The sequence below is a fragment of the uncultured Cedecea sp. genome (assembly GCF_947498825.1).
Classification (GTDB): domain Bacteria; phylum Pseudomonadota; class Gammaproteobacteria; order Enterobacterales; family Enterobacteriaceae; genus JGM124.
The window spans coordinates 173,015-230,685 of record NZ_CANMLV010000006.1; the positions used below are offsets into that span (position 1 = coordinate 173,015).

At 44.1% G+C, this 57,671-nt stretch carries 52 protein-coding genes, 1 tRNA gene and 2 pseudogenes (1 of these 55 cut by a window edge); 29 read left to right on the forward strand and 26 right to left on the reverse strand.

Going from position 1 to position 57,671, the window contains the following annotated elements; translation table 11 throughout:
* Window positions 1–1,141, reverse strand: partial view of an arginine--tRNA ligase gene (gene argS / locus Q1A40_RS09365; protein ID WP_299999506.1) — the 5' portion only. 593 nt of this gene lie to the left of the window's left edge; the window shows 1,141 of its 1,734 coding nt (coding positions 1–1,141); it begins with the start codon at window positions 1,139–1,141; the stop codon falls past the left edge of the window.
* 241 nt (window positions 1,142–1,382) lie between these two features.
* On the opposite strand from argS, the gene Q1A40_RS09370 reads away from it, so the two are divergent.
* The 3 genes from Q1A40_RS09370 to Q1A40_RS09380 all read left to right on the forward strand — a co-directional run bounded on the left by Q1A40_RS09370 (window position 1,383) and on the right by Q1A40_RS09380 (window position 4,094).
* On the forward strand, window positions 1,383–1,946 hold the full coding sequence (locus Q1A40_RS09370) for a VOC family protein (protein WP_299999508.1): 564 nt from the start codon (window positions 1,383–1,385) through the stop codon (window positions 1,944–1,946).
* 75 nt (window positions 1,947–2,021) lie between these two features.
* Complete coding sequence (gene cutC, locus Q1A40_RS09375; RefSeq protein WP_299999509.1) at window positions 2,022–2,771, forward strand: copper homeostasis protein CutC; 750 nt, start codon at window positions 2,022–2,024, stop codon at window positions 2,769–2,771.
* 759 nt (window positions 2,772–3,530) lie between these two features.
* Window positions 3,531–4,094, forward strand: a complete 564-nt coding sequence (locus tag Q1A40_RS09380) for an inclusion body family protein (RefSeq protein WP_299999510.1) — start codon at window positions 3,531–3,533, stop codon at window positions 4,092–4,094.
* Window positions 4,095–4,339: 245 nt separating this feature from the next.
* Here the strand turns inward: Q1A40_RS09380 and hypF are convergent, their stop codons facing one another.
* From hypF to hydN, 3 genes are all read right to left on the reverse strand, one after another.
* Window positions 4,340–6,640 carry a carbamoyltransferase HypF gene (hypF, locus tag Q1A40_RS09385; protein ID WP_299999511.1) on the reverse strand — a complete coding sequence of 767 codons (2,301 nt, stop codon included), beginning with the start codon at window positions 6,638–6,640 and terminating at the stop codon, window positions 4,340–4,342.
* Window positions 6,641–6,711: 71 nt separating this feature from the next.
* Window positions 6,712–8,883, reverse strand: coding sequence for a formate dehydrogenase subunit alpha (gene fdhF, locus Q1A40_RS09390; protein WP_299999512.1), 2,172 nt, complete (start codon window positions 8,881–8,883; stop codon window positions 6,712–6,714).
* 23 nt (window positions 8,884–8,906) lie between these two features.
* Window positions 8,907–9,452 (reverse strand): electron transport protein HydN, encoded by a 546-nt coding sequence (hydN, locus tag Q1A40_RS09395; RefSeq protein ID WP_299999514.1) that lies wholly within the window; start codon window positions 9,450–9,452, stop codon window positions 8,907–8,909.
* A 692-nt stretch (window positions 9,453–10,144) separates the two neighbouring features.
* On the opposite strand from hydN, the gene yafN reads away from it, so the two are divergent.
* Entirely contained in the window at window positions 10,145–10,438 is a 294-nt protein-coding gene (gene yafN, locus Q1A40_RS09400) for a type I toxin-antitoxin system antitoxin YafN (protein ID WP_299999516.1), read from the forward strand.
* Between the two features lie 38 nt (window positions 10,439–10,476).
* Window positions 10,477–10,650 (forward strand): annotated as a pseudogene (locus tag Q1A40_RS09405) (type II toxin-antitoxin system YafO family toxin); the annotation flags it as partial.
* A gap of 209 nt (window positions 10,651–10,859) precedes the next feature.
* On the opposite strand, the gene hycI reads toward Q1A40_RS09405, so the two are convergent.
* The 7 genes from hycI to hycA form a co-directional block, all read right to left on the reverse strand.
* The gene (gene hycI, locus Q1A40_RS09410) at window positions 10,860–11,345 is read right to left on the reverse strand and encodes a hydrogenase maturation peptidase HycI (RefSeq protein WP_299999518.1); all 486 of its coding nucleotides are present in this window, start codon (window positions 11,343–11,345) and stop codon (window positions 10,860–10,862) included.
* Window positions 11,338–11,817: a formate hydrogenlyase maturation HycH family protein gene (locus Q1A40_RS09415; RefSeq protein ID WP_299999520.1), complete on the reverse strand. Its 480-nt coding sequence runs from the start codon at window positions 11,815–11,817 to the stop codon at window positions 11,338–11,340. The genes hycI and Q1A40_RS09415 overlap by 8 nt, the downstream gene beginning before the upstream one ends.
* Window positions 11,817–12,614, reverse strand: a complete 798-nt coding sequence (locus Q1A40_RS09420; protein WP_299999522.1) for an NADH-quinone oxidoreductase subunit B family protein — start codon at window positions 12,612–12,614, stop codon at window positions 11,817–11,819. Before Q1A40_RS09420 ends, Q1A40_RS09415 begins: the two co-directional genes overlap by 1 nt.
* Window positions 12,611–13,168: a formate hydrogenlyase complex iron-sulfur subunit gene (locus Q1A40_RS09425; protein WP_299999524.1), complete on the reverse strand. Its 558-nt coding sequence runs from the start codon at window positions 13,166–13,168 to the stop codon at window positions 12,611–12,613. The genes Q1A40_RS09420 and Q1A40_RS09425 overlap by 4 nt, the downstream gene beginning before the upstream one ends.
* A 13-nt stretch (window positions 13,169–13,181) precedes the next feature.
* Window positions 13,182–14,906, reverse strand: a complete 1,725-nt coding sequence (locus Q1A40_RS09430; protein WP_299999526.1) for an NADH-quinone oxidoreductase subunit C — start codon at window positions 14,904–14,906, stop codon at window positions 13,182–13,184.
* A gap of 109 nt (window positions 14,907–15,015) precedes the next feature.
* Window positions 15,016–15,624 (reverse strand): 4Fe-4S dicluster domain-containing protein, encoded by a 609-nt coding sequence (locus Q1A40_RS09435; RefSeq protein WP_299999601.1) that lies wholly within the window; start codon window positions 15,622–15,624, stop codon window positions 15,016–15,018.
* Between the two features lie 161 nt (window positions 15,625–15,785).
* Complete coding sequence (gene hycA / locus Q1A40_RS09440; protein ID WP_299999528.1) at window positions 15,786–16,253, reverse strand: formate hydrogenlyase regulator HycA; 468 nt, start codon at window positions 16,251–16,253, stop codon at window positions 15,786–15,788.
* A gap of 337 nt (window positions 16,254–16,590) precedes the next feature.
* On the opposite strand from hycA, the gene hypA reads away from it, so the two are divergent.
* From hypA to Q1A40_RS09475, 7 genes are all read left to right on the forward strand, one after another.
* Window positions 16,591–16,935 carry a hydrogenase maturation nickel metallochaperone HypA gene (gene hypA, locus Q1A40_RS09445; protein ID WP_299999529.1) on the forward strand — a complete coding sequence of 115 codons (345 nt, stop codon included), beginning with the start codon at window positions 16,591–16,593 and terminating at the stop codon, window positions 16,933–16,935.
* Window positions 16,936–16,965: 30 nt separating this feature from the next.
* Window positions 16,966–17,736, forward strand: a complete 771-nt coding sequence (gene hypB, locus Q1A40_RS09450) for a hydrogenase nickel incorporation protein HypB (protein WP_299999530.1) — start codon at window positions 16,966–16,968, stop codon at window positions 17,734–17,736.
* Entirely contained in the window at window positions 17,727–18,005 is a 279-nt protein-coding gene (gene hypC, locus Q1A40_RS09455; RefSeq protein WP_299999531.1) for a HypC/HybG/HupF family hydrogenase formation chaperone, read from the forward strand. The genes hypB and hypC overlap by 10 nt, the downstream gene beginning before the upstream one ends.
* Window positions 18,005–19,177: a hydrogenase formation protein HypD gene (gene hypD / locus Q1A40_RS09460; protein ID WP_299999533.1), complete on the forward strand. Its 1,173-nt coding sequence runs from the start codon at window positions 18,005–18,007 to the stop codon at window positions 19,175–19,177. Before hypC ends, hypD begins: the two co-directional genes overlap by 1 nt.
* Complete coding sequence (hypE, locus tag Q1A40_RS09465) at window positions 19,170–20,192, forward strand: hydrogenase expression/formation protein HypE (protein ID WP_299999535.1); 1,023 nt, start codon at window positions 19,170–19,172, stop codon at window positions 20,190–20,192. The genes hypD and hypE overlap by 8 nt, the downstream gene beginning before the upstream one ends.
* 118 nt (window positions 20,193–20,310) lie before the next feature.
* A complete protein-coding gene (gene flhA / locus Q1A40_RS09470; RefSeq protein ID WP_299999537.1) occupies window positions 20,311–22,377 on the forward strand; it encodes a formate hydrogenlyase transcriptional activator FlhA in 2,067 nt (688 codons plus the stop codon).
* Window positions 22,378–22,586: 209 nt separating this feature from the next.
* On the forward strand, window positions 22,587–23,294 hold the full coding sequence (locus Q1A40_RS09475; RefSeq protein ID WP_299999539.1) for an outer membrane protein: 708 nt from the start codon (window positions 22,587–22,589) through the stop codon (window positions 23,292–23,294).
* Between the two features lie 88 nt (window positions 23,295–23,382).
* Here the strand turns inward: Q1A40_RS09475 and focA are convergent, their stop codons facing one another.
* The 10 genes from focA to Q1A40_RS09530 form a co-directional block, all read right to left on the reverse strand.
* Window positions 23,383–24,234 (reverse strand): formate transporter FocA, encoded by an 852-nt coding sequence (focA, locus tag Q1A40_RS09480; protein ID WP_299999541.1) that lies wholly within the window; start codon window positions 24,232–24,234, stop codon window positions 23,383–23,385.
* A 407-nt stretch (window positions 24,235–24,641) separates the two neighbouring features.
* Window positions 24,642–26,237 carry a hydrogenase 4 subunit F gene (locus Q1A40_RS09485; protein WP_299999543.1) on the reverse strand — a complete coding sequence of 532 codons (1,596 nt, stop codon included), beginning with the start codon at window positions 26,235–26,237 and terminating at the stop codon, window positions 24,642–24,644.
* A 4-nt stretch (window positions 26,238–26,241) separates the two neighbouring features.
* Entirely contained in the window at window positions 26,242–26,892 is a 651-nt protein-coding gene (gene hyfE / locus Q1A40_RS09490; protein WP_299999544.1) for a hydrogenase 4 membrane subunit, read from the reverse strand.
* 12 nt (window positions 26,893–26,904) lie between these two features.
* Complete coding sequence (locus tag Q1A40_RS09495; RefSeq protein ID WP_299999545.1) at window positions 26,905–28,362, reverse strand: hydrogenase 4 subunit D; 1,458 nt, start codon at window positions 28,360–28,362, stop codon at window positions 26,905–26,907.
* Window positions 28,363–28,379: 17 nt separating this feature from the next.
* On the reverse strand, window positions 28,380–29,330 hold the full coding sequence (locus tag Q1A40_RS09500) for a respiratory chain complex I subunit 1 family protein (protein ID WP_299999546.1): 951 nt from the start codon (window positions 29,328–29,330) through the stop codon (window positions 28,380–28,382).
* Between the two features lie 11 nt (window positions 29,331–29,341).
* Window positions 29,342–31,357, reverse strand: a complete 2,016-nt coding sequence (hyfB, locus tag Q1A40_RS09505) for a hydrogenase 4 subunit B (RefSeq protein ID WP_299999548.1) — start codon at window positions 31,355–31,357, stop codon at window positions 29,342–29,344.
* A gap of 2 nt (window positions 31,358–31,359) precedes the next feature.
* On the reverse strand, window positions 31,360–31,677 hold the full coding sequence (locus Q1A40_RS09510; RefSeq protein ID WP_299999550.1) for a hypothetical protein: 318 nt from the start codon (window positions 31,675–31,677) through the stop codon (window positions 31,360–31,362).
* Window positions 31,678–32,813: 1,136 nt separating this feature from the next.
* Window positions 32,814–33,425, reverse strand: a complete 612-nt coding sequence (locus tag Q1A40_RS09515) for a DsbA family protein (RefSeq protein ID WP_299999552.1) — start codon at window positions 33,423–33,425, stop codon at window positions 32,814–32,816.
* Between the two features lie 399 nt (window positions 33,426–33,824).
* On the reverse strand, window positions 33,825–34,820 hold the full coding sequence (locus tag Q1A40_RS09525; RefSeq protein WP_299999554.1) for a sugar phosphate isomerase/epimerase: 996 nt from the start codon (window positions 34,818–34,820) through the stop codon (window positions 33,825–33,827).
* A gap of 436 nt (window positions 34,821–35,256) precedes the next feature.
* Window positions 35,257–36,456: an alpha/beta fold hydrolase gene (locus Q1A40_RS09530; RefSeq protein WP_299999556.1), complete on the reverse strand. Its 1,200-nt coding sequence runs from the start codon at window positions 36,454–36,456 to the stop codon at window positions 35,257–35,259.
* A 670-nt stretch (window positions 36,457–37,126) separates the two neighbouring features.
* Here Q1A40_RS09530 and Q1A40_RS09535 point away from each other — a divergent pair.
* The gene (locus tag Q1A40_RS09535) at window positions 37,127–38,794 is read left to right on the forward strand and encodes a methyl-accepting chemotaxis protein (RefSeq protein WP_299999557.1); all 1,668 of its coding nucleotides are present in this window, start codon (window positions 37,127–37,129) and stop codon (window positions 38,792–38,794) included.
* Window positions 38,795–39,081: 287 nt separating this feature from the next.
* On the opposite strand, the gene Q1A40_RS09540 is transcribed toward Q1A40_RS09535, so the two are convergent.
* Window positions 39,082–39,157: transfer RNA gene (locus tag Q1A40_RS09540), tRNA-Asn, on the reverse strand.
* 260 nt (window positions 39,158–39,417) lie between these two features.
* On the opposite strand from Q1A40_RS09540, the gene Q1A40_RS09545 reads away from it, so the two are divergent.
* Window positions 39,418–40,443, forward strand: a complete 1,026-nt coding sequence (locus Q1A40_RS09545; protein WP_299999558.1) for an LLM class flavin-dependent oxidoreductase — start codon at window positions 39,418–39,420, stop codon at window positions 40,441–40,443.
* A 73-nt stretch (window positions 40,444–40,516) separates the two neighbouring features.
* Here Q1A40_RS09545 and Q1A40_RS09550 read toward each other — a convergent pair whose 3' ends face one another.
* The gene (locus Q1A40_RS09550; protein ID WP_299999560.1) at window positions 40,517–41,119 is read right to left on the reverse strand and encodes a LysE family translocator; all 603 of its coding nucleotides are present in this window, start codon (window positions 41,117–41,119) and stop codon (window positions 40,517–40,519) included.
* A 162-nt stretch (window positions 41,120–41,281) separates the two neighbouring features.
* Here Q1A40_RS09550 and Q1A40_RS09555 point away from each other — a divergent pair, with 162 nt between their 5' ends.
* The 9 genes from Q1A40_RS09555 to Q1A40_RS09595 all read left to right on the forward strand — a co-directional run bounded on the left by Q1A40_RS09555 (window position 41,282) and on the right by Q1A40_RS09595 (window position 47,415).
* On the forward strand, window positions 41,282–41,782 hold the full coding sequence (locus Q1A40_RS09555) for an Lrp/AsnC family transcriptional regulator (RefSeq protein ID WP_299999562.1): 501 nt from the start codon (window positions 41,282–41,284) through the stop codon (window positions 41,780–41,782).
* An 891-nt stretch (window positions 41,783–42,673) separates the two neighbouring features.
* Window positions 42,674–43,972, forward strand: coding sequence for a GTP pyrophosphokinase (locus Q1A40_RS09560; protein WP_299999564.1), 1,299 nt, complete (start codon window positions 42,674–42,676; stop codon window positions 43,970–43,972).
* A gap of 355 nt (window positions 43,973–44,327) precedes the next feature.
* On the forward strand, window positions 44,328–45,203 hold the full coding sequence (locus Q1A40_RS09565; RefSeq protein WP_299999566.1) for a DUF6387 family protein: 876 nt from the start codon (window positions 44,328–44,330) through the stop codon (window positions 45,201–45,203).
* Between the two features lie 237 nt (window positions 45,204–45,440).
* Window positions 45,441–45,659, forward strand: coding sequence for an AlpA family transcriptional regulator (locus Q1A40_RS09570; RefSeq protein WP_299999567.1), 219 nt, complete (start codon window positions 45,441–45,443; stop codon window positions 45,657–45,659).
* A 31-nt stretch (window positions 45,660–45,690) separates the two neighbouring features.
* Window positions 45,691–46,005 (forward strand): hypothetical protein, encoded by a 315-nt coding sequence (locus Q1A40_RS09575; protein WP_299999568.1) that lies wholly within the window; start codon window positions 45,691–45,693, stop codon window positions 46,003–46,005.
* Window positions 46,006–46,081: 76 nt separating this feature from the next.
* Window positions 46,082–46,378, forward strand: coding sequence for a hypothetical protein (locus tag Q1A40_RS09580; protein ID WP_299999569.1), 297 nt, complete (start codon window positions 46,082–46,084; stop codon window positions 46,376–46,378).
* Window positions 46,379–46,499: 121 nt separating this feature from the next.
* Entirely contained in the window at window positions 46,500–46,736 is a 237-nt protein-coding gene (locus Q1A40_RS09585; RefSeq protein WP_299999603.1) for a hypothetical protein, read from the forward strand.
* 26 nt (window positions 46,737–46,762) lie between these two features.
* Window positions 46,763–47,113: a hypothetical protein gene (locus tag Q1A40_RS09590; protein WP_299999571.1), complete on the forward strand. Its 351-nt coding sequence runs from the start codon at window positions 46,763–46,765 to the stop codon at window positions 47,111–47,113.
* A gap of 65 nt (window positions 47,114–47,178) precedes the next feature.
* Window positions 47,179–47,415, forward strand: coding sequence for a DNA-binding protein (locus tag Q1A40_RS09595; protein WP_299999573.1), 237 nt, complete (start codon window positions 47,179–47,181; stop codon window positions 47,413–47,415).
* 47 nt (window positions 47,416–47,462) lie between these two features.
* Here Q1A40_RS09595 and Q1A40_RS09600 read toward each other — a convergent pair whose 3' ends face one another.
* On the reverse strand, window positions 47,463–47,942 hold the full coding sequence (locus tag Q1A40_RS09600; RefSeq protein ID WP_299999574.1) for a DUF4756 family protein: 480 nt from the start codon (window positions 47,940–47,942) through the stop codon (window positions 47,463–47,465).
* Between the two features lie 224 nt (window positions 47,943–48,166).
* Window positions 48,167–48,736 (reverse strand): replication/maintenance protein RepL, encoded by a 570-nt coding sequence (locus Q1A40_RS09605; protein ID WP_103158525.1) that lies wholly within the window; start codon window positions 48,734–48,736, stop codon window positions 48,167–48,169.
* 1,654 nt (window positions 48,737–50,390) lie between these two features.
* Here Q1A40_RS09605 and Q1A40_RS09610 point away from each other — a divergent pair.
* Both Q1A40_RS09610 and Q1A40_RS09615 read left to right on the forward strand, forming a co-directional pair.
* Window positions 50,391–51,155, forward strand: a complete 765-nt coding sequence (locus Q1A40_RS09610) for a hypothetical protein (RefSeq protein WP_299999575.1) — start codon at window positions 50,391–50,393, stop codon at window positions 51,153–51,155.
* Between the two features lie 682 nt (window positions 51,156–51,837).
* Window positions 51,838–52,470, forward strand: a complete 633-nt coding sequence (locus Q1A40_RS09615) for a DUF2971 domain-containing protein (protein WP_299999576.1) — start codon at window positions 51,838–51,840, stop codon at window positions 52,468–52,470.
* Window positions 52,471–52,562: 92 nt separating this feature from the next.
* On the opposite strand, the gene Q1A40_RS09620 is transcribed toward Q1A40_RS09615, so the two are convergent.
* On the reverse strand, window positions 52,563–52,940 hold the full coding sequence (locus Q1A40_RS09620) for a hypothetical protein (RefSeq protein WP_299999577.1): 378 nt from the start codon (window positions 52,938–52,940) through the stop codon (window positions 52,563–52,565).
* Between the two features lie 468 nt (window positions 52,941–53,408).
* Between Q1A40_RS09620 and Q1A40_RS09625 the strand changes: the two genes are divergently transcribed.
* From Q1A40_RS09625 to Q1A40_RS09635, 4 genes and pseudogenes are all read left to right on the forward strand, one after another.
* Window positions 53,409–53,963 carry a membrane lipoprotein lipid attachment site-containing protein gene (locus Q1A40_RS09625; RefSeq protein WP_299999578.1) on the forward strand — a complete coding sequence of 185 codons (555 nt, stop codon included), beginning with the start codon at window positions 53,409–53,411 and terminating at the stop codon, window positions 53,961–53,963.
* Window positions 53,944–54,146: pseudogene (locus tag Q1A40_RS23170) on the forward strand (hypothetical protein). Before Q1A40_RS09625 ends, Q1A40_RS23170 begins: the two are co-directional and overlap by 20 nt.
* A 538-nt stretch (window positions 54,147–54,684) precedes the next feature.
* On the forward strand, window positions 54,685–55,770 hold the full coding sequence (locus tag Q1A40_RS09630; RefSeq protein ID WP_299999579.1) for a DUF4297 domain-containing protein: 1,086 nt from the start codon (window positions 54,685–54,687) through the stop codon (window positions 55,768–55,770).
* A 59-nt stretch (window positions 55,771–55,829) separates the two neighbouring features.
* Window positions 55,830–57,563: a hypothetical protein gene (locus Q1A40_RS09635; protein ID WP_299999580.1), complete on the forward strand. Its 1,734-nt coding sequence runs from the start codon at window positions 55,830–55,832 to the stop codon at window positions 57,561–57,563.
* Window positions 57,564–57,671 lie beyond the last annotated feature (108 nt).

The following is a 57,671-nucleotide window of genomic DNA, read 5'->3' on the forward strand; positions in this document are numbered from 1 at the left end:
TAAACGGTTTACCGTCTTTACCCAGCATCATGCCAAACATATGGTGTTCAAGTGACATGCTGTCAGGAATATAACCAGCCTTACGGACAATGGCCCAGGCTTGCATCAGATGCTGGTGCTGGCGGGAGTCAATATAGTAGAGCGCACGGTCAGCATGCAGGGTTTCATAGCGATATTTGGCGCAGGCAATATCGGTGGTGGTATAGAGATAACCGCCATCTTTTTTCTGAACAATGACCCCCATAGGCTCACCATCTTTATTCTTGAACTCATCAAGATAGACAACGGTAGCCCCTTCACTTTCTACAGCCAGGCCTTTAGCCTTCAGATCAGCAACAATACCGGCCAGCATCGGGTTATATAAACTTTCACCCATCACATCATCCCGGGTCAGTGTTACATTCAGGCGCTGATAGGTTAGCTGGTTTTGGGTCATGGTAATGTCGACCAGTTTACGCCACATATCGCGGCAGTACTCGTCGCCGCTTTGTAGCTTAACCACATAGCCCCGGGCACGTTCAGCAAACACTTCATCTTCGTCGTAATGTTTTTTGGCATCACGATAGAAGGCTTCAAGATCGGCCAGCACCATATCACCGGCATTTTCGGTTTGCTGTTTTTCAAGCCAGGCAATCAGCATCCCAAACTGCGTACCCCAGTCACCGACGTGGTTAGCGCGGATAACGTTATGGCCGAGGAATTCAAGAGTACGTACTGAAGCATCACCAATAATGGTGGAACGAATATTACCGACATGCATCTCTTTGGCGACGTTTGGTGCTGAATAGTCGACGACAATGGTCTCGGGTTTAACCGGGCTAACACCGACACGAGATGAAGCTACCGCCGTTTCAATATGCTGAGCCAGAAATGCGGGATCCAGGAAGATATTAATAAAACCCGGTCCGGCAATTTCAACCTTCTGGGCGATACCGGTTAAATCGAGGCTGGCAATCACCTTCTCTGCAAATTGTCGCGGCGGCATGCCCAGCGTTTTGGCAACAGACATCATACCATTGGCTTGATAGTCACCGAACTGAACCTTTGCAGACTGACGAACTTGAGGTTCGCAATCCGCAGCTGCACCTGCAGCAATCATTGCCAGGCTAACTTTTTCTGAGAGAAGAGACTGAATATTCACCGAGATACCTTAACAGAGTCCGAACCATCTGATGCTGATGGTCGTTGATAAATGAGCAAAGAAATAGGGAGTAAGTATAGCGTTATTTATCTGGCCGAGTCAGCAAAAGCCTTATTTCCAGGCCAGTAATTTGTTTCTGTGTATAAGGAATGCTCGCTCAACGGCAGAAATGGTTCACCGCAGTTGGTTACCGTGAAGCGACAAGGTAGATTAGCGTTTTTGTATTTCTGGAGAATAGCGGATGGCACAATGGCAAAGCATCGATGAATTGCAGGACTTGGTTACGGACTTGGACCGCTTCGGTCAGCAGATAACCGAACTGGCGAGCCGTATTGGACTGGATATCGCACCGCTAAATGCCGATCATATTTCCTTGCGCTGTCACCAGAATACCACAGCAGAACGCTGGCGAGCGGGGTTTGAAAAATGCGGCGATTTATTCAGTGAGAATCAGATAAACGGCCGTCCGGTCTGTTTATTCAAACTGGAACAGCCCGTCTGTGTGGCAGGGTGGAGCTTTACATTGATTGAACTGCCCTGGCCTGGTGAAAAACGTTATCCTCATGAAGGCTGGGAACATGTTGAAATTGTGCTTCCTGGTCCTGCGGAAAGTTTAAATGCCCGAGCTCTGGAATTACTGAGTGATGATGGGCTGCTGGAAACCGGTATTGCCGTGAAAACCAGCGCGCCGCATGCAGAAGGGGAAAGACTCCCTAACACGACTTTTGCCATTACTGATGGCAAAGTTACGCTGAAATTTCATCCCTGGAGTCTCGAAGACATTGTGTTGAGTGAAAAACAGTAACTTTATAGTCCGGGGGATGCAATTTCGCACGAAATTCAGCAATAACCTGTATTAACAGGGGATAAGGAGCAAAAAATGGCGTTGTTAGAAATATGCTGTTATGGGCTGGATTGTGCGCTGACAGCACAGCGTGCAGGGGCAGACCGAATCGAACTGTGTTCGGCACCGAAAGAAGGTGGGCTGACTCCCTCTGCTGGCGTATTACTGTTGGTAAAACAACAGGTATCGATACCCGTTCACCCCATTATTCGCCCCCGTGGCGGCGATTTTTGTTATACCCAGACTGAATTTGACTGCATGCTGGCTGATATCGCCCTGGTACGTGAACTCGGTTTTCCGGGATTAGTGACTGGGATATTAAATGAAGAGGGAGAGGTCGATAAGCCGCGAATGAAGCAAGTCATGGAAGCCTGTGACGGTATGGCTGTTACTTTTCATCGTGCATTTGATATGTGCCGATCGCCACAGCAAGCCTTTGACACGCTGAGAGAACTGGGTGTGGCGAGAGTGCTGACGTCAGGTCAGCAACCGACAGCCGAGAAAGGAATTTCATTACTTCGGGAACTAAAACAGCAATCCGCTACTCCAATCATTATGGCGGGGGCTGGCGTACGTTTGGCCAATATTCCACTCTTTTTGCAACAGGGAATCGAAGAGCTACACAGTTCAGCGGGACACTTAGTCGCATCATCAATGCGCTACCGTAATACGGGTGTCTCTATGAGCGCTGATGCTGCCGCTGACGAATTTTCTCGTTATTGTGTTGACGGCGATAGCGTCGTTGCCATGAAAGCCGCCCTGAATCATTATTCCGCACCGGCCTGAGAAACCTGTTTACCGCACATCATATCGCCCAATATGATGTTCTTGTACCAAGCCCTGGAACTTTACCAGGGCTTTTTTTATGAGTGTCTGATACCACTGTAAGGCGTCCATCCAGAAGCGGTGTGTATTGGCTGAGTCGTCTGACTATATTCAACGGAACGGAAGCATCTTGACTGTTGCCCTCTGTTTGCCGTTTCATTATCAATGAATGGTTAATTCGTAAAATATTGATGGTGATTTATACTTTTTATTATATTTATGCTCTCATAAATGACATTGTACAGGCGGTCATCTTTCTTATCTTTGATGTCTTGTCTGGCTATAAAGACTTTTTCTGGCTGTTTTTTCAGGTTTTTTTATTGCCTTTTCGCGTATTTTTAGCGTTTCTGTTTTTTTTTGAATTTTGAGGTAAAATAAAAAAGACCATCATTAACAATGACATAGTGTTATTGTTATTTGTTATGATAAAACTAATGCATTGATATTATTGAATGTTTAATGGAGGGTTGATTTTATAAAGGAAGTCAGTCAAGTGACGTTTAATCTATGATTTCTCTGTTTTGATGGGTAATATTATAGATTCTTTCCGCCATTCGATTTTTACCTGACATCAATCCCGTCGGGTGTTACTAACATATCTGTTGTTATTTTTAATAAAAATCGAAATGTATATTAATCTTGCATGTGGTGTTTATAATTACCTCTAAAATGTAATAATAAGTTAAATATCTTTTTTTAATACTCAATCTGGAGAATATCATGGAAAATAATATAGAAGTATCCAATATCAGTACCAGGAGTAGCAATAAAATTATTAATATTCTTGTCGTTATCGATACCGATAGTGTGATTAATGACTTTAAAGGAAAGTATGTTAGCAAGGATTATACCAAGCCAACCAGTATTTCACATAACTATTCATATATGGTCACGACCTCTGCACACTCTATTAGTGGGAGTGGAACTGCAGACCTTAATATTAAAGCCAATGTGGGTGATGTTATTCGCTGGACAGGTATATCGGAGTCCGGCAATTTTGATTCCAGCGTGTTGATCTACGGCGTGCCAAAATTTAAAGGTGACAATGTCTTTGTTGATCCTACATTTAAATCATTCTCAAAGAGATCTATGACGCCTAAACAGGGAGGCCCATTCCCGGTAACGTTCAGAGATCAAATTAATTGGTTCCTGCAAGCAGATATTCATCAGACAGGAAAAGAGCATTATAATATTCAATTTGGTGTGTATTATCGCCCTACGGGGGGTGAGCAGGAGCTGTTTGGTTATTTTTATTGGGACCCGACTATTACAGTGCGTAATTAGACAGTGATATTCTAGAAAGCAATACCCACATATAACATGAATATTTGATACTGGTTCTGTTATTTTATAAATTAATTTCTTCTGAATGAAAATCAGAACGTTTATGTGGGTATTTTCCAGAGTATCAGCTCATCTTTTTATCTGAAATAGCTGTAAAGTATAATAAGTAGAATCAGACTGTTGGTATATATCTATAGTGCGATATTCTCCGTTGCTGTGCCGTTTCTCATTAAGAACAGAATGTTTTAAACAGTAGAAGAGCATTGCAAGCGTGCGCAGGCAATCACCGCCTGGCCGAGCGCCAGTCCTCCATCTCCAGCCGGAATATCTTGTGGCATCAGCACAGTAAGCGGGGCTAAGTAGTGATACAACCGTTGGCGTAGCAGGCGGTTATGCAGTACTCCTCCACCCAGAGCGATGGTCCGGATACCGGTTCTCTCTGCATGGAAACGTGCCAGAGTAGCAAGGCCCTGTGCCAGCGCATCGTGAAAGGCGAAAGCGCGTGCGGCGGGCTCGGCCTGCCAGTCAAGCCATTGCTGCCAGAATATAGCCAGGTCAAGCACGATACCTGAGTCCGTGTGCAGTAACGGCATTGTGACCGGATGAGACTGTCCTTGAGTCTGTTGCGCCAATGCTTCCAGACGGCTTGCCGCTTCACCTTCAAAACTTAATTTACCGGGAGCGCAAGCGAGTATCATGGCGACGGCGTCAAACAGGCGCCCACAGGACGAAGCTTGTGGCGAGTTTATGCCTGCTTCTATGGCTTTCGACAGCGGCAACCAGGGATAAGGTGCGAGCACTTGCGCTTCCGGGCGTGCCTGCCAGTCGGGGACAAAGGCCAGCCATTGTGCCAGAGTATTTCGCCAGGGTTCGCGCGCAGCCAGATCGCCACCGGGGAGCGCTACCATCGGTAAGCCTCCCAGATGTTCACAGTGCCGGTAATTGGCTCGCAAACACTCCCCGCCCCAAAGTTCACCTTGGTTATCCTCTGTGATCCCGTATCCCAGTCCGTCCAGTGCCAGACCAATCACTTCACTGTTATCCAACGGCCATTGATGTTCAGCCAGACAGGCTGCAATGTGGGCGTGATGATGTAGCACGTCAATGACAGGGACGGAAAAGTTTTCCCCCTGCAGATGACTGACATACCCCGGGTGAGCATCCCGGGCGACGACAAAAGGTTTGCAGTCATAGAGATGCTGAAAGTGGTCGATCGCTTGCTGCTGCTGTTCCGCAATATCACTGTGCGTCAGAGAGCCAAAATGGGCGCTGAGTGTGGCAGTATTACCGCGCACCAGACAGAAGGTGTTCTTCAGGTCGCCCCCCAGCGCAAGTAACGGCTGCTGAGGATTAAATCCGGGAGGAAGCGTGAAAGAATCGGGGACGTAACCCCGCGCCCGGCGCAGTATTTCAGTCCCCTGAGGCGTGAGGCGAACCAGTGAGTCATCAGCGCGCTGGACGATATCGCGGTTATGCAGCAACCAGACATCGGCAATACCATCAAGCTGCGACAGAGCCTGTTCATTGGTCAGTACGGGGGCGCAGCCGCTGGCGTTGCCGGAGGTCATCACCAGGGGTATTTGAACTGCCAGCATCAATAAATGATGAAGTGGTGTGAAAGGGAGCATCAGCCCGATCTCATCAAGACCGGGGGCTATTGCAGCACAGAGTGGTGATTGGGGCGTTTTGGCTGTCAGCACAATGGGAGCGGCCGGAGAACTGAGCAGATCGCGCAGTCTCTTGTCTTCATCCTCGCTGCTGCACCTACCCAGCCAGTCGATATCGGGTAGCATTACTGCCAGCGGTTTTGAGGGGCGCTGTTTACGTTCGCGGAGTCGTACCACGACGTCTTGTTGTGTCGCATCGCAAGTGAGATGAAAACCGCCCAGCCCCTTAATTGCGACGATTTTCCCTGCGCGTAAAGCGCTAACCGCATATTCCAGCGCCGTTTCCCCTTGCGCGATTTCATCGCCATTTTTCAACGTTGCCGTGAGCTGAGGACCGCAGTGCGGGCAGGCGACGGGTTGAGCATGAAAGCGGCGGTCTGCAGGGTTCTGGTATTCCTGCAGACATTCCGGGCATAAGGTAAATTCTGCCATGCTGGTGAAAGGACGATCGTAAGGCATGGAACGGATCAGTGTAAAACGCGGGCCGCAATGGGTACAGTTGGTAAACGCATAGCCGAAACGGCGTTCCCCTCTGCGGGTAATATCTTTCAGACATTCCGGGCAGGTCGCCGCATCGGGTACCACCTGGGTATCCATCTGACAGTGACGACTCTCAATAATAGTGAAGTCTTGTGGTGGTTCTGACCAGTCGAAAGGGGTGACATGGGTACTGTCAATCCTCGCCAGTGGCGGGCATTCACGTTGAAGCAGGTTGAGAAAGATATCAAGATTAACGGGGTTAAGCAGTCTGATTTCAACACCAGCGCTGTCATTACTGACATCGCCGCGAAGTTGCAATTGGTCAGCTAACTGCCAGACAAAGGGTCTGAAACCGACACCTTGAACTTTGCCGTAAACACGGATAAGCAGACCGGACATAACACCTCTTTATGCGTAAAACAGAGGAATAACGCCTTCCGCGTTAGCGGGAAGGCGTCAGATACAGCAAACTACATTGTAGTAGAGGATGTGACATCTTCAACGGCGCTACGCAGACGGGCTTTCATATCACTGTAAGTCTGATGAGCATAATTTTCAGCCCAGCGTTGGTCGGCAATGTGTTCCACTTTTACCGCACAATACTTGGTTTCCGGTGTTTTGGATATGGGGTCAAGATTATCCTGAGTCAGTTCATTACAGGCTCCGATCCACCACTGGTAAGTCATATAGACGGCACCTTTATTGATACGCTCATTGTAATTGACGCGTGATATCACTTTACCACGACGTGAGGCAACCCAGACCAGCTGCTGATCGTGGATACCGAGTGCTTCAGCATCTGTCGGATTCATTTGAACGAAACCCGGTTCATCAGCCAGAGTTTGTAAGGCTGCGCAGTTACCGGTCATTGAACGACAGGAATAGTGACCCACCTCTCGCACGGTACACAATACCAGCGGGTAGTCGCTGTCAGGCGTTTCTGCTGGCGCACGCCAGGGGGCTGCGAATAACTGGCCCTTACCGGTTGGGGTGTCAAAGTGGTTATCAGTGTACAGATGCGGTGTTCCCGGGCTTTCAAGTGTTGTGCAAGGCCATTGAACATGGCCCAGTGTGCCCATTTTTTCGTAGGTTGCGCCATAGAATAGTGGGCAGAGGCTGCGCATTTCGTCCCAGATTTCCTGGTTATCCTGGTAATGCATCGGATAACCCATCTCGGTTGCCAGCAGACTGATAATTTCCCAGTCGCGTTTAACATCGTATTTAGGTTCAATCGCTTTTTCGAACCGCTGGAAACCGCGGTCTGCGCAAGAGAAGACACCACCATGCTCACCCCATGAGGTTGCAGGTAATATCACGTCTGCTTGTTCCGCCGTTTTGGTCATGAAGATATCTTGAACCACGACAAAATCCAGCGCTTCAAATCCTTTACGCACCAGGCCTAAATCCGCCTCAGTCTGCAATGGATCTTCACCCATGATGTAGTAGGCCTTCACTTTACCTTCGAGAGCAAGGTGCGGGATTTCAGTGATACGGTGACCAATTTGCGCATCCATCTGGTTAACATCTATCCCCCAGGCAGCGGCGAATTTCGCCCGTACTTCTGGGTCAGTGACTGACTGATAGCCGGGGAATTCATTGGGTAGTACGCCCATATCGCAGGCACCCTGTACATTGTTCTGACCACGAACCGGACCCACACCCACATTAGCGCGGCCTAAGTTGCCGGTCAGCAGTGCAAGACTGGCGAGTCCTTTCACGACGTCAACGGCCTGGCCAAATTGCGTGACACCCATACCCCACATAATCGTGGCGGAAGGTGCTGCCGCGTAGGTGCGCATTGCCTGGCGTATTTCCTGAGCGGAAACCCCCGTTTGTTCAGCGACCGCTTCAGGTGAGTAATCGGCGACATTTTTACGATAGGCTTCAAATCCTTCGGTATATTTCGATACATAATCGTGGTCATACAGGTCTTCTTCGATCAGCACATGGGCGAAAGCATTGACCAGCGCCATATTACAACCGTTTTTAATCTGTAAATGCTGATTTGCTATACGTGCTGTTTCGATACGGCGAGGGTCACAGACAATCACCTGTGCGCCTTTTTCTTTGGCTTTAATCACCCGACGGGCAACGATGGGGTGAGAGTCGGCGCAGTTATAGCCAAACACCAGCAGACACTTGGAGTTTTCGATATCGCCAATTGAGTTACTCATTGCCCCGTTCCCCAGGGTTGCCTGCAAACCGGCAACAGAAGGACCATGACAAACACGGGCACAGCAGTCCACGTTGTTGGTGCCGATGACCGCACGCGCAAATTTCTGCATCACAAAGTTGGTTTCATTCCCGGTTCCGCGGGAAGAACCGGTGGTCATGATAGAGCGTGGTCCGTATTTTTGTTTAATCTCTTTCAGGCGTTGGGCGGTGTAACTGATCGCTTCATCCCAGCTCACTGCCTCAAATTTTCCACCTTTTTGACGACGGATCAGAGGCTGTGTCAGACGTGGGGTAAGCAGTTTTGTATCATTAAGAAAATCCCAGCCATAATAGCCTTTCAGGCATAATTCATTCTGGTTGGTCACGCCGTTCGCAGCTTCCGCACGGATGATTTTTCCGTTATCTACGATCAGATTTAGTTTGCATCCAGCACCGCAATACGGACAGACAGTGGTGACTTTTTTCATGTGATAATTTCCTCGATCCGGGGTTAAAACAGCAGTGGAGATGTGCTGTCGAGCGCAGCGCGGCGGCGTTTTTCTGCGTTCATATCCTGTAACTGGTTACGGTCAATGACGTAAATAGCCTTGGTCGGACAAATGTCAATGCAAGCCGGGCCCTCTGTGCGGGAGCTACACAGGTCACATTTATGTGCCTCAGCTTTATCTGAAATGGCCACCATAGCGGCGCCATTTTGACGAAAAATGGGGGTAGTGATGACTTCCATTGCGCCGTATGGACAGGCGACTACGCAGGTCTTACAGCCGATACAGTGCTCCTGCATGACTTGTACATGATCCCCGGTACGAAGAATGGCACCGTTCGGACAAACATTGGCACAAGGGGCATCTTCACACTGGCGGCATGTCACCGGGGTACTGATATTGACGCCTTTAATAACGTGTAAGCGTGGTGCAAAAGTAGCTTTGCTAAACAGTGACATATCCTGAGATTCACTGTGAGCCAGCACGCAGGCAATTTCACAGGTACGGCAGCCGATACATTTTTTTGGGTCGGCGATAATAAACCGGTTCATCTAAACCTCCTGAGTCCGGGTTTTTTATTAAACCGGATTACACCGGCTTGGCGACATTGCTCTACCCGTCATATTTCAGGTTGCCAGGGTGTTACCTTCGTCTGGCGGCTTGAATCATTCTGGGTCTGCAGTGGTAATACATAAAACGTGCCAGTTTTCATTTTTTAATTTTATCTATTTAAATCATTTGGTTATGTTTTATTTTTTTTTAGGTGACGAATTTTTTGTTGATGTCATCCGGATATCGTCATGGCATCGACAGTAGTGTCGACAGCAAATATCAGACTATTAGAGTTTTTAAAAAGGAGGGGGAAGGTAAATGCCGGTAGTATTATGAGCCGGAAGAGGAGGGCGATGACACTCTTGGTATGAAAAATTGCGTGAAGGTGATTAATACAAAGCGGGCCAGTGACAGTATCAATAATGTGTATTGACCTACACCCCATTTATAAACACACCGTGATGTTTGTAGTTTCCGCATCAGGCAGATAGCTGACTGTAAGATTAGATCACGCTCAGATGGTGGCTTGGTCTTAGAATCTGCGATTCCTGGGTTGTACTTTGCTCTGGCTGCTCATCTTGCGCTGATGAATAGATATTACTGGCCTCCGTACATTTTATAAACACAAAAATTGATGTACGCTTTGATGTGCATTATACTGTATGTAATTAAATATACTTTCAGGTGGGTTATGGAACGTATTCTCGCAGAAAAATCTATCAACATCACCGAGTTAAGGAAGAACCCGGCGAAATATTTCATTGATGAGCCGGTTGCCGTTCTCTCCAACAACCGTCCCGCTGGCTACATGGTTAGTGCTAAAGTGTTTGAAGAACTGATCGATCTGTTGGAAGAGAAGCAGGGCAAGGTTCACACCGCTGCGCGATTTAGGCCAACGGCTGAACGTTTAAGCGGTATTGCGGATAGCGGGCAGCAATTGCTGCAAAACGCCTCTGATAAGGACCTGACCGAGTTCACGGAATGAGCATCAGGATTTTCAAGTCAGCACTGATTCGCCAGTAATTGAGCCAACAGGAGCTTGATGATTTGGCGGCGAATTTTCTGTCCTACAAAAAAGACGGTGCATTGCCAGATACCTTTGGGCGTGATGCGCCTTACGATGATGATCGCACCTATCCCTTGGTAAAAGAAGAACAAGTGGCCCATATCCATCTTGCCGATGCGAATGCCCCTTTCAAAGGTTTTAAAAACTCCTCTGAGAGCATCTCTACAACGGTAGTAGGCTCAGCATTTTTCGTTCTCACGTAGAATTCTTGGCACTGAGGGAAAATCATGAGTACCAAAAGAGGGCCTGACAGCGGTACCGATGTTAAAAACATCAGATGACAGTTATCAGACCCTGAATGATGCGTATGTAGGGGATCATTGCGAGGGATACCGGTTTATCAGTCCGTTTCCTGTTTAAAAGGGGCAATATCCAAGCCCTGTTCCAGCGCAGGCAAGAGCTGATAAAGGCGGTTCACTGCCTGCTCAACGGCAGCACTCATTGGGAAGTAAAAAGCCACCACATCAGGCTGGATACCGACAAAGGTTATCTGTGGGATATCCTCGCGCAGTTGCTGAATCAGAAAGGTCAGCGGTAAATTGTGTGTGGTCATCATAAACATGTCGGCGATGTCATCTTCGTCGATAATGCGCATTTCACCGGGCGCAAGTCCCATATCAGTGGCATCAACAATCACCAGATGTTCTGGCTGTAGTTCACGTAAAAAACCGATGTCGTTTTCAGGTGCTGCGCCGCCGTCCACTACTGTCCAGCCGGATAGCGGTCGTTCAGCGCAGAGTTCGGCAAGGCGTGGGCCTGCCCCGTCGTCCCCCATCATACTGTTACCGACGCACAACAGTGCGTAGCGGGAAGATAAATCACGCATCAAACCTCCTGACCATGAGATACATGGCGGGATCGTATTCAATTTGTGTCAGCAGAGCGATAAGAGTATCGCTCCAGTCTTGTTGTTCGGCCGTCATGCCGCAACGCGCATCACGCAGTGCCAGTGCCAGTAAATGGGTATGGCTGCTATCAATATTGATCTCACCAAAGCGCTGTACGCCTGCCAGTTTGCGGTGTGCATCACTCTTTTCTGGCAGCGTGTTTATCCAGTCATTATAGGCGTCCAGCGGGCATTCAAGCCGAGACTTCAGACAGTCTATCACCCCGAGGTGATGGCCTATTGCCAGACTGTAATACACCACTTCTTGTGCCTTTTGCGAGCTGTGCTTTTGGGCACTTTTTTCATCGACAAATTTGCGACTTAATGAATAAAAAATGACTTTATTTTTCTCTGGCTGGTGGCCGGCATAAGGCTGATGGCGCGCATAGCGTTGGTCGTTGGTGTCATTCATCACAGACGTACCTCGCCACGTAGTACCTGCTGATAGAGATGCAGCAGATTACCGACAATCTCGTTAAGCCGCAGATCGCCGCGCTGTTCAAGATAGGCATTAACCCGCTGTTCAATCGGCTCTACACCAGGGGCTACGACTAAATCCATAAACTGATCGGCAATCTGACGACCATAACGGTAACCCGCCATACGGTGAGCTTCGCGGTCCAATAATACGCGCAGAGGTTGCGGTAAATCAGGGTGCAATAATGTTGCGGGTTCACGGGCTTTTTCGTTGTGTTGCTGACCTTTTATCTTCTGATCCAGCAAGCCCAGCGCCATGGCAAATCCGTAAATAGTGGCGGCGGGTGTCGGCGGGCAGCCAGGAATATACACATCGACGGGAACAATTTTATCTGTTCCGCCCCAGACGCAATACAGGTCGTGGAAAATGCCACCGCTGTTACCGCAGGCGCCGTAGGAAACGCAAATTTTAGGATCAGGAGAGCTGTCCCAGGCCCGCAGAGCAGGAATACGCATTGCTCGAGTTACTGCTCCTGTGAAGAGCAGAATGTCCGCATGACGCGGTGACGGCACCACTTTAATACCAAAGCGTTCTGCGTCAAACAGCGGCGAAATAGCGGCAAAAATCTCAATTTCACAGCCATTACAGCCTCCACAGTCAACGCGATAGACATAGGCAGAGCGACGAATACTGTTGAGCAGCGTTGATTTCAGCTTAGCGATGCTTTCGTCCAGTGTGATGGGGACAGGAAGACCATTTTCATCACGTGGCGCAATGGGATTATGACTCATGAATGGGCCTCCGTTGTCATATGGCGGCCGATATCAATACGGTCGGAAGGAGAAAGACTGTGTCGTTTTTTGCATTCAGGGCAGGTTTCGTACTGTTCACGACGTTTGGCAATTTGCCTCTCGCTTAAGGCTGCGCTCTCTTGTAACAGGCTGAGTGCGAAGTCAATTTCTTTTTGAACCGCATAAGGTTTGCCACAGACACGGCAATGGCAGACCGGAAAGTCGGCCGTTTCATATAAGTCTTGTTTGTTCCACACCGCAAGTTCGAACTCTTGCGACAGTTTTATCGCCGCCGTCGGGCAAACTTCCTCACAGCGTGCGCAGAAAATACAGCGGCCTAAAAAAAGTGACCAGCGAATGCTTTCGCCATCTTCTGCTGTCGTCATCGTGAGTGCATTCGACGGGCAGGCATTGGCGCAGGCACCACAGGCAATACACTGTTCGGCACTGTATTGCGGTTTACCGCGAAAATTGGGTGCCAGATCGAGTGGCTTAAACGGATAAGACACGGTTGCTGTGCCGGTTTTTAGTACTTTTTTAATCAGTTTCAGCATGATAAACAGTTCCTTAAAGCGGCGAATTTTTACGTTCGATGCCGTAACGCTCGATCTCTTTGTAAGGCACCACGATGGAGGTTTTCTTACGTACATCAACCAGGGTCATGCGGTCGGTACAGGAGTAGCAAGGATCGAGACTCCCGATGATTAACGGCGCATCGGATACCGTATTGCCACGCAACATATAGCGCAGAGTCGGCCAGTTAGCGTAGGTGGCCGCACGACAACGCCAGCGGAACAGTTTCTGGTTATCACCGGTCATACTCCAGTGAACATCATCCCCACGCGGGGCCTCAGCAAAGCCGAGGGCAAAACGGTGTGGAATATAGCGAAAACCTTCAACCGCCAGCGGACCTGCCGGCAGATTCTGTAGGCCAAATTCAATCATATTCAGTGAGTTGAAGACTTCATGGATACGGACTTTTAAGCGTGAAAAAACGTCATTTCCTGTTTCACTGTAGAGCTCAAAGGGTAATTTAGCGTAACCGGCATAAGGATGATCCTGACGCATATCGCGGCGATGGCCACTACCACGAACCATCGGGCCAACATTACTGAAATCACGCGCTACCTGGGGTTCCAGAATACCGACGCCGACACTGCGCTGCTCAGTATTGGCAGTGCTGAGGAGGATACTGACCATATCGTTCAGTTCCCGACGCATACTGCCTGCAAGCGAGATAGTGGCTATCATATCGTCTTTAAGAATGTCGCGACGCATGCCGCCAATCAGGTTCATACCATAGGTTTTACGTGCCCCGGTGAGGATCTCAGCCATTTTCATTGACTGCTCTCTGACGCGGAAAAACTGCATAAAACCGGAGTCAAAACCGACAAAATGACAGGCCAGCCCGAGGTTCAGCAGGTGACTGTGCAGTCGCTCAACCTCAAGCAAAATGGAGCGAATCATCTGAGCACGCTCAGGGACTTCAATGCCCATCGCATTTTCAACAGAAGAGGTATAGGCCACACTGTGGGTGAAACCGCAGATCCCACATACCCGGTCTGAAAGGAAGGTGACTTCGTTGTAACCCATACGGGTTTCCGCCAGCTTCTCCATACCCCGGTGGACGTAAAACAGGCGGTAATCGGCGTCGATAATGTCCTCGCCGTCAACGAACAGACGGAAGTGTCCGGGTTCGTCAGAAGTAACATGAAGCGGGCCAATTGGCACAATATTGCTGCTTTCTTTGGCTTCGGAAATAAACGGATAGGTTTCAGTATCGGTGGTCGGGGCCGGGCGCTGACGATAATCCATTGCATCCTTACGCAGCGGATATAAATCATCCGGCCAGTCATCCGGCAACACTAACCGACGTTCATCTGGCAGACCCACGGGACGCAAGCCGTACATATCTCGGACTTCACGTTCCCCCCAGACGGCAGCGGGAACGCGAGGGGTCACTGAGGGGAATTCCAGTGACACCGGGTCGACTTCAGCGCGTACGGTTATCCAGCATTTCACGCCTTTTTCCATCGACAGCACGTAATACAGGGCGTAATTGCCGCACAATGTCCGTTCGTCATTCCCGAATAAGACGGAAAGCCAGCCACCTTGCTGATAGTACAACCACTCAACCACTTCAGGTAACCAGTTGAGTCTGACTGTGACGGTGGCCTGAGTATCGGTTTGCCAGCTGCTGCCTAAAACAGCAGAAGGAAACTGTTTCTCGAGTGCAGCCAGGTACGCTTTGCCGACCGGGTTTTGATTTAATGCAGTATTGAATTCGTTCATTACAAAGCCTCTTCCCGCATGCGCGAGATAAGAAAAATGTCAGGTCAGCCAGCAATCAGTCGTGGAAATACCGTCAGCGATGCCGGAGCCATTACGGTTTCTGTTGTGATTATTTGGCTCCTTCATCAGGGATATCGAAGGTTGTCAGCCGGGTTGAAAAGACATTCATCGCATTCAACCGTTTTTGCTGGCTGGCTGTTTCGCTCAGTGCAGGGGTAACAAGCGTGATGGCTTGCGTCGGGCAAGTTTTAATGCACGCCGGGCCCTCAGGACTGAAACTGCACAGATCACATTTCACTGCCACAGCACGTACACCCGGAACACAGTCCAGGAACGGGCTGACGGAACGTGGTGGAGGTGGCGCGGGGAGCGCTTTTGAGGTATTGCAATCACGAGGAATATCCAGTGGTGTGCTGCCAGAGAAGGTAATGGCGCCGAACGGACAGGCGAGAGCACAGAGCTTGCAGCTCACACACAGACTTTCATTCAGATAAATAGCGTCATTTTCGCGTGTGATAGCATTGACCGGACACACCTGAGCACAAGGTGCATCTTCGCACTGGTGACACATCACCGGAGCGGAATCCAGACGATTCCTCATCACTTGTAGACGAGGTGCAGATTGTAAACCCTGACGCTGATGTTCTTGTGAACAACTCGCCATACAGGTATTGCAGCCGATACACAGTTTCGGATCGGCTATCACATATTGATTCATGGCATGTTTAACGCTCATGAAGTCTCCTCAGTATTTCATCAAAAGTGACGAAATCGGCACTTAATTTGATATTTCGACATTTATGTCGGAGTCGAACCCAGTAAACAGAGTGCTAAAAGAAATTCTTTACTGCCGCAGCAGTCATATGTTTTTAAATATACTCAGGCGTTGCTGAGTAATTTCTCAAGTTGCGGATGAATAGGTTTATTACTTTTCAGTGAGTCAAAAACACACTGATAAATAGCTGAAATTTTATTGAGATAATGTTCAAGCACCGCGTTTTTATCTTTAATATCGACGCTACCGTCCACCAGGCCGTCTTCGCTCAGTGTCGCATGGGAAATTGTTTTGAAATCATCGACTTCACTGCTATGCGCCATATTCAAACTGTAAACAATATCCTGGCTATAGAAGTCATCGCTAAGGGAGATGCTGACGGTAAAATAGTCAAATAATGTAAAACAGACACCCCTTTCATCACCACAGCTAAAGCCATGATTTATCTTTTTATTTGAATGGGTTACTGCCTGTGTCAGACTGTTTTGATAAAGGCTCCACTGTGCTTTCAGATGGTTGTTTTTGTTGGCAATGTAATCTGCTTTACTGCTCAGATCGCTAAGAGTGCTCATTGTTATTACCCGTAATTAAATGATGTGCCTGTGCCTTTTTTATTCGCCAGAATACAAAAAGTGACGACAAAAATAGGGTGCATAGCCTACTGCTGGCATAAAGCGTGCCAGTTTCCTTTTTTATTTAATTACTTATTTATTATTAATGAGTTAAAAGCCCAGTCATTTATTTTACTGGCGGGCGATAAAGCTGAGTGACATGTCGATGACACTTTATTTCGACATATATGATGGTCTGTCAGTAATAAGTGTCTCGGACCTTGTCGTTAAATCTGGCACTAATATTGCAGCTACAATGTCATCATCTCTTTATTTATCTTCGAATGGGGGAGAAATAATGCATGAGATCACTTTATGCCAGAACGCGGTAGAAATAATGCAACAGTTTGGGCAGCAAAATAATGCCCAGAAAATTACCGCTGTGTGGATGGAAATTGGCGCATTTTCCTGTGTCGAGCCGGAAGCTGTGCAATTTTGTTTTGAGCTGGCGTGCCGTGAAACTCTCGCTGCAGGTTGCGTATTGCATCTTGAAACACCGCAAGCCGTAAGCTGGTGCAATCACTGCCAGCAGGACATCACCTTGCTCAGCCCCAGCGTGCTGCTTTGTCCGCAATGCGGTGGACATGATGTACGCGTAGTTGCTGACGACGGTATGAAAATTAAACGAATTGAAATCGAATAACAGGTAGTAGTTTTACCTGAGGAGCAAGCTATGTGTAGTACCTGCGGCTGTGCCAGCGGTGAACTTCGTATAGAAGGTATCAGTGCTGAACATACTCATCATTCCCATGAACATTCCCACGCTGACAGTCACGGGTTGCCTTTCGCACCTCGTCGTCTGGTCGATATTGAAATGGATGTGCTGGCGAAAAATAACCATATTGCTTTCCATAACCGCGAACATTTTGCTGCAGCGAATATTGTGGCATTGAATCTGGTATCCAGCCCAGGCTCCGGTAAAACCACCTTGCTGACCAGCACGTTGCGTCGTATGGCAACCCAGACAGACTGTGCGGTCATCGAAGGTGACCAGCAAACCACGAATGATGCTGACCGTATCCGTGCCACCGGCGTTCCAGCGATTCAGGTCAATACGGGTAAAGGCTGCCATTTGGACGCTCAGATGGTGCACGACGCGTTGCATCAACTATCACCAAATAATAACAGTCTGCTGTTTATCGAAAATGTCGGCAATCTGGTGTGTCCGGCCGGTTTCGATCTTGGTGAGCGGCACAAAGTCGCGGTGTTATCTGTCACCGAAGGTGAGGATAAACCGCTGAAGTATCCTCATATGTTTGCCGCTTCCAGCCTGATGATACTTAACAAAATTGACCTGCTGCCCTATGTCAATTTTGACGTCGAAACCTGTATTGCCAATGCGCGCCAGGTCAATCCTCAGATTGAAGTGATCCTGTTATCAGCGACAACAGGTGAAGGTATGGAACTGTGGCTGGCATGGCTGGAGCAACAATTATGTGCATAGGCATTCCCGGGCAAATTATTGCCCTGCATGAACAGCAACCGGGTAACGCCTGGGCTGAGGTTTGCGGGTTACGTAGGGAAGTGAATATTGCGCTGATATCTGAAGACGATCCTGAAGCACTGATTGGTTGCTGGGTACTCATCCATGTTGGTTTTGCCCTCAGTCGGTTAGACGAGCAGGAAGCTCTGGAAACCCTGGCGGCATTGCATGCCATGGAAGAAGTGGAAACGGATGTTGCTCTGTTCCTCGGGGCCGGGGAGACAAGATAATGCGTTTTGTTGATGAGTTTCGGGACCCGTTGCTGGCAAATACCTTGATTGAACGGCTGCATCAGCGGGCAGCACTATTGCCGTATAGCGCTGAGAAACCGATGCAAATTATGGAAGTCTGCGGTGGTCATACCCACGCTATTTTTAAATTTGGGCTGGATAAACTTTTACCTCCACAACTGGAGTTTATCCATGGTCCTGGCTGTCCGGTCTGTGTATTACCGATGGGGCGTATTGATGCCTGCTGCGAAATTGCTGCGCATCCCGAGGTGATTTTTTGTACCTTTGGCGATGCGTTACGGGTACCCGGAAAAAAAGGGTCTCTGCTCCAGGCCCGCGAGCGGGGGGCTGATATTCGCGTAGTTTATTCGCCCCTCGATGCGCTGAAGCTGGCACGTGAAAATCCCGCGCGACAAGTGGTCTTTTTCGCCCTGGGATTTGAAACTACGATGCCTGTCACTGCTGTCACTCTGCAGCAAGCAAAACGTGAGGAACTGACTAATTTCAGCGTTTTTTGTCAGCATATCAGCCTGATGCCAACCTTACGTAGTCTGCTTTCTCAGGAGGACGTCCGCATTGATGCCTTCCTTGCTCCCGGCCACGTCAGCATGATAACAGGCATTACTCCCTATCATTTTATCAATGAAGAGTTTGGTAAACCTCTGGTTATCAGTGGCTTTGAACCGCTGGATATGCTGCAGAGTGTGCTGATGCTGGTGGAGCAAGTTTGTGAGATGTCCTGTAAAACAGAAAATCAATACAGCCGGGTCGTCCCTCCGGAGGGCAATTTGCTGGCACAAAAAGCAATGCATGACGTTTTTACGCTGGCTGGAAGCAGTGAGTGGCGTGGGCTAGGCTTAATTGAGGCGTCGGGTATTTCTCTGACCAGCGCCTACGCGGACTTTGATGCCGAATGCCGTTTCAACCCACAGGCTCAGTCAGTCGCTGACGATCCGCGCGCTCGTTGCGGTGAAGTACTCACTGGACGCTGTAAACCCCATGAGTGCCCGCTGTTTGGAAGTGGCTGTACGCCACATAACGCCTTTGGAGCACTCATGGTTTCCTCTGAGGGAGCCTGTGCGGCGTGGTATCAGTATCGTCATCAGGAAACGACGACTGCAGAGAAACAGGCGTCCGGCGTTCGACAACAGAAGGTAAATCAGGATGCATGAGAGCAAAAAAGTCATCACTATGGCACATGGTAGCGGTGGCCGTGCCATGCAACAAATAATCGAACAGATGTTTCTGAGCGCGTTTAATAACCCTTGGTTGAATGAGCGGGAAGATGCTGCACGGTTATCCTTAGCCAGTCTGAGTGCGCAGGGCGACCGTCTGGCGTTTACCACTGACAGCTATGTCATTGACCCTGTTTTTTTTCCCGGCGGCAATATCGGCAAACTGGCGGTGTGCGGAACGGCAAACGATTTGGCAGTCAGTGGCGCAACCCCTGCTTATCTCTCTTGCGGTTTTATCCTGGAGGAAGGTTTACCGCTTGATGATTTGCAGACGATTGTCAGCAGCATGGCTCAGACTGCACGCGATGCAGGCATAGCGATTGTTACGGGTGATACCAAAGTGGTTCAGCGCGGTGCTGCGGATAAAATATTTATTAATACCACCGGAATGGGGGTGATCCCAGCGACGGTTAACTGGGCTGCAAGCGCGATTAAAGCCGGTGATAAGGTCATCGTCAGTGGCACATTGGGTGACCACGGAGCGACTATTCTTAATCTGCGCGAAAACTTAGGTATGGATTTAGGCGTGGAGAGTGACTGTGCGGTGTTGGCGCCGCTGATTGCCCCTCTGCGTGAACTCGCTGGCGTTCATGCTTTACGTGATGCGACCCGCGGCGGCGTGAATGCGATTTTGCATGAGTTCAGTGCGGCCAGTGGTCTGGGCATGTGTATCGATGAAAATAGCTTGCCAGTGAAACCGGCGGTGCGGGGTGTTTGCGAATTACTCGGGCTGGAACCGCTAAATTTTGCCAATGAGGGTAAAATGGTGGTGGTGGTCTCTGCCCAGGCAGAGGAAATGGCATTGAGTCTGTTGCGCAGTCACCCGTTGGGGATAGATGCCACAGTAATCGGTGAGGTGACAGAAAATCCGCAAGTGTGCTTGCGCGGTGCTTTAGGCATTTCTCGTCAGTTAATGTTGCCCCATGCTGAGCCTTTACCTCGTATTTGTTGATCTTGTCAGGGGCTCGACTACGTTGAAAGGAGTAAACTTTTTTCAGCGTCTTAATATTGAAGCAGCTTGTTTCCAATAATCGATGTTATTCAGAGCAAACACTATGCAGAGTTCCACTATGAGCGTCACAAAACACAAAGGATTACTGGAGCTGGCACGTACATTGTTGCAGCAACAGAATATGACCTCGCTGCTGGAAACCTTAACTCAGGTTATACAGACAGCAGGGATAGCGGATGCCGTAACACTCGTACTGTTCGATGAAAATAGTGCCCGTGTCAGCTTTTATGGTATCGATGCACAACGTCTGCCTGTGACCTACGAAGATGAAACGCTGCTTGCTGGCGGACCCGTACACGATTTGCTCACGCATCCTAAAACATCGGCCTGGAGCTGGGAAGCTTTACACTTTCGCTATCCTCAGCTGGCTGCGCTCAAACTTTATCCTGATTTTTCAAACTATTGTATGGTGCCTTTGCGGATCTCGACACGCATACAGGGTGGGTGTGAGTTCATGCGCCAGCATGGCGACCCCTTCAGCCTGGACGATCAGAATGGTTTATATGAGCTTTGTTTATTGACTGCCATTGCCGTAGAACAAATCCAGTTGCGTCAGAATGCTCTACACCAGCAGTCCATGTTGCGTCATGAACGCGATGATTTCCGTATTCTGGTGGATATCACTAATGCGGTATTGTCGAAACGCGATCTTGATGAACTGACCGGTGAAATCGCCAGAACCATCCATCATTTCTTCCATATTAATGCTATCAGCATTGTACTCTGTGATGCGGACAAAGAGAGTGAACAGGCCGATGTCTACTCCACGCATTATCTGTCCAGCCATATTGAGGAACGTGAACAGTCCCATATGATACTGGACGGTTCGCTGGAACAGCAGGTAATGAAAAACGGCAAAATGCTGCTGATGAATGTGAAGGCCGGGGAAGGGATTGATAGTGATGAAAATAAATTTTTCAATCGATTGTGGCGCGACCAAACGAAAAGTTTGTGCATGTTGCCGTTGTGCTTTGGCCATAAAACATTAGGCGTACTTGAGTTAGCCCGATGCCAGCCAGATAACTTTAATGCTGCAAACCTGCGGGTATTACAGCAAATTGCCGCGCGTATTGCGATTGCGGTGGATAATGCCCTGGCCTACCAGGAAATTAAAAGTCTTAAAGAAAAACTTCAGCACGAAAATCTCTATCTCACCGAGCAAATCAACAGTAACAACCCGAACTTCAGCGATATTGTCGGACGCAGTTCCAGCATGTCTGCGGTACTTAAGCAGGTTGAGATCGTCGCGAAAAGTGATTGTACAGTGCTTATTCTTGGTGAAACGGGAACCGGTAAAGAGCTGATTGCCCGGGCAATCCATGACTTGGGCGATCGTCGTCAGCAGCGTATGGTTAAAATGAACTGTGCGGCAATGCCAGCCGGACTCATGGAAAGTGATTTGTTTGGTCATGAAAAGGGGTCATTTACCGGGGCAACCACTCAACGCATGGGGCGTTTTGAACTGGCGGATAAAAGCACCTTATTTCTTGATGAAGTAGGGGAAATACCCATTGAACTACAGCCAAAACTTCTGCGTATTCTGCAAGAACAGGAATTTGAGCGCGTCGGTGGCAGTAAACTCATTTCGGTGGATGTCCGTATTATTGCGGCAACCAACCGGGATCTGGGGCAGATGGTAATGGATAAAGAGTTTCGTAGCGATCTCTTTTACCGGCTGAACGTTTTCCCTATTATGATCCCGCCGTTACGTGAACGGCCTGAAGATATTCCCCAGCTGGTGAAATTTCTCACCTATAAAATTGCCAAGCGTATGAAACGCACTATTGACAGTATTCCGTCAGAAACGCTTCGTCAGCTCAGCCGCATGCCGTGGCCCGGTAATGTGCGTGAGCTTGAAAATGTGATTGAGCGTGCGGTGCTGTTATCCCGAGGTACCGTGCTGGATTTACAACTTCCGGAAATAAAATATCCGTTAAATGTTGTGGCTTCAACACCTCCCCCGGCACCTATGGTGCATGAGGATGACGAGCGTGAGCATATTATTCAGGTATTAAAAGAAACGAATGGCGTGGTTGCCGGGCCCAGGGGGGCAGCGCAACGCCTGGGATTAAAACGCACAACCTTATTATCAAGAATGAAAAAACTGGGTATTAGCGTAAATTGAGGGTTTATTGCACTCAGAAAATATTCCAGACAGACTGGTCGTGATGATATTTATCACGACCCAAACCGCTAAGCTCGCTCTCTTTCTGAATTAAAAATGAACTCACATTTGTTTCATAGAACCTGTTTTTATGATTTTTCCTAATGAAAATACATAAATGGAAACATATTATGCCGGCATAAAAACACGTATATATGGAAACCTGCTTAATGAAAAAAACCTTTATCGCTTCAACAGTCGCTATCGCGACGCTTTATACCTGCGCTGTATCTGCAAACAATGGTGTCTATGTTACAGGTGAGTTAGGTTCATCTGTCGTTAATATTCACGATACCAAAGCAGATTACTCAGAAGCCGTTTCAGGTATTGTGGACTATCGCCAGACAACGAAACTGTCAAATACCAATAAGGGCGTTTTTAGTGGTGGTATTGCTGTCGGCTACGATTTTAACGACCAGGGTAAGCTTCCGGTAAGACTAGAGCTTGCAGCAAAATTCAGAGGGAACGCTGAAGGTTCGCAGACATTAACAGATGAATACGGCTATTCTGATACCGTCAAAAACAAAGTCCGAATGGACACTTATATGGTCAATGGTTACTACGATTTTTATAATTCATCAGACTTCACCCCTTATCTGACCGCGGGTGTGGGTTTATCGCGCCTGAAACATAAAATTTCAGATGGCAGCGGGGAATCTATGTCTGCCAGTGCAAATAATTTTGCCTGGGGTGTGGGTGCGGGTGTGAAATATGCCGTCACATCCAATATATCTGTCGATGCCAGCTACAGGTATGTGGATGGCGGGAAGGTGACCAACAGCAGAACGGATAATTTTGGTTCTTACACTGGAACGCTGGATACAACAACGAAAGCAGCTTCAAACGATCTTATGCTGGGTGTTTCATATAAATTTTAAAAAGTATGGGGGTATTAGCAGTATACGTACCCCCTGAACTGACAGGTAGTGGTAGTGTTATTTTTGCCACTACACCTCGAAAGTAAACTTAATGGCTCTGCTGTCGCAGATAAATTATCCAGTAAGTTATACCTACCAAAACTCCGCCGCCAATAATATTCCCGATGGTGACCGGAATTAAATTATCAGTAATAAATTGTGAAATATTGAGTGCCGGAAAGGCATCAGGGCTTTGGTGTATCTGTGACCAGAAACTGTCAGGTGAAAAATAGCGTATAATAACGGCTAAAGGGATCAGAAACATATTGGCAATGCTGTGCTCAAAACCACTGCAAACAAATACACTTATGGGTAACAGCATGGCGAATATTTTATCTAACAAAGTATGCCCGGAATAACTTAGCCATACCGCCAGGCAGACCATCATATTAGCAAGGGTACCGAGACAAACGGCTTCAAAGAATGTGTGATGCATTTTATGGTCGGCAGTCTGTAATACATTTAATCCCCACTGACCCTCACCGGACATCATTTGCCCTGAAGACCAAATCAGGGCAACAAAAAATAATGCGCCGACAAGATTACCAAAATAAACAATCAGCCAGTTTATTATCAGTGCTGGCCAGGATATCAGACCACTGGCTTTTGCCATCACAGTCAGTACGGTAGAGGTAAACAAATCGGCCCCCCCGACCACGACAAGGATAAGTCCAAGGGTAAAGCATATACCACCAAGAAATTTAACCGGGGCCGCAATGGGACCGGGTCCGCTGGTGACGGTGATATAGGCAACGAAACCGATTGAAATAAAAACCCCGGCAGTAATTGCCAGGAAGAATGACAGTGATTTCTTTTTCTTGGTTTTATAGAGACCGACCTGTTCAGCTATTTTGGCCATTTCCGGAGGAAGACGCAGATCAAATGAATTTTCAGTACTCATAATAACTCCTGCATTTTTTTGATGAGGCATTTTTTGCTGCGGTTTATATATCTATGGTAACGTTTAATTTATGGCGAAAATATCGATCCAAGTATCAAAAAAAGACATTGGCTAAATATTTTGTGTTTTATTTTTTTTGTTGTTGATTATTGATGATTCTTTGATTTTTATATAAAACAAAGGTGTTTGGGCTGTCAGAAATAGAGGGATGATTTAATACGCATTGCTAATTACTTGGATTAATTTCAGATGAGATTGGGGAGTGATCAGCAGATTGCTATTTTAAATATACTTTGAAAGTTAATACTTAATATCGCGGATGAACGCAGGAAATATCTAACGCACAGGCGTTAGATATCTCATGTGTCATTTCATCTTATTTTCGCGTTTGTCACAGGTGCAGATGATTATTTCACCGATGATCCGTTAATCTCCACTTGATAGCTTATCGCTGAATTATCTGAACCCGCAGCCCACGGCCAGTCAAAATGCGGTGAAGCCGTAGAGTGGTCGGTATGCAGTACTACGGAAGCCGCATTTTCCAGGATTTGAACCACTGGCTGGGGAATATGGGTCCCCATCACCAGCATCAGTACCAGTAAAATCGCCATCGGGAGGGTAGTCAGTATGCCCAGTTCACCTTTGCGAGTCGGTTCTGGTGCCTTACCAAACAGAACACAGCCGACCATACGGACCAGGCCGCCAAGGACCAAGGTTAACAGCAGTAACAGAATTATGGTCAGCCAGATATGGTCTGCACTCAGACCTGCAATCACCGTCATAAATTCGCTGAGGAAGACGTTAAACGGCGGCATACCGCCCAGAGCCAGCGCACCACCTGCCAGCAGCAGCGCCGAGAAAGGCATCACTTTTAGCATTCCTCTGGCAACGGTCATATCCCTGGTTCCGTATTTCAGTAAAACATTACCTGATCCGCAGAACAGCAGGGTTTTACCCAGGCTATGATTAAGGGTATGCAGCATGGCAGCAAGAATACCCAATGGGCCACCGATACCCAGTGCAACAGCAATCAACCCCATGTTCTCGACAGAAGAGTAGGCCAGCAAGCGTTTAATATCATTCTGTACCAGGATAAAAAAGGCTGCGACAGCGACAGATAACATGCCAAACACCACCAGCAAGGTGCGGGTGAAATGGTCGCCAATCGCCTGATTGATAATAATGTTATAGCGAATGATCACCAGCAGTGCGCAGTTAAGCAGGGCGGCTGAGAGCAAGGCACTGACAGGACTTGGTGCTTCACTGTGGGCATCGGGAAGCCAGGCATGCATCGGGAACAACCCTGTTTTGGTGCCAAAACCGATGAGTACAAAGACGAACGCCAGTTTCATCAGCGTTGGATCGAGTTCTGAGGCATGCTTCAGGACTTCGGTCCAGAAAATCGCATCATTCGGGTCAGGAAGAAGCGTTGTCGCGTTGGCGTATACCAGGATGGTGCCAAATAAACCAAAAGCGACGCCGACGGAGCAAATGATAACGTACTTCCAGGCGGCTTCCAGAGAGGAACGCTTGCTGTAAGTTCCCACCAGAAATACTGAACTCAGCGTAGTCGCTTCAATCGCGGCCCACATCATAATCAGGTTATTACTGGTAATCACCAGCAGCATAGTGAAAATAAACAGATGGAAGAAGCCGTAGTAGTGACATAATCCCTTCACACTGACAGCGCCGTCGTCAACCTCATGGCGCATATAGCCGACAGAGTAGAGCCCGGTGATAAAGCTTACGATCCCAAGAATCGCTAAGAACAATGCGGTAAGACTGTCGAGATGGAGCCATTTATCGGCCACCAGCATGTCGCCCTGCTGATAAATTAGAGTCACGACCCATAGGGTCTCTGCCAGAATAGCGACAATTCCAATTGAATGCAGTGCTGTTGTCAGTGCGCGCGCAGTATCACCTGCCAGACGGCAGGTAAAGTTAAGTATTGCGATACACAGTGGTGTCAGCAGCAAAATTAATAGTACGGATGTTGTACTCATTCCGTTACCCCTTTAGCGCTGTCAGTTGGTCGACACTCAAGGTATTCAGAGTGCGCCAGATTTTACGAGCCAGTACCGCCATGATAATGACAGCAAAAATTGCGTCAGTGGCGATACCAATTTCGACCAGTTCCGGGGCTTTATTCGCCAGTAAGGCCAGAGTCAGATGCGAACCGTTTTCCATCAGGCAGTAACCGAATACTTGCTTGAGAATATTGCGCTGCGTGACAATGCAGAGAATACCGAGCAGGAAATGGCCGAGCGAAACGGCGAGGGCAGGTTTTAGCTCCGCAATCAGCGGTATTTGTACCGGCTCAACCACAAACCAGCACAGCACCACGATGATTGCGGTGAACAGCATTAATACGGGAAAGCCTATAACGCTGCCCTCATGTTCCGGGTCGCGCATATGACGAAACGCATAGCCCATAATGACAGGAACCAGAACCACTTTAGTAATAAAGGCACTGATCGCCCACATATAGAGACTATGTGCGTTAAGGGTGTAGGCGAGGGTGATAAAAATAGTCACCAGTATTAACGACTGCAGCGCATAGAACCAGCAGGATACGGTGGGGCGCTTTGCCCCGATAACTACCAGCGAAGTTAACATCATTAACCCCGCAAGGTTATTGATAATCAGTGAACCAGTCATACTCATTCTCCCTTATCCAAGCCAGCTAATAGCGATAACACTGGAGCAGAACGACATCACGATCAGGACCAGCAACACCAGACGCATTGAGTGTGGTAACGGTGAGGCCTGAATCAGCTCCTCATTAGGTTCTCCAGGAACCACACGACCAAACCAGTAAATAAGCCAGGCAAAACTGGCGACTGATTCAATCAACACCAGTAGCATCAGCGGCGTCATGACCCAAAATTCGCTCGACATTTCAAAACCTGCAGCGAATACCGGGAATTTACTAAAGAAGCCGTTCAGCGGAGGCACACCGGCAATAGCCAAGGCGGCAACACAAAAACCGATTCCGACTAAGGGCATTTTGCTCAGTATCCCCCGTAACCGCGGCAGCATACGGGTGCCACAGCAGTAACTGAGAGACCCCGCCACAAGGAAGAAGAGGCTTTTCGCAAAAGCGTGGTTAAAGATGTAGGCAATACCACCATCAAAGGCTTCTTTTGAACCGAAGATAGCAATCGACAGGGTGAGGAACATATAACCCAACTGGGTGATAGTTGACCAGGCCAGCAACCGTTTCATGTCTTTTTGCGGCAGATACATCATAAAGCCGTAAATAATGGTGAGGGTTGCCATCACCATACCTATCCAGCCGATGATATGAGGTACGTGACCTGATTCATAAATGGCGCGAGCGAAGATATAGACCCCCACTTTTACCATCGATGCTGCGTGTAAATAGGCACTGACAGGCGTCGGGGCTTCCATTGCATCGGGTAGCCAGGCTTGCATCGGTAACTGCGCTGATTTACCCCAGGCAGCAAACATAATACCGCCGAAGACCAGCAGAGCTGGTGTCCCTTCCAGTTGCGACATAGCGCTCAGCGCAAAGGTTCCTGTCGTGATAAACAGCGTTGCGGCGGCAATAAATAGCCCTAGCGAAGCAACGTGGGTGATCAGCAGAGCTTTCATCGCTGAACGCTGCGATTTCTCTGTCTGGTAATAGCCAATTAATGCCCAGGAACAGCCACCGGTAATTTCAAAAAACAGTAGCTGTCCGAGAATGGTTGATGAGAGCACCAGCCCGACCATCGCACCAATAAACACCAGCAGGAAGGCGTAGTAGCGATTCCCCCCTTCATCCGCATGTTCGCGGTTACCCTCGTTAAGGTAGCCGAGGGAGTAGATGCTGACCAGTAAGCCGAGAAACACCACCGCGAAGACAATCAGTGTACTGATGCGGTCAAAAATAAAGCCAAACAGGGCAATATCACCGTAGTGCAGCAGAGTGATTGTCAGGTCAGCTTTATCATTGGCCAGAAATTCCCAGCCCAGCAGCAGGGTTCCCAGAGTCGCCAGCAAGGCAAACAAAGTACAGACCCACTTGGCAATCAGTTTAGGAGAACAGGCGGTCAATAATGCGCCAATAAAGGGTAGCAACAAAGTTGCCAGCGCCGTATTGGTCATAAAGGATGAACTTTCCATAACGGTTTCCAGGCTCCTTACAGACCAGTTAAATAAAATACAAAGGAGAATGCTGCAACGCCGAACCCAATCCAGGTCACCTGGTGGGTCAGCAGAAAACGACCACGTGCCAGGGTATTTTCAAAAAGAGAGGCGAGGATAAAAATGACCAGTAGCTTGATAAGCATCAAAACCAGCGCCAGCCCCAGCGCACCCAGGGTCATTTCCGCCGCTTTTCCAAACGGAATGAAGATAGCGAGAAAGAGTTCTGCTACCACGACCTGTTTCAGGCCTATCCCCCATTTCACCAGAGCCAGACCCGAGCCGGAATATTCAGTCAGAGGACCTTCCTGCAGCTCTTGCTCGGCTTCGGCGACATCGAACGGGATTTTGCCCATTTCGATAAAGCAGGCAAAAGCACAGGCCAGAAGCGCCAGTAAAGTTGCGGTAGGAGCACTCCAGCCCGCGGTTAGCGTTGCGCTGATGGTGCCAATATTGGTCGACCCGGCGATAAGTGCTACCACCAACAGACCCAGTATTAATGTGGGTTCCACCAGCACGCCGAGTGTCAGCTCGCGACTGGCACCGATACCGGCAAAAGGACTGCCTGTATCCAGCCCGGAGAGCGCAAAGAAGAAACGAAACAGGGCAAACAGATATAACAGTGTGATGATATCTCCGGCACCGCCGAAAGGAGAGGTGAGGGTGAAAACCGGGAGTGTCATTGAGACCAGCAGCATACTGCTGAGCAACACCCAAGGCGTCACACGGAAGATAGCGCCTGACTGCGCGGGCGCTACGTCCTGGCGTTGGAGCAGTTTAAAAATATCTCGGTAGTCCTGCCAGATACCCGGCCCGCTACGTGAGTGCATGACGGCCCGGATCTGACGTGAAATACCGGTAAACAGCGGTGTCAGAAATAACAGGACAGCGGCCTGAAAAAGCGCAAAGATGCCCATCATTAGCGACGGTGATTCTTGTAATGTCATGGTTTCTCCCCTCACATCGCAACAACTAACAGCAGCACCACCAGTGCTGCGACGATATACAGGCAATAGAGCCGGAAATCTCCACTCTGTAAGCGTTGTATCTGAATACCTGCCCGTCGAACCAGACGAACCAGAGGATAGATAATTTTCTCATCCCAGAAGGGTTCGGTTACCGCTGCGCCGGCGGTTGTTGTTTGTAATGCACGGGATAGCAGTGGGGTCGGATCCAGCTGTTTACGCAGACGATAGAGCGCGCTGAACATCGCGCGTAATGGCTGAGTGACACCACTGGTTGAGGTAGACATCTGTGGAACCCAGTCGTAACCACATACCCAGGGTTGTCCACGGCGACGAAATGCAGGCTGATTACCTTTAACCACAAGCCAGACCAGTAACGGAAGAACGGGTAGGGCGATGAGCAGAATAAAGGTCAGTACAGGAGACAGCATCGCTTGTGATGTTTCTGCCGGCATCAGCAGTACACCCTGAGCAACAGTGACGTGCTGAGTACTGGCCAAAGACATTGCAACTTGAGAAATCACGGGAGCAATCACGCTGGCTCCCAAGCCCAGCAATACGCAGAGAAGCGCTAAGAACAGCATGGCAGAGGTCATCTGCCAGGGGACTTCACGCGCCTGGGCGGCTTTTTCACTGCGCGGTCCGCCGCAGAAGCTCACGCCATACACTTTGACAAAGCACATGGCTGCCAGCGCGCCGGTGATAGCCAGCATAATGATAGCGACGGGCGCACTGACTCGCATCAACCAGTTACCGTCATGGCTCATACTGAACAGCGACTGATAGGTATACCACTCACTGATAAACCCGTTTAACGGCGGCAGCGCAGAGATGGCCATACAGCCGATTAAAAATGCACTCGCTGTCAGGGGCATCAATTTGCCGAGCCCCCCCATTTTGTCCATATCTCGGGTATGAAGGCGAAAAATAACGGCACCAGCGCCCAGAAATAGCAGCCCTTTGAAGACCGCGTGGTTGAGTAAGTGATAGAGCGCACCTAACAAACCAATCACCGCCAGTACCGGATGGTGAGTAGCGATACCGGCCATACCGACGCCGACCCCCATCAGAATGATCCCGATATTTTCCACCGTATGCCAGGCCAGGAGGCGTTTGATATCGTGTTCTGCCAGCGCATATAACACCCCAAGAACGGAAGAGACTGCGCCAAAACCTAAAACGACAATTCCCCACCACAGTTGTGGTGCACCCAGTAAATCGATACCGACTTTGATTATCCCGAAGATACCAATCTTGACCATGACACCGGACATTAGCGCGGAGGCATGAGAGGGGGCTGCCGGATGAGCACGAGGAAGCCAGCTGTGGAGTGGCAGCATACCCGCCTTGGCACCAAACCCCAAAAATGCCAGTAAAAACACCACCGATGCACTTACCGGTGAGAGTTGCAGATGGCGGAACGATTCAAACTCGAGACTGCCACTTTCCCGCCACATCAGGAAAAAGGCGATCATAATCAGGACCGAACCGGCATGAGCGATAAAAAAGTAGAGCAGACCAGCACTCACCGACTCATCGTCCTGGGAAGAAATAACCAGAAACCAGGAAGCCAGAGACATAGCTTCAAACAGAATGATGAAATAGAAGGCGTTATCCATTACCACCAGCCCCACCATCGAAGCAATAAACAGGTTCATAAAGAACCCCATGCTTCCGGCGCCTTTACCTTCATATTCCCGCACATAGGCGATGGAATAGAGTGAACAGACGATAACCAGTAGCGAAATTACCGCGACCATAAAGGCAGCAAGCATATCGAGACGGACGCTGAACGTGGCGAAAGGAAACAGCCCCTGGGTGGTATAAAGCTGAATATCCCCGCTAAGTAATACCGGAATAGCACTACATAAACCGAGAACGCCACCGATAATTGCTGTAATAGCCGTAATATTGATCGATGCCCTTTCCTGGCGGGCCATGATTAAGGCAAGTACGGCGCCGATGAGATAAAGCATGACCGACCAGTGAAGTAGTTGAAGTGAATCCATCGTTATTTTTCTCCTTCCTGGTGTTCAGCAAATTTCGTCATATTCGAAGGTTCCGACATCGATGCGCGTCGTTTTTCCCTGTTGTTTTCACGAACAGTTGCGTGATTGACCAGATGGATGGTTTTAGTCGTACAGACTTGGATACAGCGGCCCCCTTTACTGTATCTGTACGTTATTGGTGTGGTCTTATCTTCGACCCTTACCAGGATTTGTCGGGGGAGTACCTGTAATCCCTGTCTTTTAGCGGTTGCAGTACAATCCGCTATACCGGTATGACAGTGAATGCCAGGCTTGGAGCCCGCAATTACCAAGCGGTTCATGTTCAGTCCTCAGATTCAGACGACAAAAATAATAAGCACACTGAGATAAAGCATTAATCATGCCATTATATTTTTTGTATTATTATTCAATTGGTTGGGTGTTTTTTCTTAAGTTGAGTGGTGTTTTTGAAGCAATTTCAGAGGCGGGTTCGACACTTTTGATGGTCATAGACTCATACACAGTGGTTTTATTGCCAGAAAGAGCGGCGTTTATTAGGAAAGCAGCGGCTCTCTCCGCCCATACTGACAGGATAATGAGGCGTTTTTTTTCGGTGACAGCCCTGTGATTACTGGAAATTGCGGATTATTTTGACAATCACAATCGTGAACCATACGGTCGTGACGTGTCGACAAAAATGGCGAGATAGCTGACAGAAGAATAGAGAGTGGCATCAGAATGACGATGACGCTATGTGTAATGAATCGTTAGCCGACTGGATGGTGTCTGATTGTTCATTTCGAGCGTTTTTTAGCGCTTTTATTTTTGATGATTTTTCTTGTCTTAACGGGTTTTGGTAACAAAAAATAGAGTATCAGGAGGGGGAGCGTAAGTAATATACAAAGCATATAAATAAATAAGAATAAATTCCTGTAACACGTGTCACCGAACACTTTTTCCCAAGTTTTCTCTGACATTATTTTCAGGAATAATTTTTCCACGGCATAATAAGTATATGGATATGTTAAACCGCCGACTGTCAGATACGCAGCCACATAAGGAATATAAGGAACATAGTCGGGATAAACTGTTCCGCCATATAAGCTGGTTAAGATGCTGTACACTAAGAATCCGCAGCCAAATAATCCCCACCAGCAATGTCTTAAGTAGTATCTTAAAGTCAATTTCGTTAAGGTCTCTGTTAATTCAACGGACAGGGAATGCATCTTTTCGCGTGTTTTTTATTTCTGCCATTGGCCCAGCCATAACCCGTATCACTCAAGTGTCTCAAGCCTGCGAAAGTAAAAACGAAAAATCATTATGTTAACAATATCTATTTAAACACACCTGAGGGAATAATGGTCTTTGGTTTAGAAAATAAACACCCTCTCAGGAACCGATAAGAGGGTGTTTCCTGCCTGTCACGTTATTCATAAAACGGGCAAACAGGGCTTTCTCTGGCTTAACTATCGACAGGTTATTTTTTAATCAAAGATAAAACCAGGTCGGTATAGGCCGTCACATAACCTTCTGGCGTGGTTGCTTTCACGTCACTGTTATCGATGAGATAGCGACCCATCACATACACAGATGGAGTACTTGTCACCTTGAAAGCGTTAACCATCGCGTCCTGACGGGCAATAAAGGCTTTGACCATCATACTGTTTTTCGCATTATTATAGGTTTCAGGATCGATACCAGCCTTACCAAATACTACCGCGATATCTTCAGGCGCATTGATTGACTTGTCGCGCTGAACGGCGATAAAAAGCGGATGTTCAACTTGCTCAGTGACCCCCATCACCGAGGCAATAGCCCAGGCCTCGCTAAGCTCATGACCCAGTTTACCCATCGCGCTGACATGGTATTGTGCAACTTTTTTTCCTTCCGGTAGCGCTTTGTTAATGGTGGAGATAACCGGATATGTCTCTGTGAACATATAACAAGGTCCACAGTAAAATGAGAAAAACTCCACTACTTCGGGCGCATCTGTCACAGGAGTCTGGAGAGTGTTATAGGGTTTGGCTGATGCGCCGGCACTGAATAAAGATAAGGCCAGGAGCCCGACTGAAAAAGATAATTTTTGCATTGATTTATCCGATTAAGAGGTTGCATGGAGAGGATCATACCAGGAAGAAAAGATATATGCTTCGGAGAATGATTCTGGGGGACAGTAACAGTCAGTTCCTTAATCGCAGACAAGAAAAATACATTATTCCCTTACTTTTTTAATGTGGAGAATATTCCATTTTCACGGTTACTGGCATGGGGCATTGGTGTCTCAGTTCCGGGCCTTTGTTCTCTCAATCAGCTGAATGACATCATTTCCTGAGATTCAATTCTGCCAATGAACCGACCCCGAAGCGACTGAATGCTGTGACACAGATAGGCGAAATTTGCCAGGCGCTGGTTAAAAACCAGGTTTAAAAAGCAGGAAATAAAAAACCCTGCCAGCAGATAAGCAGGGTTTATTACATCAGGTTAAATTTTATTCTTCTTCAATCGATGACAGCAGCGCGTTCTGGATGATTTTTTGTGCTTTCAGTGGATTTTGCTCCAGCTGAGCCGCCTGCAATGCAGGAATATCAAGACGATCCAGCGCACGATAGATATGTTTGAGGAAGCGAATCGACAGATTTGCAGCCTCAACGTTATCTTCACGGAACGGGAACTGATCGAGCTGCCATACGCCGTCCCAGTTATTGATTTTCAGCACATAGAAGAACTCAAAAATTTCTGTCATATGTACAGTACCGACCACCAGGTCGTCATCCCAGCCACGCAGGTTATCGTTAACGTCCATACCAAACAGACGGCCTCTGTCGATAATCAGCTGAGCTGAATCTGCCGGTGATTCACCCGCAAACAGAGCGTGGCCGAAGTCTAACAGAATACCCACGTTATCCAGACCAATCTCTTCAATACCCAGCAAAGTACGGGCTGCTGAATCCCAGGTCATTTTTACCCGTGGTTCACGAGGTTTGTATTCAATGGCAAATTTTACGTCAGGGTTTTTGCCAGCCAGCTCACGCATGCCGTCTACGGCCAGCGCCCACAAATTTTTATGATCAACCTGGAAAGGATAATCCCAGCCATCCTGACCCGGCCAGACTTTTACATAGCTGGCGTTCAGTTCACGCACGACTACAGCCGCTTCATGCATCAGCGCGATGGCTTCAGCGCGTACTGCGGCATCCGGATGGGTAAACGCCCCGCGGGAAAATTTGCGCAGATAAATTTCAGGCGTGATACCGATAGCCTTCAAACCCGCTTCTTCTAAAGCTGCTTTGACGTCTGCAACGGTAACACCCGGTGAGAAGGGATAAGGAACATCAACATAGGAAAGATCTTCAACCTGAGAGGCGATTTTGATCTGCTCAAGCGTGCTGAGCGCCGGACCATAACCATCCACCGCATAGCGATCGACGTAGTTAGCAAAATGCCAAAGGCCTGCACCAAATTTTGGGTAATTGTATTTGCTCATTTTATCTCCAATCCGTAATCATCAGATATTATTCTTTCAACTGGTTAGGTAGTTCTGTCAGGATTTCAACCTGAGCAACATCGCATGAAAATAGATTCTCTTATGCTTGTGAATATATATTCATGCTTGAGTTTATATTTATTATTATGTCCTCAACCTGAAAATGAAACTACCTTTCTCACCAAAAAATTAGACAACGCTCGCAATTATTGCGGTTTAGATGCGATCGGAAGCGCTCTTGCGCGGAGAGTTAAAGGATAAAGCAGGACCGAATCGGTGGAAGCAGGGAGTCGAGTGCGGGTATGGTCAGAAGGCCCTACAGAGGGCCTTCTTTGTGTTATCAGCCGAAAGTCAATGAATTGATTTTCCTGTTTATTTTCGTAAATAAGCGCTGATAATCAGATATCACTTTAGCTTTGTCATCAGTCTCAAGGCCCTACAGAGGGCCTTCAAGAACGTCCGTAATAACTGACATCTGCCACTCAAAATATGGATTAAATGTCAGTCGCGCATGGATTTTTCCGGCTTCCAGGTAACCCCAGTCGGAGTACCAGACAGGGGCACCTTGCAAGCAAGCTTGCATATCCTGAGGTGACTGACCGTTCCAGCAAAATCGCGGCTGAACCTGCTCGCCATATACCCTGTTGTCAGGGGAAAACAGGATACCCATATGCGAGAACTGGCTGATATGATGCTCGGGGAGTCTGTCTTCACGTACGATAATGCGCCTGGTATCCTGAAGATGAGCGGGCGGCGTACCGTACCAGACCAGGCGACTATTTGGATGGGTAAAGCGCGTCTGGAAGATGTCGAGCAGATAGTCGGTATTCAATACGGAGTCGTGCTGTGCCACCGCCATAAAAACCGGTTTATCATAGGTGTGGTTATCCAGCAGGCTGCGGGCGACTTTGCTACTACGATAGAATTGTGCAAAACCATTGGTCGGTGTGGTGAGATAACGCACGCTATTTTGCATCGGTCTTTGTCCGTCAGGTTCGAATAACCACGGACGAAATTTAGCCACCAGAGGTGTTAACCAGTCCCACGAACTGTTTGAACGAAAACCTGGCGAGAACAGGACCAGTCCGGCGATGTCCGGTGAAGAATAGGCATACTCGAGCGCCAGATTTCCCCCGGTGGAAAAACCGCCCATATAAACCTTCCCAACCTCGCGCTGCATTGTCGCTGCCTGCTGGTGAACCACCTGACGCCATTGTTCGAATGTGACATCCTGTAGATCATCAGGGCGAGTTCCGTGGCCTGGCAGCAATACCGTGCGAACCAAAAAGCCTTGCGCAGCCAGGGCCGGTCCAATATCCGTGAATGACCACGGGGAATCGCCAAGACCATGTACCAGCAGGATACCTTTGTCAGGTGTTGAATCTGCCGGGCGCCATTCATGGGGGGCATTCGCCATCAGTTCAAAATCTGTTGTAGGCTGTTGAAATGTCCGATGCCCGCGCAGCAGCGCCAGTGTGTTTTCGCGGTAAACCGAAAATTCAACAGCATCGACCTCGGGGGCCTTGTTCTCTACGGGTGCACACCCATTCAACATGCTGATAGCGACAATGAAAAACAGCAAAAACAGTGTAGTTAAAACACGATGTTTAGCAGGAAGAATAACGGGATCAGGCATAGTGCGGCTCTTGTCAGGCGGATTAACGAATATGATAGTCAATAAGCCGAAGGATACGGTATGTAAACAGTATTATCACTCGGCTTTACTTACGTTTGAGTTCGCCGTGAGCCAGAAGTGGAGGAGGTTTGATAGCCACCCACGGGTGGCTATCAGTCATGGAGTTAAAAATTCCAGCCAACGACTGTTGAAAGCGTTACAAATGGGTCCGACAGTGTCAAATGATGAATAATGTTCTCTGTCGACGCATACTCATTCTCTATAGTTGAACGGGCATCTGAAATCAGCCCGGTCCTGAAGCTCAGTTCCGGCGCGACTCGACAGGCGGTATCCACGCAGAATTCAGTTTTCATCCGACAATAACCCGTTGCTTTACGACTCGTTGGTTAAGTTGAAGCTGCTGGTCTGCTGGTCGCTATTTCGAAAACCATTGGGATATTCTTTATATAGTATTTAAATACATGGGATCTATTTTAATTTTTGTGCTTTAAATGATATTTAAATAAAGTAATGGTGAGTGTTTATAAGAGTATATGAGTGGTTTTTTAGATTAAGAAACTGTACCAAACATAAAACTAAAGTTTTATCAGGATTTGCCGATGTGATTGTCTTCTTAGGAGCCTGCTACTTAAAACTGTTAAATGTCACCCTGAATAGGACTTTAGAATAAATGAGTATTACAAAAAAGCTTTACGCTCTTTTTTCATTGTTAGTGTCATCGTTGATTGCTTTAGTTATTGTCGTTATGGTTGTTATTACTGGAATGCAGGAACGCTTTCAGTATGTACAAGATAATGTCATTGAGTCACTTGGAGAACTAAATCAGCTTGTTGATAGTAGTAATGGTCTGACAATATGGTTGTATCGCCATCAAAGCTCTAAGGACTTACAAAAACAGACTGAAATAGAAAAAAACATTGATGAGCAAATAAACAAAATAGAATCAATAAGTAACAGCTATCTTGAAAATAACATTTATAATGAACAAGACAGGGTGATGATGGAGGATTCCGTCGCATATATTAAAAAAATTCGTGCTAAGTTACCTATTTTCATAAAAGGTTCTCGAGAACAGAATGATGCAGTTTCTCTTGGGCAACTACAGCAACCTGAAGGTGTCGGAAGTGATATTCGTGAACTTATATCTAATTATCAAGAACATTTTAAATTAAATGACCAGTTTGGAAGTGATTTCAATAATAAGAACCTGGAAATATACAAGCTAACTTTCTGGGGGCTAATTATAGGCTCGGTATTAACAATTTTGATTATTGGTATGTTCGCGGTGATAGTTATTAATGGAATTAAGAGAAGTCTGTTAGATATAAAGATTATTATGGAGATGGCTAATGCCAATCTTGATTTAACTTGCCGGGCAGATGACCATAAAAATGATGAGATTGGTCACACAGCGAGGGCTTTTAATAATCTCATAAGTCGGGTCGCCGATTCACTTATATCTGTCAGTGCTTCGGCACAATCCGTTAGTTCGGCATCATCACAAATAGCGAGTGGTAATGAAGATCTTTCTTCAAGAACAGAAGAGCAAGCGGCATCTTTGGAACAAACAGCCGCAAGCATGGCGGAATTGAATGAAACGGTCAGACAGACTGCTGAAAATACTACTATGGCGTCTCAGTTATCACAAAATGCAATGCATTTTTCTAATGATAGTAACGATAAAGTGCAGAAAATGATGGTGACTATGGATGCCATCAAAGAAAGCTCAAGCAAAATAACCGCTATCATCTCTATGATAGAGGGTGTTGCATTTCAGACCAATATTTTGGCGTTGAATGCCGCAGTCGAGGCAGCGCGAGCGGGAGAACAAGGACGAGGTTTTGCTGTAGTTGCCGGTGAGGTAAGAAATCTTGCACAGCGTTCTTCTTCATCAGCCAGAGAGATCAAAGAGTTAATCGAATCGTCTTTAGCATTGATTGAGACTGGCGTCAGCCAGGCTGGAGAAGTCAACCATAATATGATCGAAATGGATGGCGCAATACGGCAGGTATCTGATCTGGTTGATGAAATCGCTTCGGCAGCGAATGAACAGGCTCTAGGTATTACACAAGTGCATCAGGCTGTCAGTCAAATGGATGATGTTACACAGCAGAATGCGGCACTTGTTGAGCAGGCATCCTCTGCTTCACGCTCGTTGATGGAGCAAGCTGTGTCGCTAAATCAACTTGTCTCTGAGTTTATTGTTGGAAAAGACGCTACTTCAGGTTCAACATTCGTGGAGAAAAAGCAAAACTATTCATTTATCAAAAGAAATGCTTCAGATTCTTCAACAAATATAGATTTAACGAACAATGATGCAGACTGGAAAAGTTTTTGACAGCACTCATTATTATGGACTGGTTAAGTAGATTCTGAACATCATTCTATATAACTAATATTTTATCAAAGGTGACTGTCCAGGCAGTCACCAAATTCAATAATAAAGCTATTCATATATTATTAGTGAAATGGTTTACTGAATTTGGCTACTGAATAAACAATTCTACCAACAAAAGTAGTGAGTCGTAGTGTTTTTTGGTGGAAGAGGGTGAACGTAAAACAGAGGGTAAGTAATTGACAGAAAACAAAAAAGCAGACGTTGGTGAACGTCTGCTTTCTTTAAATTGGCTCCTCTGACTGGACTCGAACCAGTGACATACGGATTAACAGTCCGCCGTTCTACCGACTGAACTACAGAGGAATCGTTTGAACGGGGCGCATGATAGCGGCTTAGGATGTTGCTGGCAAAGGATTTTTTACATTTATCGTTGTAGCAGTGACACTTTTTTAAATAAATAGCAAACGAGTATAAAAGATACACTTGTTCAAATTAATTGAATCCTTATGTTAAACAAATGATATTTATTCTCATTCTGAAACGCGTAGAGTGTAATGATTACTGTCATCCGGCAGAGACGGCTTTTTACGGCTTATCTGCATTAATACGAGAGTGAAAACCCTATGAAAAATATTGGATTTTTGTCATTTGGTCACTGGACTCCCTCACCACAGTCAGGCACCCGTTCGGCAGCTGACGCGTTGCTACAATCTATCGATCTGGCGGTGGCGGCAGAAGAACTGGGGGCTGATGGCGCATATTTTCGGGTTCATCATTTTGCTCGCCAGCTGAGCGCGCCGTTCCCATTACTGGCTGCGATTGGTGCAAAAACCAGCAAGATTGAAATCGGTACTGGTGTGATTGATATGCGCTACGAGAATCCATTGTATATGGCCGAAGAAGCCAGTGCTGCGGACTTGATTTCTGGCGGGCGTTTGCAGCTTGGGATCAGCCGTGGTTCACCTGAACAAGTGATTGATGGCTGGCGCTACTTTGGTTATCAGCCCGCTGAAGGTGAAACAGAGGCGGATATGGCGCGTCGTACCACGGAAGTATTTCTGGATACATTGCGCGGGGAGGGTTTTGCGAAACCTAATCCACAGCCAATGTTTCCGAATCCCCCCGGATTGTTGCGTCCGGAGCCGCTTTCTGAAGGTTTGCGCGAGCGTATTTGGTGGGGCGCAGGTTCCAATGCTACTGCAGTCTGGGCGGCAAAACTGGGTATGAACCTGCAAAGTTCAACGCTGAAGGATGATGAAACCGGCGAGCCGTTTCATATTCAGCAGGCTGCACAAATTCGTGCCTACCGTGCAGCTTGGGCCGAAGCGGGACACACCCGCACACCACGCGTTTCGGTCAGTCGCAGTATTTTTGCCCTGATGAATGACCGGGATCGTATGTATTTCGGTAGCAGCAGCAACGACAGCGATAAAGTCGGTTTCCTTGATGAGAAAACGCGCGCTATTTTTGGTCGTAGTTATGCGGCAACGCCGGATAAACTGATAGAACAATTAAAGAGAGATGAAGCCATTGCTGAAGCGGATACCTTATTACTGACGGTTCCTAATCAGCTGGGCGTGGATTATAACGTACATGTGATTGAGTCGATCCTCAAACATGTGGCTCCGGCAATGGGCTGGCGTGATTGAAATGGTAAGAACCGGCCATATTTACCAGGCCCGTCAGGTTTCCCCTGACGGGCCTTTTTGTCTGGAATACGGATTAAAACAGCACCATAGACAAAGCCGAGAGGGCCAACATGCCAGCACAACTTTGGTTGAACCGCCTGACTAAGCGTGCATCCATCAGATACTCTTTAATCAGTGCTCCAAACCAGGCCCAGGCACCGACACAGGGGAAGCATATGGCCGCAAAAAGCACGGTGTAAAACGCGATATCGGTAAATGAAAAGACCGCAGGCAGACAGGTCGAAATAGCAACACTGGCCATTATCCAGGATTTCGGATTGATAAGCTGGAAAAATGCAGCGCCAACAAAACTCATTGGCTGTGAATGACTGGTCGCGTGTATTTCCCCTGTGCTGGCCAGGATCCTCCAGGAGAGATAAAGAATATAGGCTGCGCCGCAATATTTCATGATGACTTGAATAGCAGGAAACAAAGTGAAAATTTCATGCAGTCCCAGACCGACTAACAGTAGCATCAATGCACTTCCTGCACTGGCCCCCGAGATATGATCAAGTGTGTTACGAACCCCGAAACGGACGCTGGAAAAAAGAACCATCAGATTGTTTGGGCCAGGAGTGACGGACATTATGACCGCCAGTACCAGAAAGGAACTCAACTGCTGCGCGGTGATGCTCATAGCGTCCAATCCTGTCGTCTTTGTTGGTTGCGGTTTATTGGTATATGGGCAAAGAGCGGAGGATCTAAAGAAACCTTTTGCATATAATCTGTTTATTGAATTTTATAAATAATATTCTCATGGTTAACTGATAATATTAGTAAAACAACAGGTTTTTCGAATATGAGTAAAGATATGAACCTCGTTCAGACAAAATTGATTCAACAGCCGAAACTGGATGAGAAAGACCGAACATTATTAGCCATCCTTGCCCAGGACGCTTCGCTCAGCTACGCAGAACTGGGCCGTAAACTGCACCTCTCTGCGCCAGCGGTGCATGAGCGCGTTAAACGGCTTAAGAGTGAAGGGGTGATAACCGGCATAGTGGCCCGGCTGGACAGCACTAAAATTGACAGGCCGTTGCTGGCATTTATCCATGTTGATACCTCAAGCTGGGCGGTAACGCGTTCAATTCTCTCCCTGAAGTCACTTCCCGAGGTGGAAGAGATCCATACCGTAGCAGGCGACAGTGCGATGTTACTGAAGGTCAGAACGCAAAACACACAGTCACTTGAAGCCTTGCTGGAAGTCATTCATTCGATTGACGGCTTTACAGGGACACGTAGCTATATCGTATTAACCCCGCATCTTGAAAGAGGGCCGATTCCGTTACTCTCAGAGTAAATATGAGGTTATAAGAAAAACAGGGATAATTGAGTGCGTTGCGCAGGGAAGGGTATTGATATGAATCGAAAAGCAAAAATCCCGCTTAAGTTTCCTTAAGCGGGATTTTTTAAATTTGGCTCCTCTGACTGGACTCGAACTTCATCTGTAACTCCTGTTAATATTAGGTTTTTAATATTAAGTGTTTTTTATACCAACACTTCTGCCAACATTATTTAATCCAACCACGTATAATGTCAATTAAAAACAATTGGTTATGGCAATGTTTTATTGTCTATTGCTATCTGACAGTGCTGTTGTATTCAAGAGCATGTTGTCAGTATTTCTATGATTTTAATGTATTAAAAACAATTCATTATGAAGTTATAGGCCTGTTTTTAAATTTGTCCACTGATTGTGTTTGATATAGGTTTATGTCGAATTCGCCATGAGTGAAAATCTGTATCTAGCCAATAATTGGCCCCAGTAAAATCTGAGGCACTCATATGATATTAGATAGGCTGCTTTGAGCGAAGAGCGGCCGTTGAATTTTGCTGCTAACCTAAAAATTAATTGCTGTAGTCGCAACCATCAAACTTACCTTTCAAAATAACATTTGGTTAATAGTTTGAAGTGCTAAGTGGTCGTTTCCAAAACACAATGATTGGAAACTTGAGGCTCTAACTTATTACACAAACTTAACTATATGAAACAATTATAATATTTTAAGTTACCCTACAAGTATTTCAGAAAATGTGCTAGTAAAGCATGGCTAATTAATGTCCATACTGTAGCCTATCAGCTCTTTTCTCGCCAACAAGGTCAATACGTGTTATAAAAACATTATTAATCAGCTAGTAAATGCTATTTCGAATGATAAATAGTAAATAACAATCTTATTAGGAATAAAAGATGAAAATAATAGATCAGGATTCGATTTTTTTACAGGAGTGGGGCCTTGATTCAGCATTGGTTGAAAAAAGTGGCTTATCAGTAGACACTTTAAGGTCTATCGTACAAGACTACAAAAGCAATCAGCTAACATTACTAGATGAGGCTGAGTATATCGCAAAAAAAATTCAACGTTGTGATTCTGTACATTCTGTCCGTTGGCGTATTAAAGATACTTCCCATCTTTTAAATAAAATCATCAGAAAACTAACGGAAGATGAACCGTCTGAAAAGTACAAAGGAATAAACTCAGGTAACTACAAATCTATAATTACTGATCTTATCGGTGTCAGAGCCATTTATCTTTTCAAAAGTGACTGGAAAATCGTTCACGAACACATTTTATCAAGGTGGACAACTAAACAGGACGAATCAGTAATGATATATCACCGTGATGGTGATATTATGGATATTTATGCTGGTCATCCTGAATGCAAGCAAGAAATACACAAGCATAATTATCGCTCAATTCACTATGTTGTGCCAGCAACAAATATTGAATCTGTTCAGGTGTATTGTGAAATACAGACAAGAACTATTTTTGAAGAGGGTTGGAGCGAAATAGACCATCAGGTAAGATACCCTGATTATTCCGATGATGAAAACCTAATGAGCTATTTAACCATATTTAATAGGTTAGCGGGAAGTGCTGACGAAATGGGCAGCTATGTAAATGAACTCGTAGAGTTAATCAAAAAAAATAATAAACTAGAGAGTGAGCGGAATTTAAAAGATCAAGCGTTTGATTCTGAGAAAGAAAGACTTGAGGCTGAAATTAAAAGTCTATCTGCCAATCAAAGCAATTTCGCGGAAATGAAGAGCGCATATGATAAACTCATAGAAGTTCAGAATGAGGAAATGAAAAGTTTAAAAGAAGAACTAAAATCTAGAACAGACGAAAAAATAAAACTGAATAGGCAAAAAAACCCTGTATCAAAGCTTATTAGTCAAACTGATACGGTTAAAGAAAATGATAGATATGAGGGAACCATAAAGATACAGGTATTAAGAACTAATGACTTCGCATCTTTTGCTGGCCATTTCACTCCGGCATTAGAATCAATACCAAATGTAAGTGTCACACCAATTGAAACAACAGCAAAGAATACAATGATATCTGATTTGAGAGTTAACACTGGAGTGGGTAACACAAGAGATTTTAACGCCCATGTTTTTAATGATAAATTAAAATATATCGAGGAGGGCGAATATTTATTTTCTTTTGTGGCAAATCTAAACGAATTAACCTCACCAACTTAGTTTATCTGTCATTAGTCTTGAGTCTATTTATGTGCAGAGCTGCTTTTACAGTTCTGCGCTCCCTCAGATTTCAATCGATTCTCTCCATTACATCATTTCTATTTACAATCTGCATCCTGTTGATTAATGCAATTATATACGAGCAACTTCCGCTTCTGGCACTTAGCAGAAAAGCCGCTTATGTCATGATTCATTTTTTTAGGATAAGAGCGATTAAATGATATAGGAGTATTAGTAAGATCATATGAAATTCGTTAGTGCCCAACTTTGGTGAATTGACATCTTTTTACTTTCTCTATCGTGTTGAATAAAATAGCTTTATCAGAATTTAAAAACAAAATTAATAGAGAAAACAATGATCAAAAAAATGTCTAAAGCGGAGATTGTAGAAGCACTAAGCGAATGGTTTGATGTTAGTCGCTATGATGTGCTGAAGGGTTTAACGCTCGAACAAATTTATGCTGAGCTTGAAAGACGGATCTTTGCCTATAAAGCAAGGCAACAGTGGGAAACAGCAGGTGAAGATAATCAATTGCTGGCGATACACCATGATGCCCTGATCCGTTCTGGTCAGGTTATACGTGAGGCTAAATGGCTTTCTGATAGTCATATGCTCGCACACAGCTATGCGGTCAGGCCAATGACAAGGAATTCGTTGTTCAACTATGGAAGAGCGATGTATCGTCTGGAAAACAACGTGCCTAAAGATGATGTTTCAGTGAGTTCAGAATACATCTCTGAATACTTGAAGCAAGGGGGATTGAACCCTGCTAACAAAATGCTGATTGAAATCGATTTAGATGAAGCCAGCAGCGATGATTTGGCTGAACACTTAAAGGTGCTTATTAGTCAGTGGCAGAAGCACCTTAAGGTATCTAAGCCCCCGGAAAAAGATTTCCGTTTTGGTCATAAAACCTTTCAGAAGATACTCGATTACAAAATCATTCCCCTAATGGATCTCATCGGCTGGGAACAACTCAACAATCAGAAAATCCCTTACCCTGTTCTGGCTGGTATCCTCCATACCGACATGCGTTATGCCAGAGGCAGTGAGCAAATTAAGGACACAGATTACCCTCTGGCCTATGAGTTCTTGAATAATGATAATTATTTCAAGTCGTTAAATGACTTTTTCATAAAAAACATGCATGTGAAGAGTTCAGATATCCTTGCTGTCATCGGCATGAATGACAAACCTGAACCGAAGAAGAAAACAAGGGACAGTCGCTAAGCCTGAACATCCCCGATATTCACCTTTCATAAAAATCCCCTAAATTCACTGGTCCTGAACTTCCCCTCTGTTCGGGGCTGGTGAACCAACCTCGTTTTTTACAAGCATTATCCATACAATTATTTCCATCAAATACACATACTGAAAAACGAAATCTAACTGATTTCCCAAATCTTCAAGATTTGGTTTTGAGTATGAAATATCAAAGATATTACGTATAAAAAATAGGAGATAAATATGGTTCAAATCGTAGCAAACAAAAAACAACGTCTTATTCGTTTACCAGAAGTGGTTAGAAGAACAGGATTTGGAAAGACATGGATTTATACGCTTATTAAAGCCGGACGCTTTCCATCGCAAGTTAAAACGGGATTAAGGTCTATTGCTTTTATAGAAAGTGAGATTGATGCATGGATTGAGAAAATCATTTCTGATTCACGTCCTGTATCTGAATAAAAAATATTTAATAACAACAAGAGGAAATAAAATGAAGAGTAATAAAATGAAAAATATCAAAGAATCATCTACCAATATTTTTACTGCTATGGCAAAAAATCTTTATATCTCAGGAATACGTATATATAAAGAACAAGAAGAACTTGAAGTGTTAACGGCTATTATGTTGGATAGCGAAAGAACGGAGCTATATCTTTCGCATGTTAAAGATTATCTGGCAAAACGCTTTGATGCACATATGGAAGAAATGGGGAAAAGAGAAAGACTGATTTATGTTGATATGGATAAAGTTATGCATGAAATGAGATATGTTCATACTCAAGCATTACTTTTTAGTATGAGCTAATAACACCATATTTGGCCCCGGAAGGGGCTAATAAGAATAATGAATAAAATAAGCATTTAACTATGAGGGTATAAATATGTCCAAAGAAAAAATAAGTACTAATAAATCAACCGAACTGTTCTATGAGCTTGCATGTAGATCGTTTGCCGCAAGCTGGAATATGTTCATGGAAGTTAATGGTGATGGTGACGCCAATGATTATTTGGATGACCCGGATTTTATGAGTCCGTTTATTATCTATGTGATTGACCATATTCAGAACAACTTTGAAAGATTCACTGCCCAAGAGGGTAATAACGGTGATATTAATCAGGTTAACTTTGAACTGGTTGCTGCCATGTTAGTTGAGTATTCAGATATCTTTAGAAAGTAAAAATAAATCTTGCCCCGAAAGGGGCTAACCAAAAATATAAGTGGAAGTGTAAATGGTAAACAACATAAAGAAAAACGAAATATCTACGATATTACGTAAAAAAGACAGCGAACAAAGTTCTATGACAAATAAAATATCTGTAGTAGTAAGTATGCTTTGCGAAGGAACCCCGAAAGTAAAGCATACTATTCAAGAAAGCCTAGATGTGTTTATTGCTCTGAGCGGGTATTCAGTAGAAGAAATGATAGGAAATAAAAACTTAGTAGATGCATTAAATCGACATGTCAATAACGATTTAGTCGATGAGTTAGATCTGGAATACGGTTCTGTCATCATCAACATTGTTTATAACAACTAACCATTAACATAATAGAAGGATTAAAAATGAAAGAGATTATATTAAATAAAAATAAAAAAGAACTAAACGAACTTATTGTCAATATTTTGCAAGGATACTGTGATGAAATATATGGCATTTATGAAAAACATCATGAAACAGCAATCGATATTTTAAAAGATGGTTTCATGTCAAGCGTCATATATGATGTTTTGATAACGCGTGAAATGAAGAAATACTCTATCAAAAATGATGTCTCTGATATAAACAGAAGAGATTTAAAAACCGTAATCTTGTACTGGCATCAAGAACACATCATTGAACTTGTTTCGAAAAATATAAATCAGGATGAAAATCAAGACCCTGTTTATTGGAAACTAAAAGTGACAGTTGTTTGATGATAAGCATTATTATTCCCTCGAAAGAGGGAAATAGCATGAATGAATAAACTAAGGACTACAAAATGATTGATGAATTCCACGTTATGTATATGTATAGAAAAATCCAAGCTGAAGCGGCTACGACTGACATCAAAACACTGGAACAGTTGTTAAAGAAATTTCGGCAAGTAGTGGCTGAGCGAAGAGAAGAATACTATCAAAATATTGATGAGAAGAAAGCTAAGAAACTCAGAGAGAAACGTTTAAGAATATTACTGGATAAAATAGAGCGTGACCGGATAAATCTTGATGAACTTTAATAAACACCATATTGATTAATCTGCCAACATGGTGATAGTTAATAAACTTAAAATGACATTTTTCTCTGTTTTTTATTTGATTTTTCAATATCTGATGAAATATGTGAAAGCTGACCAAGGCTAAGCTCAACAGAGCGCTGAAACGCCAAAGCTGCTTCTGTGCGTTGTTTTACCACCAGAGCAACAATCTCAGCGTCTGTTTTTTCTGAAATAGCTTTCTGGTAGATCATGCGCTCATGCAATGTATTAATATTACCGGATGATTTAGCGGCTGTTCTTGCCGTTGAGCCGCTTATCGGATTAAGTTCGTCAATAAAGCTATCTATGAGGGATTGTCTCTTCTTATCCAGTCTGCGGAGTTCACTATGAGCAGATCTGTATTTATCTACTTCAGCGCCAAAAGGAGTAGCCTCACGAACTTTGCGATAGCCTTCCAGATATTCATCCATTGATGGTTGTTGTTTTAGTTTTTCTATAGTTTCAAAATAAGTTAACAAATCGCTGTTATCCAGTTTTATTTTTCTCATAATATGCCCTTTAATTATATACGTTATAATATATTTTAAGGGATAGAGAATAACTGTCAAATTCAGCGGGGATAAATAATGAAGCATTTTATTTTTATCACTTCAAATATGTTGCAATATTTTTATTATCCTAAGTAAACTCACTATTATCAGTGTGAATCTTGATTATTCTAACTTTCCCTTATTTCCCTGTTATTGAGTGCTGAATGTTTCTTCAAACATCTTCATTTTTTCACCTTTTTATTAATGGCTTTATTAGAGTTTTTACTTGAAAGATAATATGTTTTCATAAATGTTAAACGATCACCATTAAACATATAGTCTGGATTAATAAAGTAATAGTTCTGAATCATAGTCTCTGCGATAAACTTTTTGTCAGCAAGTTCTTTCATCCCCTTGAAATAGGTTGTTCTTGATATCTTTACGACATCCTGATCAACAATATCGTATGACATCAAAATAGTATCAGTATCCTTATTATCTCTGATAGCAAGATACAGGATCTTGAAAACTTTTTTACCCGATGAAGAAAGCCCTTCGATAGCTGATACTCCATCAACATAAAGTTTCACGAACTGTGTTTTATCTACCTCCATAGCCTGAAAGAAACCACCATTACCAACTTGCTCTCCCGTATTTTCATTAACTAATGCCAATCGGTCTTTCCCTGTAGTAATACGTCTGACACCTGTTTTTGTATGTAGGTTTGTATCATTAAGAAATGGGTTTTTTGTATGGCGTGGAAGACCTCTTCTTGATTTCTTTATTTCATTTTGTATATTATTTTCAATCATGTTATTTACTCCTTTATTATTTTAGTTATATATCTAAGTAAATACTATATTCTTCATGCAAGTCAATACTTAAAGTTTATATTTTTTAAAATAACTAACACTTGATGTTTTTATTTCTGAAACTTGTAGTATTACAGCATATGTATAAATAACACTTTACCATTTTTATTTGAGAATACTTATCAACTTAAGTACCGGGATTCGGGACTTTAACTCCCGGATGCCGGTACTTGGTTTTAAGCTATAGCTGGTCTGAGAGCATTTTTCTTCTTCATTATTCAATTAGCGAAGCTGAGAACAGCTATATAGAGGTATTTTAGGAATATAGTCTTACCGTTTATTGTATTGTTTATTTTTGTATTTAACCCGTTTTATAATCTGCTGTTATTTTTCTTGATTTTATATTTCAGCGAAGTGATTGTTTCATACAATCACGAAGCGCTGCTGGTATTATGGGATATTGCGGTTTGTTTTTCCTTTACTTTATTTTCGGCTACTGCCGCAATTCTTTATGGATAAATCCATCATTAACAGGGGCAAGCCCTGTTTCAGCAATGTGATTGTTTTGGACAATCACGAAGTGCTGCTATTTGGGATATAGTTTTACTATACGTTTAAGAGCAAATGCTATGGCCTTGATGATCTCCTAGTTAATATACAGAGAAAGGGCGAAGCCATGAGCGAAAGCTCATAAGAAAAGATCTGTTTTCAATGAGAAGTTTTAATTAAGAATAGGGTAAAGCTAGCGCATAAAATCTCTTAAAAACTAAATCGAACATGAATTGATAAGATTAATTATACTCTTATTATATTAGCGGCTAATGCCGCAATTTTTTATGGATAAATCCATCACCAACAGAGATGAACCCCTTTTCCAGCAATATGATTGTTTCGGGAAATCACTTAGTGCTGCTTCTTTAAATATAGTTTTCCTATATGTTTAAGAGTAAATGCTATATTTTATCGAGGTAATTCTATGTTTAAACATAGGATCAATTTTATTATTTTTGGATACAACGATCTGAAACAGATCTCTTATCCTTTTTCTATCAACATTGAAACTATCTTATCACGATAAAAATATTGATGTCAGAGTTAGGACGTAGCCGTGCTTATGAAAACAGACTTATCGTTTTCGGTAGCACATGAGCGTTAGCTCATAGAGGGGGGGATTTTCAAAAAAAGATGTTAGTGCAATAAAAAGGAAAGCTTCGCAATGAAAATTATATTTTTAACTCAAAAATAGCTAATCGTTGCTAAATCTTTAAACCCCATATAGCTACCATGAAAATAGCCCGTTTTCTTTTAATCCTCTTAAGTATTATCTCTTACTTCTTGCAAAATTAAATTAAGCTAAAATCGGCTTGTAGCCCTTGCGGTATAAGGCTTATGAAGAAAATATGCGACTGACCGTACAGTCAGTGTTCCTGACTCTGTGGTCAGTATTCCTGACTCCACAGTGAGCTTTCCTGACTCTGTAGTCAGTTTCTATGTCATTTTTTAGCTTAAAAACGACAGCACTTTAAATTATCGTCACTGAAATATTGGCGATTTTTTTAATATTTTTGCAATAAAACATGCAAAAAAACTTGATATCTATTTTGTGCATGGTATTTAATTGACTATAAATAAAATAATAAGAGGAAATAATAGGATGAATGAAATAGATATTGATTTGGATTTAGGCTTAAATCCTTTTTGCTTTGATACAGAACTTAAGATTGAAACAAGGAAGAAAAATCTAACTGTTTCAAGAGGAACGGAACTTATCGAAAGGAAAGATACCAGTAAAAGTTATTTCGCCAATATCGTACATACACAAGAGGTCGATAAGGAAGAGTTTATTAAACTCTATACGTCTAAGATAAAAGCATACTTTGACCTCACTAAAACAGCATATAAGGTGTTTTTCATATTTTTACGAATATATCAAGATGCGATTGGAAAAGATCACTTTTATCTGAGTTGTAAAAAAGCAATGTCGCTCGCAGAAAAAATAGATCACTTTGCTTTGTCTGAGTCTATCTTTTACCGAGGGGTAAAAGAACTTATAGAGAAACGTATTATTGCTAAGACTAATGAAAAAAACTGGTATTTCATAAACCCAGCTATTGTCTTCAATGGTGATCGTGCTCGCTTTGTTTCAGAGATTGTAAAAAAGAAAGAAGTAATAGAAGAACAACCCGAAAGTATAACCTGCACTGACCAAAGTAATAAAAATATTAAAGAAGAGGATAGATCAATTGAGTCAGTCATAGACAGTGTAAATAACCAAAAAGACATAGATTTGTTAATCGCAAGATTACAGGCTAAAAAGCCCCAAAGATCGATGATAAATAAAAACATGGAAGGATGTATAGCCGCTGATATAGCAACTCTATTACCGCCAGAAGAGCCGTTAGATTGGGATAATATATAAAGGTATCTACAAGGATGATGTGTCGTGATTAATCAAATAAGATGAGTGAGAATACTTCATATATGAATATTGTATGAGGTGTTATTCATATAACCTAAGTTAAATTTGATTTTTCTAAAACAAATATGGCATTAAAAATAAAACAAAAAGGAAAATCAAAAAATGAATAATATTAAAATCATTACGCTCTTTAACGCCAATCAACACATACCGTTTATGACCTGTATAGTTAAAGATGTTGAAGAGAATGAGCACGGGATAAAACTCACTCTCGAAAATGACAATAACATTTTTATCAAAGACTATGATTCATTCGTTCTATCTGAATCAGCAGATGATTATGATAAGGCACGAATGATTAATGTATATAGGAGGCTAATATGTTTTTTCTCGAAAAACTATTAAGTGTTTAGCATAAAATCTGGAGTGTAAGTGCCTATCTAGTTGATGAATCATATGAGCATGGGGGGGGATCTGGTCAGTACCTATCTGATAAATTTTAGGAGCTGTAAGTTCAAGTGTTAGATTGAGGGGGAGCACTTTATGATATATTATATCAAGTTTTTGAAAAAAGTTAAGATTTTTGCAGTATTTAATTGACCTAGATAGTAGTTATTTAATGATTAAAGAAATTCAACTGCTATCTTCATATAAAATATAGCATAAATAAGGAGTGTCAAAATTGGAAAATAATAAATTGCGGAGATACACAAATCTACCTTCTTTGTTATGCATGCTAACAACTAAAGAAATTACATTGCTGGATCCAAAATCATGGGATGACAAAAACGATTCTTATTTTTTAGATATATATACAAATAAAAGAAAACTAGCGAAAACTCTTGCACTTTGCATGACCAAAAAAAATGAAACATATCACCACTGGAGTGTTTTTACTCAAAAAGATAGTGGTGTTTGTATCGTATTCGACTTCAATAAATTTAAAGCACATCTTGATGAACAGGAAAATATAATTCATGGACATGTAAGCTATATGACACTAAAACAAATCAGAAGAACTCAAACTATCAATATTGATAAACTACCATTTTTGAAACGTCATGCTTTTACGGATGAATCTGAGTATCGTTTAATTTACCCCTCATCGGAGGATATAGTTTATAAAAAAATTCCATTGCCAATTAATGCGATCAGCAGAATATCAGTTAGTCCTTGGATGCCAAAACCATTCTTCGAAGTAATTAGAAAAACGGTCAATAATATAAGTGGTTGTAAAAATATAAGGGTTAGTAGTTCTTCACTTATTGATAATACTACTTGGAAAGAATTTGGAGATAATATTAAAATATCATAAAGTAGAGTGAATTTTTTGACTCATGTGTTTTTACTAATAATAATATCAGGATCTAAAAATTTAGAACCTGATATTGCAGTATATATACTATTTTAATCCAGCAGCCCTTTGGAAACCTTACTCGCTGTCTGACTGAAATTATAACGATCCACAACATCCCCTTTAAACCAAATCTCAAGAGAATTCATATGGGCTGTGCTACTGTTCTTTAGCAAAGCCAGACCGGGAATGTAGTTAGATAGCTGAGTTTCTCCTGACATACTGGAGTAAGACCACATTTCCTGACCATCATTACTTGCCCGTGTCTGTGGCTCACCAAATGCAGCTAAGATTTCCTGCTGTGTTGTTTTCCCTTTAACGATTTTACTTTTTACGGTTTGTTGGGATTCGTCTTTCAGGGATTTGTTGCCATAGGTAGTGCAGGCAGTAAGAGGAAGGACAACCAGTGCCACGATAAACAGCTTTTTCATGCTAACTCCATAGAAGGTGATAAACGCAATAAAAGTGAGAAGGGACTTGAACCAGCTTTGCTTCTCACTACCAATAAATGCTGCTAATCAGTGGTAAGAAACCCGCGCTAAAGCCCATACGATTTTGCTGTTTACTCTATCCAGTAACACTTCATGCATCAACCAATTGATCGATAAAATAGATCGATAACCTGAGTTCGATAGTCAATAACTATTAATAATGCGATTTTGATCGGTATTTAATTACTTCAATCGATCGATTTATTATTATTGATAGGTGTTAACTATCATTATTCTGATTTTGATCGGTACAAACGATATGACGAATGTAAAAAATAATTGAATGCTATCAATTAGTTAATTAGAGGGGTTAGCTATGCGATACCTGTTTTTGAACAAGATAAAACAGGCTCATACGCTGACTGACCAAACGAAAAGACAGCATTTCTATTATCAGGATGGGCTAATATGAAGAAAATTTTACTGGTTGCTTGCACAGCTCTGGTTCTTGCTGGATGTGGTGAGAAGGGTGATTTTGAGAAAGCGATTAATGCAAGACTCTCAACATCTGAGCTTTGTTACTCACTACAGGACAATGACTTTGCTTTTAACAAAGGCTTCCCGGTCAAGGTTAATAACGGCTACCGTTCTTCTGGATACAACGCCAGTGATGAGATTTTAAATGGCTTAGCTGAACAGGGACTTATTACTGTTTCACAGGAGCCTAACGGCTTTGGTAGCATGACTGTTTTAGAAGTCACAGACAAAGGCGAAGAGGTTGATTTTTGGAACCGTGAGAAAGGTGCCTGTGTTGGTCACCGTGCTGTTGCTGAGATAAAAAGCTGGACTGAGCCAAGTGACCGTAATGGTGTTAAAGTGACGCAAGTTACTTTTACATGGAAACTGACAGGTGTTCCAAGCTGGGTAGATAAGGATGCTTTCTCTGGTGTGAAGGGTATGAATGAACCAGTAGAAACGAAAATTGTTCTGGTTAAGACCAGTGATGGGTGGAAAGCTAACTAAGAGGCTAATATAAAAGCCAAATCATTAGATTCCCTTTCTGTCTGAAAAAGCCAGTGCGGTGTCCACGTATGTACTGGCTGTATGGCTGGGGCTACTATCAGTTTGCCGATTATTGGCATTGTCGGGTTTTTCGCTGGGAAGGTGACTTTCTCTGATAATGTCGTATTCAGACGAAGGATGTAATCTGTCTTAATACAGAAAACCATACCTTGATGAATCAAAGTATGGTTTTTTGTATATGTAAGGGGGAGAAGAAAATCCGTAATCGATATTGAACTGACACTTGGCTTTGTTGAATAATTTAACATTATGATATACAAGAATATTTTTATTCGTATTCCGATTTTTTAGGTCTGTCATGATTTTTCTTTGTTCTAGCTTATTGATTTCTCGTTATCGCACAAACGTTTTTTTTCTTTTCCTGAAAAATTGTTCAGGCAAAAAATCATATAAAACAATGGGTTTAATTATTCAACAAAGCCCTGACACTTTTGCAATTTAGGACCACGTTTACCTGATAGGCACGCTTCGTGCCAGAAACGGACATTAGTGCTTTACATCATGTGTTGGGCCTGCTGGGCTTCGGTTCACTCGCGCCATGTACCTGCTTCCGTGTTCTCGGAGCGAACGATTTGATAGACTTTGGGGCCGTCCTAAATTAGATTGTTAAGAAAAATTAGTAGTGATTCGTGTCATCTCCACCAGAAGGATGGACTTATCAATGGAACGCAATATTTTGGGTCATGCTCAAAGAGAAAAATCAGGGGCAACCACATTTGGTAAATATGATTTCCAATATCATTGGGCTTTATGCAGAATAATTGAAAAGCATAAATCTAATTCTGACTATGCATTATTAATTGAATATCATGAGGATGTTGTTATAGCAGACTCGATGTATGGAAGTGCAGCGAAATTTGAATTTTTCCAAGTAAAGAACACTAGAAGACCTTTTACTTCTGACGCCTTAACTAAACGAGAACAAGGTGCTAAGGGGGCGAAGATTTCTATTCTAGGTAAGCTATTAAGCTCATGCATAAACACTGATTATGAAACACGCATTACGGAAATAGGCCTTGTGTCCTCAAGCGGTTTCTTATTTGATCAAAAAGATAATAATCTAAAGCTAGATATTATAACTTCAGGTGATCTTAGCATAGATTGCCTATCTGGGTTAACTGGAAAATTAAAATCTGAGCTTGGGATAGATATCCTGCCAGAGAACCTAAAGTTTATTGTACCCAAAATAAAGCTAGAGAATCAAAAAGAGTTTGTTATTGCTAGATTTGCTGAATTAGTAAATGAAATATTTCCCAATAGTCATAGTAATGCCGTAAATATTTATAGGGCAATCATCGATGAGATTCATCGCAAGGGACAGAACACTTACGACTTTACTGTTTGGGAGAAAATGATAGAGGATAAGTCTCTCACTTCCCATAAGGTAAAGGATGTCATAGCCGTTAACACAACAAGTCCAAAAATTGAAGACTTTGAGAGGGATTTTGAGTATTTAGCTAAAAGCGATATGAAATGGGGCACCTTAACTTATCGAAGAATTAATAAAAAAATAAAACAACTTTTCTTACGTCGAGTAGGGTACGCTTCAGCTTTTGATATGAATATAATGAGAATTGCTCAGCAGGCGCTCAGTAGCGTTCCAGAAGAAGATTTTACAGAAACCAGAGATTACATTGAGTCAGTTATTGTAAAAGCTAAAGAATTGAATATTGAAGCTCAAATCCCAGAAGATGACGATATACTTTGCGAGATAATTTATTGTTTTTTAAAGGTGATGCATGAATAATATAAAAAACAAAAAAGATCACTATAAATTATTAATTAGAAACTTAAGGAACAAGAAAAATGAGAAACTTGACATTTCAACGATTGGTTCTGATATCAGATTCGAAAAAACTTGCGAATCAGTTCATGTTCCCGAAGAGATTGAATCTAATTACCGGAAAAGATAACAGTATTGGTAAGTCCACTCTAGCCAAGAGTTTACTATGGTCTCTGGGATGTGATCCTGTTATCGATGAAGAATGGAAATCTAATGATATTAAATCGATATTATATTTCACTATAAATGACAAAGAATATTTTACTTGCCGAGGAAGCCACTCAATAATTTTGGGGGCTGTCGGTGGAGAAGCGAGAAGATATACATATATAACTGGTGACTTTTCAAAACACCTATCAGATCTTGTTAAATTTAAAATGAAGCTTCCTAATCGTAGTGATGGAAATTTAGAGACGCCTCCGCCAGCATATTACTTTTTACCATTCTATATCGACCAGATAAAAAGTTGGAGTTCACCGTGGAATTCATTTGAAAACTTAGGTCAATATGCCAACTGGAAAAACTCGTTAATCAAATACTTTACTGGATATCTGAAACCAGAGCATTTTGACATTGAAGAAAATATTCATGACTACAACGAAGTTAAAAAGAAATCAGCAGAAAAAATAGATAAATTCCAAAGCGCAGTTGAAGTTATAGTTGATAATTCAGCCGACTTTCCATTATCCTTAAATACTGAAGAGTTCAGCAGAATTCAGGAAGAAATAAATACTGAACTTCATGAGTTGATTGACTATCAAACGAGGCTTTATGATGCTCAGGCTACAATAAACTCAAGTATTTATGATCTCGAAAGGCAGTATGAGTTAGCCATCAGTTCTGCAAACGAACTTGAAGAAGATTATAAATTTGCGGTAGAGTCTATACCTACGGATAATTTAGAGTGCCCATTGTGTGGTACCCTTCATGATAACTCACTACCTAATAGAGCTCTGCTTCTTTCAGAAAAGAATTCGTTGCTTGATGAAGCAAACTCAATAGCATCTAAAATAGCTGAACTTAAATTATCATTAACTGATTTAAATAAAGATGCTCAGTTTGCCACTAATGAAATTGAAAGAATAAATAAGAAATACATCATTGATAATAATGCGAGCGAAAGAGATCTCATTGCTCAGGTAATAGATACCATATCCATTGAGAACGTCTCAAAAAACATTCAAGTTAAAATTGATAATGAAGATCTCAAAATCAGCAAAGCCAACAGTTCCATCACGGAATTAAAAAAAGACCAGAGAGAACTTCTTTCAACCAAAGATAAAGAAGAGCTGAACTCGTCCTTTATGTCCAAACTGTTGGAAAACATTGAAACGCTAGGTTCAACAGGAATAAATCTTAGCAAAGTAAAATCACCTACTGATTACAAGCGGTTGCTCGGTGGTGGTGCTGCTGAGGCTGCTAGGGGATTACTTGCTTACCAACTCTCTGTGCTGCAACAAATACATGGTGCTAAAACTTGCATAGTACCTCCTTTTATCATTGATACGCCTAACCAGCAAGAGCAGGCGGGGCACCGGTATGAAGCAATTCTCAAAGTACTAATGCACAATGTTCCTCAGGACTTTCAGATAATACTATGTGCAATGGAGAATGATGCATTAAATGAGTTTAAATATGGCGCTAATGTCATAGAGCTAAATTCAGATAAACTATTAAATGCTTCGCAATATGATTCTCTAAGATCTGAATATAAAGCTATTCAATTAACTGTGAATAATCAGAGTGAAGATGATTAAAGGAGAATGACTATTCACATAGTTAGTGATTTACTGTGCTCTATATGAATCTTGCTTAATGCTGTTCTAAGCTCATAATATAGCACTAAGTATTTTTTATAAGGCCGA

Excerpts from the sequence above, each read along its gene's own strand:
- Q1A40_RS09370 (WP_299999508.1), top strand. The coding sequence starts at position 1,383 with ATGGCACAATGGCAAAGCATCGATGAATTGCAGGACTTGGTTACGGAC.
- cutC (WP_299999509.1), top strand. The coding sequence starts at position 2,022 with ATGGCGTTGTTAGAAATATGCTGTTATGGGCTGGATTGTGCGCTGACA.
- Q1A40_RS09380 (WP_299999510.1), top strand. The coding sequence starts at position 3,531 with ATGGAAAATAATATAGAAGTATCCAATATCAGTACCAGGAGTAGCAAT.
- hypF (WP_299999511.1), bottom strand. The coding sequence starts at position 6,640 with ATGTCCGGTCTGCTTATCCGTGTTTACGGCAAAGTTCAAGGTGTCGGT.
- fdhF (WP_299999512.1), bottom strand. The coding sequence starts at position 8,883 with ATGAAAAAAGTCACCACTGTCTGTCCGTATTGCGGTGCTGGATGCAAA.
- hydN (WP_299999514.1), bottom strand. The coding sequence starts at position 9,452 with ATGAACCGGTTTATTATCGCCGACCCAAAAAAATGTATCGGCTGCCGT.
- yafN (WP_299999516.1), top strand. The coding sequence starts at position 10,145 with ATGGAACGTATTCTCGCAGAAAAATCTATCAACATCACCGAGTTAAGG.
- hycI (WP_299999518.1), bottom strand. The coding sequence starts at position 11,345 with ATGCGTGATTTATCTTCCCGCTACGCACTGTTGTGCGTCGGTAACAGT.
- Q1A40_RS09415 (WP_299999520.1), bottom strand. The coding sequence starts at position 11,817 with ATGAATGACACCAACGACCAACGCTATGCGCGCCATCAGCCTTATGCC.
- Q1A40_RS09420 (WP_299999522.1), bottom strand. The coding sequence starts at position 12,614 with ATGAGTCATAATCCCATTGCGCCACGTGATGAAAATGGTCTTCCTGTC.
- Q1A40_RS09425 (WP_299999524.1), bottom strand. The coding sequence starts at position 13,168 with ATGCTGAAACTGATTAAAAAAGTACTAAAAACCGGCACAGCAACCGTG.
- Q1A40_RS09430 (WP_299999526.1), bottom strand. The coding sequence starts at position 14,906 with ATGAACGAATTCAATACTGCATTAAATCAAAACCCGGTCGGCAAAGCG.
- Q1A40_RS09435 (WP_299999601.1), bottom strand. The coding sequence starts at position 15,624 with ATGAATCAATATGTGATAGCCGATCCGAAACTGTGTATCGGCTGCAAT.
- hycA (WP_299999528.1), bottom strand. The coding sequence starts at position 16,253 with ATGAGCACTCTTAGCGATCTGAGCAGTAAAGCAGATTACATTGCCAAC.
- hypA (WP_299999529.1), top strand. The coding sequence starts at position 16,591 with ATGCATGAGATCACTTTATGCCAGAACGCGGTAGAAATAATGCAACAG.
- hypB (WP_299999530.1), top strand. The coding sequence starts at position 16,966 with ATGTGTAGTACCTGCGGCTGTGCCAGCGGTGAACTTCGTATAGAAGGT.
- hypC (WP_299999531.1), top strand. The coding sequence starts at position 17,727 with ATGTGCATAGGCATTCCCGGGCAAATTATTGCCCTGCATGAACAGCAA.
- hypD (WP_299999533.1), top strand. The coding sequence starts at position 18,005 with ATGCGTTTTGTTGATGAGTTTCGGGACCCGTTGCTGGCAAATACCTTG.
- hypE (WP_299999535.1), top strand. The coding sequence starts at position 19,170 with ATGCATGAGAGCAAAAAAGTCATCACTATGGCACATGGTAGCGGTGGC.
- flhA (WP_299999537.1), top strand. The coding sequence starts at position 20,311 with ATGAGCGTCACAAAACACAAAGGATTACTGGAGCTGGCACGTACATTG.
- Q1A40_RS09475 (WP_299999539.1), top strand. The coding sequence starts at position 22,587 with ATGAAAAAAACCTTTATCGCTTCAACAGTCGCTATCGCGACGCTTTAT.
- focA (WP_299999541.1), bottom strand. The coding sequence starts at position 24,234 with ATGAGTACTGAAAATTCATTTGATCTGCGTCTTCCTCCGGAAATGGCC.
- Q1A40_RS09485 (WP_299999543.1), bottom strand. The coding sequence starts at position 26,237 with ATGAGTACAACATCCGTACTATTAATTTTGCTGCTGACACCACTGTGT.
- hyfE (WP_299999544.1), bottom strand. The coding sequence starts at position 26,892 with ATGACTGGTTCACTGATTATCAATAACCTTGCGGGGTTAATGATGTTA.
- Q1A40_RS09495 (WP_299999545.1), bottom strand. The coding sequence starts at position 28,362 with ATGGAAAGTTCATCCTTTATGACCAATACGGCGCTGGCAACTTTGTTG.
- Q1A40_RS09500 (WP_299999546.1), bottom strand. The coding sequence starts at position 29,330 with ATGACATTACAAGAATCACCGTCGCTAATGATGGGCATCTTTGCGCTT.
- hyfB (WP_299999548.1), bottom strand. The coding sequence starts at position 31,357 with ATGGATTCACTTCAACTACTTCACTGGTCGGTCATGCTTTATCTCATC.
- Q1A40_RS09510 (WP_299999550.1), bottom strand. The coding sequence starts at position 31,677 with ATGAACCGCTTGGTAATTGCGGGCTCCAAGCCTGGCATTCACTGTCAT.
- Q1A40_RS09515 (WP_299999552.1), bottom strand. The coding sequence starts at position 33,425 with ATGCAAAAATTATCTTTTTCAGTCGGGCTCCTGGCCTTATCTTTATTC.
- Q1A40_RS09525 (WP_299999554.1), bottom strand. The coding sequence starts at position 34,820 with ATGAGCAAATACAATTACCCAAAATTTGGTGCAGGCCTTTGGCATTTT.
- Q1A40_RS09530 (WP_299999556.1), bottom strand. The coding sequence starts at position 36,456 with ATGCCTGATCCCGTTATTCTTCCTGCTAAACATCGTGTTTTAACTACA.
- Q1A40_RS09535 (WP_299999557.1), top strand. The coding sequence starts at position 37,127 with ATGAGTATTACAAAAAAGCTTTACGCTCTTTTTTCATTGTTAGTGTCA.
- Q1A40_RS09545 (WP_299999558.1), top strand. The coding sequence starts at position 39,418 with ATGAAAAATATTGGATTTTTGTCATTTGGTCACTGGACTCCCTCACCA.
- Q1A40_RS09550 (WP_299999560.1), bottom strand. The coding sequence starts at position 41,119 with ATGAGCATCACCGCGCAGCAGTTGAGTTCCTTTCTGGTACTGGCGGTC.
- Q1A40_RS09555 (WP_299999562.1), top strand. The coding sequence starts at position 41,282 with ATGAGTAAAGATATGAACCTCGTTCAGACAAAATTGATTCAACAGCCG.
- Q1A40_RS09560 (WP_299999564.1), top strand. The coding sequence starts at position 42,674 with ATGAAAATAATAGATCAGGATTCGATTTTTTTACAGGAGTGGGGCCTT.
- Q1A40_RS09565 (WP_299999566.1), top strand. The coding sequence starts at position 44,328 with ATGATCAAAAAAATGTCTAAAGCGGAGATTGTAGAAGCACTAAGCGAA.
- Q1A40_RS09570 (WP_299999567.1), top strand. The coding sequence starts at position 45,441 with ATGGTTCAAATCGTAGCAAACAAAAAACAACGTCTTATTCGTTTACCA.
- Q1A40_RS09575 (WP_299999568.1), top strand. The coding sequence starts at position 45,691 with ATGAAGAGTAATAAAATGAAAAATATCAAAGAATCATCTACCAATATT.
- Q1A40_RS09580 (WP_299999569.1), top strand. The coding sequence starts at position 46,082 with ATGTCCAAAGAAAAAATAAGTACTAATAAATCAACCGAACTGTTCTAT.
- Q1A40_RS09585 (WP_299999603.1), top strand. The coding sequence starts at position 46,500 with ATGACAAATAAAATATCTGTAGTAGTAAGTATGCTTTGCGAAGGAACC.
- Q1A40_RS09590 (WP_299999571.1), top strand. The coding sequence starts at position 46,763 with ATGAAAGAGATTATATTAAATAAAAATAAAAAAGAACTAAACGAACTT.
- Q1A40_RS09595 (WP_299999573.1), top strand. The coding sequence starts at position 47,179 with ATGATTGATGAATTCCACGTTATGTATATGTATAGAAAAATCCAAGCT.
- Q1A40_RS09600 (WP_299999574.1), bottom strand. The coding sequence starts at position 47,942 with ATGAGAAAAATAAAACTGGATAACAGCGATTTGTTAACTTATTTTGAA.
- Q1A40_RS09605 (WP_103158525.1), bottom strand. The coding sequence starts at position 48,736 with ATGATTGAAAATAATATACAAAATGAAATAAAGAAATCAAGAAGAGGT.
- Q1A40_RS09610 (WP_299999575.1), top strand. The coding sequence starts at position 50,391 with ATGAATGAAATAGATATTGATTTGGATTTAGGCTTAAATCCTTTTTGC.
- Q1A40_RS09620 (WP_299999577.1), bottom strand. The coding sequence starts at position 52,940 with ATGAAAAAGCTGTTTATCGTGGCACTGGTTGTCCTTCCTCTTACTGCC.
- Q1A40_RS09625 (WP_299999578.1), top strand. The coding sequence starts at position 53,409 with ATGAAGAAAATTTTACTGGTTGCTTGCACAGCTCTGGTTCTTGCTGGA.
- Q1A40_RS09630 (WP_299999579.1), top strand. The coding sequence starts at position 54,685 with ATGGAACGCAATATTTTGGGTCATGCTCAAAGAGAAAAATCAGGGGCA.
- Q1A40_RS09635 (WP_299999580.1), top strand. The coding sequence starts at position 55,830 with ATGAGAAACTTGACATTTCAACGATTGGTTCTGATATCAGATTCGAAA.